Origin of the sequence: Caballeronia sp. GAWG1-5s-s, from assembly GCF_023631445.1 — a bacterium.
Taxonomy (GTDB): domain Bacteria; phylum Pseudomonadota; class Gammaproteobacteria; order Burkholderiales; family Burkholderiaceae; genus Caballeronia.
The window spans coordinates 1-57,378 of sequence record NZ_JALQDC010000006.1 but is presented as its reverse complement, the minus strand read 5'-3'; the positions used below and the strand labels follow the sequence as shown (position 1 = coordinate 57,378).

Sequence of the window (57,378 nt, the reverse complement as noted above, 5' to 3'; positions counted from 1 at the left end):
ATTTCGAGGGCTTTGCGTCGCTCGTTGCCGTCGCAGTCGTGGCGCCCGACTTCTTGGCCGAAGCAGTGGTGGAAGCCGAAGCACCCGCCGGGCCCGATGCCGGGGCGACGGCCGGCGTCTGGGCGGTCGTGGCCGCGGGCGATGTCGCAGCGGTCGCCGCCGCCGATGACTTGATGGTCGAGTTCGGCGTGGCCGCGCCGTGAGAAGCCGTCGCGGCGGGCTTCGATGCCTTGCCGGTCGGCGGCAGCGAAGATCCGCCGATGGTCAGGCCGTTCTCTTCCAGCTTGGCGACCGACTTGGCGCCGAGTCCTTTGACGCGATTGGCGAGATCGTCGGCGTCCTTGAACGGGCCGTTCTTCGTGCGTTCGTCGACGATCGCCTTCGATTTGACGGGCCCGAGGCCCTTGACCGAATCGAGCGCGGCTTGATCGGCGGTATTGACATCGACGGCGGCAAACGCCGCGCCGATGGACAGCGTGAACGCGAGGCACAGCATCAACAGCTTTCTCAGCATGACGACACTCCAGGCAGATTAACGGAACAAACGAAACGAAGGAAACGAAGGCCGCACGGTCCGGCAAACGGACGATGCCGTTAAGGATAGGACAAATCCGTGTTTCGAACGCGGGCTGTCCGCATTGTGCATGAGGCCGGGGAGAGCGCTCCGTCGGCGCACAATCTTTAACGTTGCAGGGCGTGCGACGAACGGCCGGATTGTGTCCGCGAGCAAATGAGTCGTTGAAACGCTTCGTCGTGCCAACGGTGCGCCAGCGCCGGCAGCTATTTCACGACAGGCGCGGCAGTTTTCACGGAGGCGCCGCGCACTTCGAAGTTAACCGAGTCGATCGCCTCGCCGCGTGCATCGACGAGTTCCAGCCGGTGACGGCCCGGCCACGGCAGCCAAGCGGCGCGGGCGTCGCGGCTAAACGGCTTGCCGTCGAGCCGCCGGTGCCGGTCTTCACCGCGCCGAAGGTGCGTGTCTCGAGCACGCGGTCGAGATTTTACGGGACTCCTACCGAAATCCTTCGACGCGGCGCGGCCATCGACACTTTTCGACGCTTTCTCCCGCTTTCGATGACACGCGCTTGTTCAGTCCGCGTCCGCCGAATCGAGATGCCGCGCGCTCACGCGCCGCCAGTAGACGAACAGTCCGACGCCCGCCACGCCGAGGCTCAGCGAATTGGCGATCCAGAATCCGCGCGCGCCTTGCAGCCACGCGGGCACCGCGCCGCCGACATCGAAGCCGAGCAGATAACCGCCGCCGAGCCCGATGCCCCACAGCGCGATCGCATAGATGATGGTCGGCACGAGCGTGACCTTGTACGCGCGCAGAATGAAGGCGGTGGTGATCTGCAGCGCGTCGCAGAGGTGATAGAAGACGATGATGAGCACGAGCGGCATCGCGGCCGCGATGACGTTCGCATCGGGCGTATACGCCGCGATGATGTGCGGCCGCGCGGCGAGCAGGATCACGCCGTAGACGCACGCCAGCACGCACGCCATGCCGATGCCGTGCCGCGAGATCGACGCGGCGTCGTCGAAGCGCCGGGCGCCGAGCGCCTGCGAAACCAGCGTGGACGACGCAATGCCGATGGCAAGCGGCGTCATGTAGAGCACCGCGCCGAGGTTGCCCGCGATCTGATGGCCCGCGAGCGTCGTCGTGCCGAAGCGCGAGATGAAGAGCGCCATGAACGTGTACGACGTCACTTCGATCAGATACGAGAGCCCCATCGGAATGCCGAGCCGCAAGAGCGCGACTTGCCGCCTGAATGCAGGCCACGAAAAGCGCGAGAAGATGCCGAACGGGCGGAAGAACTCGAACTTCACGAGCACCGTCATGCCGACCGCCGCCAGCACCCAGTTGATGAGCGTGCTCGCGAGCGCGCAGCCCGGACCGCCGAGCGCCGGCACGCCCGCGCCGCCGAAAATGAACCACGTATTGAGCGGAAATTTGAGAATCAGGCCGCCGACTTGCAGAAACATCACGAGCCGCGGCTTGCCGACCGCGTTGGTCAGCGAACTGTAGACGCGAAACGCGAGGCTCGCGGGCAAACCGAACGACAAGATGCGCAGATACTGCACCGTGCGTTCGTGCAGCGCGGGCGGCGCCTTAGCAAGACTCAGAAGCGGCTCGGGGAAGAAGAGCAGCACGAAGCCGATCACCGTCAGCGCCACCGCGAGCCATAGCGCCTGACGCGTCTCCTCGCCGATCTCGCTCTCGCGTCCCGCGCCGAAAAGCTGTCCGGCAATCGGCTGAAGCGCCACGAGAATGCCCGTCAGGCCGATGTAGATCGAGATATAGACCGACGAGCCGAGGCCGAGCGCGGCGAGGTCGGTGGCGGAGAAGCGGCCGACCATCGCGGTGTCGATCACGCCGAACGCGATCACCGCGAGCTGGCCGATCAGCACCGGCCACGCAAGCGCCGCGATGGTGCGTACATCGCGCCACATGCCGGCCTGGCCGTTCGGGATCGAGAGCTTCGGGAGCATGGCCTTACTGTGTCCGGCGCAGCGTGCGCGGGCGCAACGGCTTCTTCACCGGCGGCGCGGGGCGCTGGACGCGCACGTAGAGGCGGAAGCGTTCGTCGCGGTCGGCGGCGCGGCGGCCTTCCCACACAAGCTTCCACTGGAACGTCGAGATGGACGGCGGATCGCCGTAATCAGCGCGGTCTTGTCGGAGGATCACATCGCAATCTTCGTCGAACGCGAAATGCATGCCGCCAAAATAAGCGAAGGTCGCGATTTGCGCATCGCCGAGACGCACCGGCGAAATGCACGTGTAGTCGGGCGGAAGATGTTCGGCGATCTGCTCCGCGACGTCGCGATACGTGCGGCTGTAGTTGACGACCGGCAGCCAAAGGGTCATGAGCAGCACCCACATCAGCGTGGTGCCCGCGCTCGACAACACGACGCTGCGCCACAGCACCTTCGGATGCCGCGCGAGCCGCCAGCGGGCGAGCAGGAACCAGCAGACCGTCACGGCCACCGCGCACACGAACGAGATGAGCTTGAACTCGGGATGAAAGCCCGGCACGAGACGCGCGAGGTTGCGCGCCATCGGCGCCGGAAAGCCGATCATGCCCGCCGTCCACACGAGCCACACCAGCGAGCCGATGATCGTGAAGCTGAGCATCGCGAACCAGTCGATCGCGTTGATCGCGCCGCGCTTGAGCGTCGGCAGCGCGAAGGTCGCGAGCACGGACAGCGGCGGCAAGAGCAGCAGGAAGAGGCGGTTGGTCTCGTGCGCCTGCAACACGACGAGCACCAGCAACGGCCCGATGATCGACAACGGCACCGCCACGTGCGGCGAGCGGCGCATGCCGCCCCAGCTCACGAACGCCCAGATCGCGAGCGGCCACGCGGGCCACGCGAAGAGCGGCAGGTTCTTCATCGCGTAGCCGAAGACGATCGACGGCGGCCCGGAGAACGTATAGAAGCTCGTGCGCCACCATTGGCGCAGCCACCATTCGCCGTCGTCGGGAAAGAAGTGCAATGTCGGCCACACCCATGCGGCGATCAGCACGACGGCGACCGGCAGGCCGTAGATCAGCAAGGGCGCGGCGCGCACCTGACGCACGATGATGGTCATGGCGAGCGTGCAGAGCAGCAGCGCGAAGACGAGCACAGGCGAGCTCGACAGCCCGACGACGCCGATCGCCGCGCCCCACACGAGCGCGCCGTGTACCGGCTTGTCGAGGCTGCGCACGAGGCCGTAGATGAGCATGGCCGTGCCGGCGAACTGCGCGAGCTGCGGCGTGGTTTCGTGGCCGCGCTCGGCAAGGCCGAAGCACGCGAGCAGAATCAGGAGCGCGCCGTCGGCGAGGGTGCGGCCATAGTCGCGCGGCTCCGGCTCGCCGCCGAACGCGTACTTGAACGGCTGCGCTTCTTCGCGGCGGCCGAGCAGATACGTCGAATACCAGACGAACGCGCATGCGAGACAGAAGAGCAGGCCCGTCACGACGCGCGACGCGTTGCTCGCATCGACCCACGGGCTCAGGAGGCGAATGAACGTCGCGCCGAGCCAGTACATCAGCGGTCCGTCGGCGGTCGGCGCCTTGCCGAGCAGATTTGGCAGGAGCCAGTCGCGGGCGTCGCCGTTGGCCATCGTCCACATCACGCCGAAGCCCGCTGCGTCTTCGTTCTTCCAGGGATCGCGGCCGAAGAGGCCGAACGACGCATACGTGATGCAGATGGCGAGCAGGAGCCAGCGCGGCAGGGCGCTGGTGGCGGAGGCGGTCAGACGAACGACAGATCGCATGCGAGAAGGCTTGATGAAGAGACGGACCGCCGAGAGGCGTGCGCAAAAGAGCGCGGCGGGGCCGGAGCATCCGGCATTGTAGTCGGGCAGCGGCTTCTGTAGCGTCTTGCCGCGTCGGCATGTAACCGCGCGCAACGACGCTCGTCGAAGATGCGACGACAGATGCAGCGACAGAAGACGCAGGGACAAAAAAGGGCAGCCAAAGCTGCCCTTATTGCTGAACCCTGAAGCCCGACTTACTTCTTGGTGGAGAAGCGCGCGAACTTGTTGTTGAACTTCTCGACGCGGCCGGCCGTGTCCATGATCTTTTGCTGGCCGGTGTAGAACGGGTGCGATTCCGACGACACTTCGATCTTCGCGAGCGGGTACGTCTTGCCGTTGTACTCGGCGGTTTCGCGCGTCTGGATGGTCGAGCGGGTCACGAACTTGAAGTCGTTCGACATGTCGACGAACAGGACTTCGCGGTAATCCGGGTGAATGCCTTCTTTCATGATGTTTCCTGGTATCTGGCGGTAGCCAACCCACTGCACCGTTCACGGTGGCTTTAGCGAGTCACTTGCCTGGGGGTCGAAAAACGAAGATTATGCCAGAAAATCAGTCGGTTGATAATTTTTCCGAGACGTTTGCAGCACTCACCCGGCCAGCGCGCCCACGTTCGCCGGATCTTGGCGGTAATAACGCGCGAGTAGCCGATACAACTCGGGATACTCGGCCTCGAAAGCCTGCGGCGTGACGAAGAGCGCCTCGCTGCATACCGCGAAGAATTCCGACGGATGGTCCGCCGCATACGGATCGATCAGCGATTCGCGCTCGAAGCGCGCCCAACGGCGCTTCGGCACGGCGTCCACGCGCGCGCAGAACTGGTCGTAGGCGTTGTCGAACACGTCGGACCACGCGGCGTGGTCGAGCGGCGCGTGCCAGCGTCGAAAGAGCGGCGGATGCCCGTTAGCCTCGCCGTTCACCATGTCGATCTTGTGCGCGAACTCGTGAATCACGACGTTGTACGCGTCCGAGCCGTCCGCCATCTGCGCGTCCTCCCACGAGAGCACGACCGGGCCGCCTTCCCACGCCTCGCCGCTAGCGTCGTGCTCGATCTCATGCACCACGCCGGCTTCGTCCTCCACGGTCTTCTTGATCACGAACTCGCCCGGATAGACGATCACGCCGACCCAGCCGTCGTACAGATCGAGGCTCAGGTTGAGCACCGGCAGGCACGCCTGCGCGGCGATCGCGACGATCATCTCGTCGGTCAGTTCCAGTTCGTGCGCGGTGGAAAACGACTTCTGCGCGATGAACAGGCTCGTCAGCTCGCGCAGGCGGTCGCGGTCGGGCGCGCTCAGGTGGCCGAAAAACGGGAAGGCGTCGAGCGTGCGCTGCCAGAGGGCGTCGTCGACGGCGTACTTGCGCAGCGCGCGCTCGCGGCGTTGCGCGCCGAACCAGCGGGTGAAGAGGTTGGGCATCGGTCGGTCGAGTGGTTGCGCGGGATGACCCGGGAACAGACCGGATTGTACGGATGCGCGCGGGCGGCATCGCGACTGCGGAGCACACATAGATAAAAAAACCGCCTGACGATGCAGGCGGTTCCATGAAAGCGCGAAGCGGGACGGAGAATCAACCCCCGCCGCGACGCATCAGGTCGAAGAACTCGGAGTTGCTCTTCGTCTGACGGATCTTGTCGAGCAGGAATTCCATCGCTTCGACTTCGTCCATGTCGTGAATGAACTTGCGCAGCACCCAGACCTTTTGCAGCAAATCCGGCTTGATGAGCAGTTCTTCGCGGCGCGTGCCCGACTTGTTCAGGTTGATCGACGGATACACGCGCTTTTCCGCAAGACGGCGCTCGAGGTGCACTTCCATGTTGCCGGTGCCCTTGAACTCTTCGTAAATCACGTCGTCCATGCGGCTGCCGGTTTCGATCAGCGCCGTGCCGATGATAGTGAGCGATCCGCCTTCCTCGATGTTGCGCGCCGCGCCGAAGAAGCGCTTCGGACGTTGCAGCGCGTTCGCATCGACACCGCCCGTCAGCACCTTGCCCGATGCCGGCACGACCGTGTTGTAGGCGCGCGCGAGACGCGTGATGGAGTCGAGCAGAATCACGACGTCATGCTTCATTTCGACCAAGCGCTTCGCCTTCTCGATGACCATTTCGGCCACCTGCACGTGACGCGCGGCGGGTTCGTCGAAGGTCGAGGCGATCACTTCGCCCGCGACCGAGCGCTGCATTTCGGTGACTTCCTCGGGACGCTCGTCGATCAGGAGCACGAACAGCACGACATCCGGATGATTGGCCTTCACCGCATGCGCGATGTGCTGAAGCATCACGGTCTTGCCCGACTTCGGCGACGCGACGAGCAGCCCGCGCTGTCCTTTGCCGATCGGCGCGATCATGTCGATGATGCGGCCCGTCACGTTTTCTTCGCCGCGCATTTCGCGTTCGAGCGGCAGCGGCTTATTCGGATGCAGCGGCGTGAGGTTCTCGAACATGATCTTGTGTTTCGAGGCCTCGGGCGGCTGCCCGTTGACTTTGTCGACCTTCACCAGCGCGAAATAGCGCTCGCCGTCTTTCGGCGTGCGCACTTCGCCTTCGATGGTGTCGCCGGTATGCAGATTGAAACGGCGGATCTGCGACGGACTGATATAGATATCGTCCGTACTCGCGAGATACGAAGTCTCGGGCGAGCGCAGAAACCCGAAGCCGTCGGGCAGCACTTCGAGCGTGCCGTCGCCGAAAATCGTGTCGCCAGCCTTGGCGCGCTTTTTAAGAATCGCGAACATCAATTCCTGCTTGCGCAGGCGGTTCGCGTTTTCGATCTCCAGGCCATTGGCCATCTCGATCAGTGCAGACACGTGCTGAGACTTGAGCTCGGATAAATGCATACGGATTTCCCGCCAGGGAGAAGAGGTGCGACAGAAAGATTTGGGGAAGAGGTGAGCGGAACCGCTCTAGACTTAATACTGCTAGTTAATACTTCTTGAAGTCTTGTGATTCTAGCATAGCACACGCCGCGCAAGCCTCGGATAGGCCGGGGACGGGGCTTTTCGGCCGATGTTGTCGCGCGACAACATCGGCTCACGCGCTTTTCATTCGAATCGCGCGGAATCGCGCGCAATCGCGCAGAGCGGGCGCCGATGAAAGCCGACGCCCGCCTGTGGTGCAGTTACAGGTTGCTGTCGAGAAATGCGGTCAGTTGCGACTTCGACAAGGCGCCGACCTTTTGCGCGGCGACCGCGCCGTTCTTGAACAGGATCAGCGTGGGAATGCCGCGCACGCCGAACTTGACCGGCGTCGACTGGTGTTCGTCCACATTGATCTTCGCGATCTGCAGGCGATCGCCGTAATCCTTCGCGACTTCGTCGAGGATCGGGGCAATCATCTTGCACGGACCGCACCATTCGGCCCAGAAGTCGAGCAGGACAGGTTTATCCGACTTGACGACGTCCTGTTCGAAAGAAGCGTCGCTGATGTGCTTGATTGATTCGCTCATTGTCTGAATACCTCTATTGATTCGAGGCCCGCGTTGGAATGCTCGCCACGATACACGAAAACTGGAAAAGGATTTCGCCGCTCATCTTGCCGCTGAATCTATAGTTCATGAGCGAACGAATGTCCCGCCACCGCGCCCGCCGATTCGAGCTCGAGCACGCACGGTCACAGGTAAGTCACATGCCATCTTAGCCTACTTTGCTATCCGTTGCCCGTGCCCGATAGCGACGATCTGAGGGCGAAAGCACGAAGCACAAGAGCACGGTCGCGCTTTGCAGTGAGGTTCGCGGCGAGCCTTCCGGGCGGCGCGCGGTGCGTGATACAATTCGTCGTGACGGGCCTCCTCGCATGGTGGCGCGGTCAACCTGGTCAGGTCGGGAACGAAGCAGCCACAGCCGCTTTCCACCAGTGCCGAGGGTCGGGCTCGTCACCTTCCGCTTTTCTTCTTGTCTTCTCCCCAGATTTCCCGGTTTTTCCAGTGCGGCGACAGCCTCGCTGGACGCTTGCCGCGTCCCGCTCTCGCGCGTTTGCCGCAAGTCGTTGCTGATACAATTTCGCGCATGACCTATCAAGTTCTCGCACGCAAATGGCGGCCGAAATCGTTCGAGTCGCTCGTCGGCCAGGAGCATGTCGTTCGCGCGCTCACGCACGCGCTCGACGGCGGCCGTCTGCATCACGCCTATCTGTTCACGGGCACGCGCGGCGTCGGTAAGACGACGCTTTCGCGCATCTTCGCGAAGGCGCTCAATTGCGAGACGGGCGTGAGCTCGAAGCCGTGCGGCGTGTGCCGCGCGTGCCGGGAAATCGACGAAGGCCGCTTCGTCGACTATGTGGAAATGGACGCGGCGAGCAATCGCGGCGTCGATGAAATGGCCGCGCTGCTGGAGCGCGCGGTGTATGCGCCGGTCGATGCGCGCTTCAAGGTCTATATGATCGACGAAGTGCACATGCTCACGAACCACGCCTTCAACGCCATGCTGAAGACGCTGGAAGAGCCGCCGCCGCACGTCAAATTCATTCTGGCCACCACCGATCCGCAGAAGATTCCGGTGACGGTGCTCTCGCGCTGCCTCCAGTTCAACCTGAAGCAGATGCCGGCGGGGCATATCGTCTCGCATCTCGAGCACATTCTCGGCGAAGAGCACATCGCGTTCGAGCCGCAGGCGCTGCGGCTTTTGTCGCGCGCGGCGGATGGCAGCATGCGCGACGCGCTTTCGCTGACCGATCAGGCTATCGCGTATTCGGCGAATCAGGTGACCGAGGAAGCCGTGCGCGGCATGCTCGGCGCGCTCGATCAAAGCTATCTGATCCGTCTGATCGACGCGCTCGCCGCCGGCGACGGCGCGGGGGTGCTCGCCATCGCGGACGAAATGGCGTTGCGCAGCCTGTCCTTTTCGACTGCGCTGCAGGATCTGGCGAGCCTGCTGCACCGCATCGCGTGGGCGCAGTTCGCGCCGTCGTCGGTGTTGGACGAGTGGCCCGAAGCCGACGATATCCGCCGCTTCGCGGATGCGCTGTCCGCGGAGCAGGTGCAGTTGTTCTATCAGATCGCGACTGTAGGCCGCAGCGAGTTGGGCCTCGCGCCGGACGAATACGCAGGCTTCACGATGACGCTGCTGCGCATGCTGGCGTTCGAGCCCGCAGGCGGGCCGGGCGGTGGCGGCGGCCTCGCGGTGAACACGCCGCAGGCGACGAAGCCGCAGCGCAGCGCGGCGCTCGCGGGCGCGATGGCCGAACGCGCGGTGGCGCCCGCGCCGGTTGCCGCGAAGGCGGCGAGCGGGGCATCTGCGGCGACGCGCGAGCCGCAAGCGCCGGCTCGTGATCGTAGCGTCGATTCTTCGGCGTACGCATCGCCCGCGTCAACTGCTGGTGACGAAGCATCCGCAACGAACATCGAACGCGCGGATGCGTCGCGCGTTTCCGCGACTCGCCCGGAAGAAGGCGCCGATGCGGACCACGCACCGCCAGCCGCGTCGCTTGCGTCGGCGACTCGCTCGGAAGCCAAAGCCGGCGAGAGAGACAGCGCACCGTCAACGGCGTCGCGCGTCTCCGCGACTCGCAAGGAAGACAAAGCTGCCGATGCGGACAGCGCAGCGCCAGCCGCGTCGCTTGCGTCGGCGACTCGCCCGGAAGACGAAGCCGCCAACACAGCCAACGCAGCGCCAGCCGCATCGCTCGTCTCCGCGACGCAGCCAGAAGACAAAGCCGCCAACGAGCCGCCCGCCGCGCCCGCGCCGCTTTCCGCCGCCGCGCGACAGACGGTCGACGCCGCTGCAACCATGGAATCTCCCGCGCCTTCCTCCGCACCTTCGCGCGCCGGAAGCGGAGCCAGCGCCGCGCTCGAAGTGCTGCGCAGCGCAGGCATGCGGCTGTCGTCGGGTCGCCCGGGGCGCGGTGTATCGGCGGCGGGGCAGGCGAACGCGCCGGCCGCTGCGCCCAAGCCTGTCGCCAACGTCGCCAAGCCTGCGGTGAAAGTGCAGGTTCCGGAGCCGCGCCGCCCGGCGGCTCAAGCGGCCTCCGCGTCGGCACCGGCGCCGGCACCCGCAGCCGCGCCCGAGCCGCAAGCCAAATCCGCCGCGAAAGTGATCCCGCCGTGGGAGGACATGCCGCCGGACGACTACGCCCCGGCATCGTCGGAAGATGCGTATTTCATGCCGCCCGACGACGGTTATATTCCCGCATTTGACAACGGCCCCGACGACATGCGCTTTGGCAGCGAACCCGCGCCGAAGTCCGCGCCAAAGGTCGACACCGCGCCGTTGCCGCCCGCCGTGCCGCTCGATGCGCTCGGCGTCGATATCGAATGGGCGGCGCTCGCCGCCGATCTGCCGCTCAAAGGCGTCGCGTATCAGCTCGCGTTCAACAGCGAACTGACCGCCTGCGACGCGAATTCGGTCACGCTCACTGTCGCCGTGCCGATGTACAAGGACGCCGGCCACGTCGCGAAGCTCAAGAGCGCGCTTGCCGAGAAGCTCGGCCGCGCCGTCGAAGTCAATGTCAGCGTCGGTCCCGCGCGCCGCACGGCCGCCGCGCTCGACGCAGCCGAACGCGCGAAGAAGCAGCAGGAGGCCGAGCAGGAAATCCAGCGCGATCCGTTCGTGCAGTCGCTCATCCGCGATTTCGGCGCGAGCATCGTGCAAGGCTCGATCAGGCCGCTTGCCGCATCGGGCGGACATACGCCGGGCGCATCCGCCTGACGGGCACGGTACAGTAAGCAGCAAGACACGCCGCACATTCGCCGCATGTGCGGCTTGAATCCCGAAGCGCGCCGCCGCACGTCGCGGCGCGCTCGCCGCCATCCGCATATCCGCTTTTCAGGAAGGAGCCGCACCATGATGAAGAACCAACTCGCCGGGCTGATGAAGCAAGCTCAGCAGATGCAGGAAAACATGAAGAAGATGCAGGATCAGCTCGCGCTGATCGAGGTCGAGGGCCAGTCGGGCGCCGGTCTCGTGAAAGTGACGATGACCTGCAAGAACGACGTGAAGCGCGTGCAGATCGACCCGAGCCTGCTCGCGGACGACAAGGACATGCTCGAAGACCTCGTCGCCGCCGCGTTCAACGACGCCGTGCGCAAGGCCGAGGCCACCACGCAAGAGAAGATGAGCGGCATGACCGCCGGCATGCCGATGCCGCCGGGCTTCAAGCTGCCGTTCTGATCGCGCGCGCCGAAGCGCATTCGGCGCGTTTCGATGCCAACGAAGGACACATGAAACAACCTTCCGCCCTCTCGGCGCTCGTCGAGGCGCTGCGCGCGCTGCCGGGCGTCGGCCCGAAATCCGCGCAGCGCATGGCGTATCACCTGATGCAGCATGACCGCGCCGGCGCCGAGAAGCTCGGCAATTCGCTGCTGTTCGCGACCGAGCATCTGCGCCACTGCGAGAAGTGCAACACCTTCACCGAGGCGCCGATCTGCGAAGTCTGTCTCGATCCGGAGCGCGATCCGGCTCTGCTGTGCGTCGTCGAGACGCCCGCCGACCAGATCATGCTCGAACAGACGCTCACGTATCGCGGGCTGTATTTCGTGCTGATGGGCAGGTTGAGTCCGCTCGACGGCATCGGGCCGAAGGAGATTCACTTCGAGCGCCTGATCAACCGCGCGCTGGATGGCGTCGTGCAAGAGGTCGTGCTCGCGACGAACTTCACCAACGAAGGCGAAGCCACCGCGCATTACCTCGCGCAGACGCTCAAGTCGAAAGGGCTCAAGGTCACGCGGCTAGCGCGCGGCGTGCCGGTGGGCGGCGAGCTGGAATATGTCGATGCGGGCACCATCGCGCGCGCGATGCTCGACCGGCGCTCCGTATAAGGAAGACCTCATGACAGAAAGCGAAGCTCTCGCGCTCGCCACGCATCGGCATTACAAGGGCGGGCTGTATCGCGTGATCGGCGTGGCCCGGCACTCCGAAACGGAGGAAGCGATGATCGTCTACGAACACCTGTGGCCACACGAGCGCGGCCTGTGGGTGCGGCCCGCCGCGATGTTCAACGAGACGCTCGCCGACGGCACGCCGCGCTTCAAGCCGCTGGATCTGCCGCTCTGAAAGCCCGTACAAAAACAAAGGAGACGAAAACATGAGCGCAACCGCGGGGCCGCTCGCCGGCGTCAAGGTGCTCGAATTGGGCACGCTCATCGCGGGGCCGTTCGCGGCCCGCTTCATGGGCGAGTTCGGCGCGGACGTCATCAAGATAGAAGACCCGAACGGCGGCGATCCGCTGCGCAAGTGGCGCAAGCTGTATCCGGAAGTCGGCGGCACGTCGCTCTGGTGGGCGGTGCAGGCGCGCAACAAGAAGTCCGTGACCGTGAACCTGAAGGCCGAAGAGGGCAAGGAAATCGTCCGGCGGCTCGCGAAGGAAGCGGACATCGTCATCGAGAACTTCCGGCCGGGTCTTTTGGAAAAGCTCGGTCTCGGCTATGAAACGCTCTCTGCCGAGAACCCCGGCCTCGTGATGGTGCGGCTTTCCGGCTACGGCCAGACCGGGCCGTATCGCGATCGTCCGGGCTTCGGCGCGATCGCCGAATCGATGGGCGGCCTGCGGCACATCACCGGCTATCCGGACTTGCCGCCGCCGCGCATCGGCATTTCCATCGGCGATTCGATTGCCGCGCTGCACGGCGTGATCGGCGCGCTGATGGCGCTGCATCATCGGCAGGTGAACGGCGGCAGAGGGCAGGTGGTCGATGTCGCGCTCTACGAAGCCGTCTTCAACATGATGGAGAGCGTGGTGCCCGAATACGGCGTGTACGGTCTCGTGCGCGAGCGCACGGGCGCGTCGCTGCCGGGCATCGTGCCGTCGAACACGTATCCGTGCCGGGATGGCAGCATCGTCATCGGCGGCAACAGCGATCCCATCTTCAAGCGGCTGATGACCGCCATCGACCGCGCCGATCTCGCGAACGATCCGGCGCTCGCCTCGAACGACGGCCGCGTGCCGCGCACGCAGGAAATCGACGACGCCATCGCCGCGTGGCTGTCGACGCGCAGCATCGACGAGGCGCTCGCCGTGCTCAATGCGGCCGACGTGCCGGCCGGGCGCATCTACAGCGTCGCCGACATGTTCTCGGACCCGCAGTACATCGCGCGGCAAATGCTGCAACGCTTCCCCTGGCAGGACGGCCGCGAGATCACGCTGCCGAACGTCACGCCGAAACTGTCCGACACGCCCGGCGAGACGCGCTGGCTCGGGCCGCAACTCGGTGAACACACCGATGAAGTCCTTACAACGCTCGGGTATCATCCTGACGATATCGCGCGACTGCGGGCGGCCAAGGTGATCTGAGCGAATCGCGTCACCCGGGCCGGCAGCGCAGACCAGAACGACAAGCAACCGGAGCGCGCTTTATGCGACATCCGGTGGACAGGAGACAACAACGATGAAACGCAGGACGTTCATCGCGAGCGGCGCCGTGCTCGCGGGTAGCGCAGTGACGGGCATGCCGCTCGCGTTCGCGCAAGGCAAGCCGGAACAGACGAAGGTGTCGATCGCCGTCGGCGGCAAGAACCTTTTCTACTATCTGCCGCTCACCATCGCGGAGCGCCGCAACTACTTCAAGGACGAAGGACTCGACATCGAGATCGCCGATTTCGCCGGCGGCGCGAAGGCGTTGCAGGCGGCGGTCGGCGGCAGCGCGGATGTGGTGTCCGGCGCGTTCGAGCACACGCTCTTGCTCCAAGCCAAGAACCAGTATTTCCGCGAGTTCGTGCTGCAAGGGCGCGCGCCGCAGATCGTGCTCGCTGTATCGAAGAAGGCGATGCCCAACTACAAGTCCGTCGCGGACCTGAAGGGCAAGAAAATCGGCGTCACGGCGCCGGGATCGTCGACGTCGATCATGGCGAGCTTCGTGCTCGCGAAGGCCGGTCTCAAGGCGACGGACGTGTCGTTTATCGGCGTCGGCGCGGGAGCGGGCGCAATCGCGGCGCTGGAGTCCGGGCAGATCGACGCCATGGCGAACCTCGATCCCGTCATGACCAAGCTCGACCGCGCGGGCGAGATTCGCATCGTCTCGGACACGCGCACGCTCGCGGATACCCGCACGGTGTTCGGCGGCAACATGCCCGCGGGGTGTCTCTACGCGTCGCAGAGCTTCATCAGCAAGAATCCGAACACGACGCAGGCGCTCACCAACGCAATGGTGCGCGCGCTCAAGTGGCTGCAATCGGCATCGGGCAAGGAACTGATCGCGACGGTGCCGGAAGGCTATCTGCTCGGCGACCGCGCGTTGTATCTCGATTCGTGGCAGCACGTGAAGGAAGCCATGTCACCCGATGGCCTGATGCCGGACGACGGCCCGGCCACGTCGCTGAAAACGCTCCAGGCTTTCGACGAAACCGTGAAGGGCAAGCCGATCGACTTGTCGAAGACCTGGACGAACGACTTCGTGAAGAAGGCGCTCGCCTCGGTCAAGGCGTAGCCGATGGCGACGCCCGACCAACCCGCGCTCGCGCTGCAGGGCGTCACCTGCACGTTCGCGTCGCGCGAGAATCGTAAGGACCGCTATACCGCCGTTCGCGATACCACGCTGTCGATTGCGCCCGGCGAGTTCGTGTCCGTGGTCGGCCCGACGGGATGCGGCAAGTCCACGCTGCTCAACATCTCGGCGGGCTTGCTGCAGCCGTCGTCGGGCACGGTGAGCGTGTTCGGCGAACCGCTGAAGGGCATCAACCGCCGCGCCGGCTACATGTTTCAGGCCGACGCGCTGATGCCCTGGCGCTCCGCGCTCGACAACGTGATCGCCGGCCTCGCGTTCGACGGCGTGCCGAAGGACGAAGCGCGCTCGCGCGGCGAAGCGTGGCTGAAGCGCGTGGGACTGTCAGGCTTCGGCGACCGGTATCCGCATCAACTGTCGGGCGGCATGCGCAAGCGCGTCGCAATGGCGCAGACCTTGATTCTCGATCCCGACATCATCCTGATGGACGAGCCGTTCTCCGCGCTCGACATCCAGACGCGGCAGTTGATGGAAAACGAACTGCTCGAACTCTGGGCCGCGAAGCGCAAGGCGGTGCTCTTCATCACGCATGATCTGGACGAAGCCATTTCCATGTCCGATCGCGTCGTCGTGCTGTCGGCGGGGCCGGGCACGCATCCCATCGGCGAGTTCGCGATCGACCTTCCGCGTCCGCGCGATGTCGCCGAGATTCGCTCGCATCCCCGCTTCGTCGAATTGCACGCGCTGATCTGGGGCGTGCTGCGCGAGGAAGTGCTCAAGGGTTATCAGCAGCAATTGAAGCCCACCGTCGCAAATTAAGAATACGAACATGTGGAACAAGCTGCGCCCTAATCGTTCAAATCGGGCCAATCTCGCGCTGTGGCAGTGGCTGCTGCTCGTCGCGTGCTTCGTCGTGTGGTACGTGCTCACGAGCCCGACGCTCTTGCCGCCTTTTTACTTCGACGACGCCAACAAGGCCGCGTTCTTCTTCGGCGAGCCGCAGAAGGTGCTCGTGCGAATCTGGGAATGGTTTAGCGGCGGCGAGATTTATATTCATCTGTGGGTGACGCTGATCGAGACGGTGCTCGCGTTCGTGATCGGCACGGTGTCGGGGCTTGCGGTCGGGCTCTGGCTCGCGCTCGCGCCGACGACGAGCGCGCTACTCGACCCCTACATCAAGGCCGCCAACTCGATGCCGCGCGTCATTCTCGCGCCGATCTTCGCGGTGTGGTTCGGGCTCGGCATCTGGTCGAAGGTCGCGCTCGGCGTGACGCTCGTTTTCTTTATCGTGTTCTTCAACGTGTATCAGGGCGTGAAGGAAGTGAGCCCCGTCGTGCTCGCGAACGCGCGCATGCTCGGCGCGAACCGCAAGCAACTGCTGCGTCATGTGTATCTGCCGAGCGCGACGAGCTGGGTGTTTTCGAGCCTGCATACGTCGGTCGGGCTCGCGTTCGTCGGCTCGGTGGTGGGCGAGTATCTCGGTTCGGCGCGCGGCGTCGGGTATCTGATTCTGCAGGCGGAAGGCACGTTCGACATCAACACCGTGTTCGCCGGCATTCTCGTGCTGACAGCGTTCGCGCTGGTGCTCGACGGGCTCGTCGCGCTCGTCGAGCGGCGGCTCATGAAGTGGCAGCCGAAAACCGGCGATACCGAGAAGCTGTGAGATAGCAGCGGTCTACGGCTCGATCACGGCTCGATCACGACCTTGCCCGTCACGCGGCGATTCATCATGTCGTCGAGTGCTTGCGGCGTCTCTTCGAGCGTATAGCGCTTCGTGACGACGGGGCGCAGCTTGCCCGCTTCGATCCACTCTACCATCGTCGCGAATTCGCGATCCGCGAGCGCGTGCTCGCGGCGCATGTGATCGCCCCAGAACACGCCGACGATGCTCGCGCCTTTCAGGAGCGCGAGGTTGAGCGGCAGCTTCGGAATCTCGCCGTTCGCAAAGCCGACGACGAGATATCGCCCGCGCCACGCGATGCTGCGAAACGCCGGTTCCGCATACGCGCCGCCGACGGGATCAAATATGACATCCGGGCCATTGCCGCCCGTCAGCGCCTTGATGCGCTCGCGCACGTCTTCCTTCGTGTAGTCGATGACATCGTCCGCGCCGTGCTCGCGGCAGAACGCGAGCTTCTCCGCGCTCGATGCCGCCGCGATCACCCGCGCGCCGACGATCTTGCCGATCTGCACCGCCGCCAGCCCGACGCCGCCCGCCGCGCCGAGCACGAGCAGCGTGTCGCCGGCCTTCAGTTCACCGCGATCCACGAGCGCGTGATACGACGTGCCGTAGGCGAGCGTGAAGGCGGCGGCCTGCGCGAGATCGACGTGATCGGGCAGCGCGATGCACGCCGTCTCGCTCGCGCGCGCCTGCTCGGCGAACGCGCCGTGCGCGGTGTACGCGGCCACGCGCATGCCGGGCGTAAAGCGCGTCACGCCCGCGCCCACTTCGCGCACCGCGCCGGCCAACTCCGCGCCCGGCGTGAAGGGCAGCGGCGGCTTGAATTGATACTTGTTCTGAACGATGAGCACGTCCGGAAAATTGACGCTCGCCGCCTTCACGTCGATGATGATTTCGCCGGCTTCGGGGTGCAGGTCCGGCATCGTCTCGATGGTGAGCGTGTCGGGTAATCCGTATTGATTGCAGCGAACAGCGCGCATGTCGTCTCCTCGTCGTCGAGGCGGTCAGTGTAGGGCACGGCAGCGCTCCGGACGAGCCCGCGCGCGCGTTCGCGCGTCATCTTTCCTCGGTTACAATCGTCAGATGCGAATCCTACTCAGCAACGACGACGGCTATCTGGCGCGCGGCATCAACGTGCTGCACGACGCTTTGCAGCCGCTCGGCGACGTGACCGTGATGGCGCCCGAGCAGAACTGCAGCGGCTCGTCGAACTCGCTCACGCTGTCGCGGCCGTTGAGCATTCATCGCGCGCCGAACGGTTTCAACTTCGTGAACGGCACGCCGACCGACTCCGTGCATATCGCGCTCACCGGCATGCTGGACGAGCAGCCGGACCTCGTGGTGTCGGGTATCAACAACGGCCAGAACGTCGGCGAGGACACGCTGTATTCGGGCACGGTCGCCGCCGCCACCGAAGGCTTCATGTTCGGCATTCCGGCCATCGCGTTTTCGCTGGTCGGCCGAGACTGGCTTCATCTGGAAGATGCGGCGCGCGTCGCAGCGGAAATCGTCGCGCATTTCCTCGATCATCCGATGCCGGGTCATCCGTTGCTGAACGTCAATATTCCAAGCCTGCCGTACGACCAGCTCGGCGAATGGCGCGTGACGCGCCTCGGCAAGCGGCATCCTTCGCAGCCGGTCATCCGGCAGACGGACCCCCGCGGTAATCCGATTTACTGGATCGGGCCGTCGGGCGATGCGCTCGATGCCAGCGAAGGCACCGATTTTCACGCCGTCGCGAACGGCTATGTCTCCATCACGCCGCTGCAACTCGACCTGACGCACACGAAGCTCATGGCCGAGACGCGCGAATGGGCCGCCGCCGGGAGCCGCCGCTCATGACGGACGAGCGCGCCAAGCGCTTTCCGCTGGCGCTCGCGGACCTGGTACGCGAGCCGCGCAAACCGAGCGGCCGCGCGGATGCGTCGCGCGTGAAGCCTGCCGTCGCGCCGGGCGCGTTGCGTTCGGCGGCCGGCGCGCAGAAAGCGGCGTCCGGTTTCGCTGCCAAGACGGGGAACGGGAAGCCGGTTCCCGCAGCGACTTCTCCTTTAGCCCGCAGTCCGGCGCAGGCGCCGCATCCGCGCACGAGCGCGTTGCGAACCACGCAGCGTCCCGCCGAGCGTGATCTGAACGCGAACACCAACGCCGCGACGAAGAAGGGCGCGCCGAACGTCGCGTTGACGAGCACGCAGACGCTCACCTCCGAACGCGTGCGCGAGCGCATGGTGGAGCGGCTGCGCGGGAACGGCATCACCGATCCGCGCGTGCTGAACGCCATGTCGGTCGTGCCGCGCCACATGTTCGTCGATCCCGGGCTCGCCGCGCAGGCGTACGAAGACGCGGCGCTGCCGATCGGTCACCATCAGACCATCTCGAAGCCTTCCGTGGTCGCGCGCATGATCGAACTGGTCGCGGCCGGCCGCACGCTCGACAAGGTGCTGGAGATCGGGACCGGCTGCGGTTATCAGGCGGCGGTGCTGTCGCAGGTCGCGACCGAGGTTTATTCGATCGAGCGCGTGCGGCCGCTGTCCGAGCGCGCGAAGCTCAATCTTCGGCCGCTGCGCGTGCCGAACATCCGGCTGCACTACGGCGACGGCCGTCTCGGCCTGCCCGCGGCCGCGCCGTTCGATGCGATCGTCATCGCGTGCGCGGGGCTCGACGTCCCGCAAGCCTTGCTGGATCAACTGGCTGTCGGCGGCAGGCTCGTCGCGCCGGTCGGATCGCAGGCCGCGCAGTCGCAGGTGCTGACGCTCGTCACGCGCCTTTCGGCGACGCAGTGGCGCGAGTCGCAGCTGGATCGCGTTTTCTTTGTACCTTTGAAATCCGGAGTGATTTGACACCGATGAGTATCTTGCGTGCTTGGCGAGTAGGGAGTGCGAACGTTCGCCTGACGGCGGCGCAGCGCAGCGTGTGCGTCGTTGCGCTAATTGTGCTGGCGGCGTGTTCGACGCGCATGGACATGGCGCCGGTGGTGGATAGGACCGGCGCGCCCATCGGGACGGATGCCGCCCAGGCCGCCGCGTCCAACGGTCCGCCGCCGCCGGGCTTCTATCGCGTGAAACCGGGCGACACCCTATATCGGATCGCACTGGAAAACGGTCAGAATTATCACGACATCGCTGCCTGGAACAATCTGACCAACCCGAATCAGATCGAGGTCGGTCAACTGGTGCGCGTCGCGCCGCCGGGAGCGAATGTCGCCGCGGCGACGCCGGGCGTGTCGACCGCGCCGATCGCAGGTGGCGCAGTCCAAGCGCAGCCGCTCAACGGCGGCGCGCAGCAGCCGGGCGCGACGACAGGCGCAACCACGGGCGCAACAACGGGCGCAACAACGGGCGCGACCCAGCCGCCGTACTACGGGCCGAGTTCCGGCATGGGAACCGCGCCGGGCGCTGCGGCAGGCGCGGCACCGGGCGTGGCGGCGGGCGTCGACAACAGCGCGACGGCGGCAGCGCAGCCGGCGTTCATCTGGCCGGCGCGAGGCCCGATTCTCGGCACGTTCGACGACGCGAAGAACAAGGGTTTGAACATCGGCGGTGCGGCGGGAGATCCGGTCAACGCTTCGGCGGATGGACGGGTGGTCTACTCCGGAAATGGGCTGCGCGGCTACGGCAATCTCATTATCATCAAGCACGATGCGACTTTTCTCACGGCATATGCACATAACCGCGCTTTGATGGTAAAAGAGGGGGACGCGGTGACTAAAGGGCAGAAAATCGCTGAGATGGGGAACAGCGATTCGGACCGTGTGATGTTGCATTTCGAAGTTCGCCGGCAGGGTAAACCTGTTGACCCACTGAAGTATTTGCCGCCGCAATAAAAGCGGAGCCATCATGCCGAAAACGAAGCGCCGCCTGCCGCAAGCCGAGACTGAGACGATCAGCCGACCTTTGCAAGTGTCGGTGGAAGAGGGCGCTTCTACCCGCGACGAGGACGCCGAGAACATCGACGTCGATGTCGATTCCGACGAAGACGGCGCGGGCCGCGGCAAGCGCGCGGAAGACGGCGCTGAAACCGCCGACGGCGCAAACGATTCCCCGCCCGACGCCGACGATTTCCGCTCGCTGCTTCAGGCCGAACTCACGGCCGACACAATTCAGCATTACCTGAATCGCATCAGCGTGAAGCCGCTGCTCACCGTCGAGGAGGAGCAGCGGTATTCACGTCTCGCGAAGGCCGGCGAGTTCGAAGCGCGGCAGGTCATGATCGAGCGCAATCTGCGGCTGGTCGTCAGTATCGCGAAGGGTTATCTGAATCGCGGCGTGCCGCTCCTGGATCTGATCGAGGAAGGCAACCTCGGCCTCATGCACGCGATCGAGAAATTCGATCCGACGCGCGGTTTCCGCTTCTCGACCTACGCGACGTGGTGGATACGTCAAAGCATCGAGCGCGCCATCATGAATCAGGCGCGCACGGTGCGGCTGCCGGTCCACGTGATTCGCGAACTGAATCAGGTGCTGCGCGCGAAGCGCCATCTGGAGAAGAACTCGGCCAACGCGAACGATCCCGTGGCGCCCGAGCGCCGCGACGCCAGCATCGACGATATCGCGTATCTCACCGGCAAGACGCCCGAGGAAGTCACCGACATTCTCGCGTTGAACGAACACACCGCTTCGCTCGACGCGCCGCTCGACCTCGATCCGGGCAGCAGCCTGCTCGACCTGCTTTCAGACGATCAAAGCCAGTCGCCGGATGCCGAAGTGCAGCACCGCGAACTGGAAACGCTGACGCGGCTATGGCTCTCGCGGCTGTCGGACAAGCATCGGCATGTGATCGAGCGACGTTTCGGACTCAATCACATCGAGCCGGCCACGCTGGAAGAGCTGGCCGACGAAATGGGCCTCACGCGCGAGCGCGTGCGCCAGATTCAGCAGGAGGCGCTCGTGAGGCTCAAGCGTTTCTTCGCGTCCAACGGCGTTCGCAAGGACGCCGTGCTTTAGCGCTTACCTGGCGCCCGCGAGGGCGTCGTCGCACTTGTTCTGCCGCATTCCCAGGATTCAATGACACCGATTCTCGTATTCGACATCGAGACGATCCCCGATGTCGACGGCATTCGCCGTCTCGAAGATTTGCCCGCCGATCTTTCGGATCGCGAAGTCGCCGACTATGCGTTCCAGATGCGCCGCGAGCGCGTCGGCAACGATTTTCTGCCGCACCATTTGCAACGCGTCGCGGCTATTTCATGCGTGTTTCGCGACAACAACGGCTTTCGCGTGCGCTCGCTCGGCGCGCCCGGCGACGGCGAGGCGGCGCTGATTCAGTCGTTCTATCGCGTGATCGAGAAATACACGCCGCAACTCGTATCATGGAACGGCGGCGGTTTCGATCTGCCGGTGCTGCATTACCGCGCGCTCGTGCATGGCATCGCCGCGCCGCGGTATTGGGACCTCGGCCAGGACGACCGCGAATTCAAATTCAACAACTACATCAGTCGCTATCACATGCGGCATATCGACCTGATGGACGTCCTCGCGATGTATCAGGCGCGCGCCAACGCCCCGCTCGACGCGCTCGCGAAGCTCTGCGGCTTTCCCGGCAAGCTCGGCATGGACGGCGGCAAGGTGTGGGATGCCTTCTGCGACGGCCAGCTCGACGAGATCCGCAATTATTGCGAGACGGATGTCGTCAACACGTATCTGATGTATTGCCGCTTCCAACTGATGCGCGGCGGCTTCTCGGCCGACGAATACAGCGACGAGGTCAACTTCGTGAAGAACGCGCTCGCGCAGGAAACGTCGCCGCACTGGGCCGAGTATCTGGCCGCGTTCGGCCGATGAGTTCTTGACGGTTCGTCTACAATCTCGCCTTTGCTATCACGTCAGTCAGGAAGTACGCAGGTGTCTGAAGCCGCTCGAAAAAATCCGCATCGCCGCCGCGCGGCGCCCGCGAAGTCCGTCACGCCCGATCCGTCGTTCGTCGCGCCTGAAATCGAAATCGACGCGCTCGATATGGACGCGCGCGGCGTCGGCCGCACGGTCAACGAGGACGGCGAGCCGGGCAAGGTCATCTTCGTGGAAGGCGCGTTGCCGGGCGAACGCGTGAGCTATTCGAGCTATCGCAAGAAGCCGAGCTTCGAGCAGGCGCAGGTGGTCAAGGTGCTGCGCGAAGCGGTAATCCGCACGAAGCCGAAGTGCCAGTTCTTCGGCACGTGCGGCGGCTGCTCGATGCAGCATCTCGACGTACGCGCGCAAATCGCGGTCAAGCAGCGCGTGCTGGAAGACAATCTTCAGCATCTGGCGAAGCTGCGCGCGGAAACCATGTTCCGGCCGATTCATGGTCCGTCGTGGGGATACCGTTATCGCGCGCGGCTCACCGTGCGCCACGTCGAAAAGAAGGGCGGCGTGCTGGTCGGCTTTCACGAGCGCAAGAGCAGCTACGTTGCCGACATGACGAGCTGCGAAGTGCTGCCGCCGCACGTTTCCGGGATGCTCGTGCCGCTGCGTCATCTCGTAGCGGGGCTGTCGATCCGCGATCGCATGCCACAGATCGAGCTGGCGGTGGGCTCGGACGTGACGGCGCTCGTTCTGCGCATTCTGGAACCCCTGACCGAAGCCGACGAAGCGCTGCTGCGCGCGTTCGCCGACGAGCACAACGTGCAGTTCTGGCTGCAGCCGAAGGGTCCGGACACCGTTTATCCGTTCTATCCGCTCGACCGCGAACTGGCATATACGCTGCCGGAATTCGACATCCGTATGCCGTTCAAGCCGACCGACTTCACGCAGGTCAATCATCAGATCAACCGCGTGCTCGTGTCCCGCGCGTTGAGCTTGCTCGCGGCGGAACGCACCGATCGCGTGCTCGATCTGTTCTGCGGCATCGGCAATTTCACGCTGCCGCTCGCGCGAGTGTCGCGCGAAGTGGTGGGCATCGAGGGTAGCGAGGCGCTGACGGCTCGCGCGCTCGAGAATGCGAAGGCGAACGGCGTCGATGGACACACGTCCTTCGCGTGCCGGAATCTGTTCGAAGTCACCGCCGACGACATGCGCGCGCTCGGCCGCTTCGACAAGTTCCTGATCGATCCGCCGCGCGAAGGGGCGCTCGCGGTGTCGAAGGCGCTCGCGGACATCGCGCAAAGCGGCGACGACGCGATTCTTCCCAAGCGCATCGTCTACGTATCCTGCAACCCGGCGACGCTCGCGCGCGATGCCGGTTTGCTCGTGCACGAGGCCGGTTACCGGATGAAGGGCGCGGGCGTCGTGAACATGTTCCCGCATACATCGCACGTCGAATCGATCGCGCTGTTCGAGCGGGACTGATCTTCGCGCGTTTTCAGCAGGCAAAGAAAAACCGGCCCGAAGGCCGGTTTTTTTCGTTTCAGCGAAGCGGTTTCGCAATCAGTTGCGATTGCCGCCGAAGATGCCGAGCAGCGCCAGCAGGTTCGTGAACACGTTGTACAGGTCGAGGTAGATGGCCAGCGTCGCGCTAATGTAATTCGTCTCGCCGCCGTTCACGACGCGCTGCACGTCGAACAGCATGTACGCCGAGAAGATCACGATGGCGAGCACGGAGATCGTCATCATCAGCGCTGGCAGTTGCAGGAAGATGTTCGCGAATGCGGCGAGCAGAATGACGATCACGCCCATGAACAGGAACTTGCCCAGCCCCGAGAAATCACGCTTGCTGACCGTCGCGATGGTGGCCATGGCCGCGAAAATCACGCCCGTGCCGCCGAACGCCATCATGATGAGCTGCGGCCCGTTCGAAAAGCCGAGAATGAAGCTCAAGAGGCGCGAGAGCATCAGTCCCATGAAGAACGTGAAGCCGAGCAAGACGACTACGCCCATGCCGCTGTTCTTCGTCTTTTCGATCGCGAACATGAAGCCGAACGCGATGGCGAGGAACGCGATAAAGCTCATTGCCGGGCTCGTGGCCGCGAACAGCGAAAAGCCTGTCGCGACGCCGATGTACGCGCCGAGAACCGTCGGCACCATCGAGAGCGCCAGCAGCCAGTAAGTATTGCGCAGCACCTTGTTGCGCACCTCGACCGAGGTGACGGCGCCAGTGCGGCCGAAGCCGTAGGGTGATTCGTTCATGGTTTCTCCTTGCTCCAATTGTCCGTCGTTCAGTTTTACCGCTACGTTCTGATTACACGGGATCCTAACGTCGCTGTCTTAAGCCAGTATTAGTATCGCAATGGTGCACGGCTGGTCCATTGAGATACCGCGTTTTGCTCCAATATGGCTGCGGCGCGCGCAGAATTCAATGCTTGCCCGCTCTATTTCACAGCCCGCATGCAGCCAGCCCACGCATGCTTTGATCCTTACGGTGCCGTAAGGTTTCAATCGCAATCATACCTTGCTTCGTGCTACAATTGTCGATTCGTTTTAATCCGTAAACCGTTCATTTTTTGGAGTTTTTCATGGCGATCGAGCGCACCCTGTCGATTATCAAGCCGGACGCAGTGGCAAAGAACGTTATCGGCCAGATCTACAGCCGTTTCGAGAACGCTGGTCTGAAGATCATCGCGTCGCGCATGGTTCATCTCTCGCGCGCCGACGCAGAGAAGTTCTACGCGGTGCACGCCGCGCGTCCGTTCTTCAAGGACCTCGTGGAGTTCATGGTGTCGGGTCCGGTCATGATCCAGGTGCTGGAAGGCGAGAACGCAATTTCCAAGAACCGCGACCTGATGGGCGCCACCGACCCGAAAAAGGCTGACAAGGGCACGATTCGCGCCGACTTCGCCGACAGCATCGACGCGAACGCCGTGCACGGCTCCGACGCTCCGGAAACGGCGCGCCACGAAATCGCGTTCTTCTTCCCGGAAGTGAACGTCTACTCGCGTTAATTCCTGTGCTGGTCGCCGCGCCTGTTCAAGGGCGCGGTCAAACGCGCCTCAGCACAAGAATAGCTGCAAAATGAGTTGTAAATAAGCAGGAATTTGGCGCGAACGGTCCCGGGCAAGCGCCCGGGCTTCGCAATCTGGAAATGGCAGAACTCGACATGACGAGCAGCAGCACCGTCAATCTTCTCGATCTCGACGCCGCCGGGCTGGTCGCTTACTGCGGCAGTCTCGGCGAAAAGCCGTTTCGCGCCAAGCAATTGCAACGCTGGATTCATCAGTTTGGCGCCGACGACTTCGACGGCATGACGGATCTCGCGAAATCTTTGCGCGAAAAACTCAAGGGTCGCGCCACGCTGGCGATGCCCGACATCATTCGCGACCACGTTTCCGCCGACGGCACGCGCAAGTGGCTGATCGACGTCGGCAACGGCAACGCGGTCGAAACCGTGTTCATCCCCGAAGAGACGCGCGGCACGCTTTGCGTGTCGTCGCAGGCGGGATGCGCGGTCAACTGCCGGTTCTGCTCCACCGGCAAGCAAGGCTTCTCCCGGAATCTGACGACCGGCGAGATCATCGGCCAGTTGCGCATGGCGGAGTTCGCGCTGCGCAAGTCGCTCGGGCGTGACGTCGGCGGGCCGGGCAAGGGCGAGCGCGTCGTCACGAACGTCGTGATGATGGGCATGGGCGAGCCGATGCTGAACTACGACGCCGTCGTGCCGGCCATGCGCCTGATGCTCGACGACAACGCCTACGGCCTGTCGCGCCGCCGCGTCACGCTGTCCACGTCCGGCGTCGTGCCGATGATGGACCGGCTCGCGGCCGATCTTCCCGTGGCGCTCGCGGTGTCGCTGCACGCGCCGAACGATCCGCTGCGCGACATGCTCGTGCCGCTCAACAAGAAGTATCCGTTGCGCGAGCTGATGGCGGCCTGCCAGCGGTATCTGAAGGTCGCGCCGCGCGACTTCATCACGTTCGAATACTGCATGCTGGACGGCGTGAACGACAGCGAGGCTCACGCCCGCGAATTGCTCGCGGTGACGCGCGACGTGCCGTGCAAGTTCAACCTCATTCCGTTCAATCCGTTCCCGGAATCCGGCCTCACGCGCTCGAAGAACGAGCAGATCAAACGGTTCGCGCAGGTACTGATCGACGCGGGCGTCGTCACGACTGTGCGCAAGACGCGCGGCGACGACATCGACGCGGCATGCGGTCAGCTCGCGGGCGCGGTGCAGGATCGCACGCGGCTCGCCGAGCGCACGAACCGCGCGGGAAGCAAGGTGATCGAGGTGCGCGCGGTCTGACGGATTCGCGGCTGCGCCCACACTCCGACATGGCGAGACGGCAACGACCATGAGGCAAGCGCCGCGCGAAGGCGAACATTTTGTTATAAAGCGGTCTGCAACGGCGCCGGAGTTGTATCGTTCAGTGCTTTTGAACCTGACGGCGCGGCAGCGCAATATAAAAGAATCGATGCGAGGAATTTGGGATGAGTGAGCCGCAACACCCGACGCCTTTCGGCAGTCATACCGACGAAATGTCCGGCGATCAGCATGATGCCCGGACGCGGGTCGGAGGGGCGGCATCGCGCGAGGGCCAGCCGGAGACGCTGGACTCGTTGCAGGCAGTCGGCGCGCGTCTCGTGCAACTCCGGCACGCCAAGGGATGGTCCATCGACGACGTTTCCGCCCGGCTGAAGGTGTCGTCGCAAAAGCTCGCCGCGCTCGAAGAAGGCGACATCAGCCAGTTGCCCGACCGGACGTTCGCGGCGGGCATCGTGCGCAGCTACGCGAAAGTGCTCGGCGCCGACCCGGCGCCGTTCACGCAGGCGTTCCGGCGTGACGGCGTGCCCGTCGAGCACAATCTGAAGGTACCGGCGTCGTCGGGCGCGGGCTTGCCGCGCGGCCGCGTGTCCGTGCCGCTCGGCAATTCGTCGGGCCGCAAGCGTTCGTGGCTGTGGGGCGTCGCGGCGATCGTCGCGGTGCTCGCTGCGCTCGTGATGTGGCATACCGGCGGCGATTCTTCGGCGTGGCTTGCGCGGCTCAAGTCGAGCACCGGCGCGGGGCTCGCGTCCACGTCCGGCGACAAGCCGGCCGCGTCGCAAGTCGCGACGCCCGACGAGGCCGCCGCCGCGAACACCGGCGAGGCCTCGCTGCCCGAAGTGGCGGCCGCGCCCGGCGAGCAGCCGATGCCGCGTCCGCTCGGCACGAACGCGCTGCCGGCGTCGTCGTCCACCATCACGGCGGTGCAGAGCGCGAGCGCGCCCGCAGTCGCCGCGCCCGCGCCGAAGGCGGCATCGGCGGCTGTTGCGACGGCACCGGCTTCGGCCGCGACCGTGGCAACCACGGGCAAGGGCACGAACGCCGTCGAATTGAAAGTGAAGGAAGATAGCTGGTTCAGCGTGCGCGGCAAGGACGGCAAGGAAGTCTTCTCCGGACTGGTGCGCGCGGGCAGCACGCAGCGCGTTCAAGGCGAAGCGCCGTTCAAGGTGACGGTCGGAAACGCGAGGGGCGTCGAGTCGCTCTCCGTGGATGAAGAGCCCGTCGACGCCAAGAAGTATTCTTCCGCCCGCGGAAACGTCGCGCGCTTCTCGCTGCCGTAAGGACATCACGCGGGCGGCTTGAGGCTCCGCGCGACGCGCGCGGACAAGTCAGGGGCGCCACGGTCTTTGCCGTGACGCCCGTTCGAGGTTCCATTCAAGCAACTCCGGCTGCCTGTCAGCGCCCGCGGTTGCCAAAGGGTTTTTCGATGCAATCCGAAGCTCAATCCCTGATTAGCAGCAAAATCTGTTCGACGGAGCCGGTCTTCGGCGGTCCGTTGCCGCGCCGTTCGTCCCATGCGGTGGACGTGCGCTGGGGCGGCCAGCTCGTGACCATCGGCGGAGATGCGCCCGTTCGCGTCCAGTCGATGACCAACACCGATACGGCCGACGCCATCGGCACTGCGATCCAGATCAAGGAACTCGCGCAAGCCGGCTCGGAACTCGTGCGCATCACGGTGAATACGCCCGAAGCGGCGGCGGCCGTGCCGCATATCCGCGAGCAGCTCGACCGCATGGGCGTGACCGTGCCGCTCGTCGGCGACTTCCACTACAACGGCCACTTGCTGCTGCGCGAGCATCCGGCGTGCGCCGAGGCGTTGTCGAAGTATCGGATCAACCCGGGCAACGTCGGACAGGGCGCGAAGCGCGACACGCAATTCGCGCAGATGATCGAAGCGGCAATCCAGTACGACAAGCCGGTGCGTATCGGCGTGAACTGGGGTAGCCTCGATCAGGACCTGCTCGCGCGCATGATGGACGAAAACGCCGCCCGCGCGACGCCGTGGGAGCTGCAAAGCGTGATGTACGAGGCGCTGATCCAGTCGGCCATCGGCTCGGCGGAACGCGCCGTGGAACTGGGGCTCGGACGCGACAAGATCATCCTATCGTGCAAGGTGAGCGGCGTGCAGGACTTGATCGCGGTTTATCGCGAACTCGCCAAACGCTGCAGCTTCGCGCTGCATCTCGGCCTGACCGAGGCGGGCATGGGCTCGAAGGGCATCGTGGCGTCCACGGCGGCGCTGTCGGTGCTGCTGCAAGAGGGCATCGGCGACACCATCCGCATCTCGCTCACGCCCGAGCCGGGCGGCGCGCGTACCGGCGAAGTGGTCGTCGGACAAGAGATTCTGCAGACCATGGGCCTGCGCTCGTTCACGCCGATGGTCATTGCGTGTCCCGGCTGCGGCCGCACGACGAGCACGTTGTTCCAGGAACTCGCGTCGCAGATTCAAACCTACCTGCGCAATTCGATGCCCGTCTGGCGCGATCAGTACCCCGGCGTCGAAAAGATGCACGTCGCCGTGATGGGCTGCATCGTCAACGGGCCGGGCGAGTCGAAGCACGCGAACATCGGCATCAGCCTGCCGGGTTCGGGCGAAAATCCGGCCGCGCCCGTGTTCGTCGACGGCGTGAAGGTGAAGACGCTGCGCGGCGAGCGCATTGCCGAAGAATTCCAGCAAATCGTTAGCGACTACGTCGAGCGCACTTACGGCAAGCGCGTCGAAACGTCCGCGGCATCAATCTAAAGACAGATGACTGAACAGAAGAAACGGCTCGCGAAGCTGACGGGCGTGAAGGGCATGAACGACATCCTCCCGCAGGATGCCGCATTGTGGGACTTCTTCGAAACCACCGTGAAGTCGATGCTGCGCGCATACGGCTATCAGAACATTCGCACGCCGATCGTTGAGCATACGCAGCTTTTCACGCGTGGTATCGGTGAAGTGACCGATATCGTCGAGAAGGAGATGTACAGCTTCACCGACGCGCTGAACGGCGAGCATCTCACCATGCGCCCGGAAAATACGGCGGCCGTCGTGCGCGCGACCATCGAGCACAACCTGCTGTACGACGGCCCGAAGCGCCTGTGGTACATCGGCCCGATGTTCCGGCACGAGCGTCCGCAGCGCGGGCGGTATCGCCAGTTCCATCAGGTCGGCGTCGAGGCGCTCGGCTTCGCGGGTCCGGATACGGACGCGGAAATCATCATGATGTGTCAGCGCCTGTGGGACGACCTCGGGCTGACGGGCATCCGCCTCGAACTGAACTCGCTCGGCCAGGCGCACGAACGCGCGGCGCACCGCGAGAAGCTGATCGCGTATCTGGAACAGCACGTCGATGTACTCGACGAGGAAGCGAAGCGCCGTCTCTACACAAACCCGCTGCGCGTGCTCGACACGAAGAATCCGGCGATGCAGGAGATCGCGCAGAACGCGCCGAAGCTCGTCGATTTTCTGGGCGATGAGTCGCGCAAGCACTTCGAAGGCGTGCAGCGGCTGCTGAAGGCCAACAATATTCCGTTCACGATCAACCCGCGTCTCGTGCGCGGCCTGGATTACTACAACCTCACCGTCTTCGAGTGGGTGACCGACAAGCTCGGCGCGCAGGGCACGGTGGCGGGCGGCGGGCGCTACGATCCGCTGATCGAACAGCTCGGCGGCAAGCCCACCGCCGCATGCGGCTGGGCGATGGGCGTCGAGCGCATTCTCGAACTGCTGAAGGAAGAAAATCTGGTGCCGGATGCCGAGGGCACGGACGTCTACGTCGTGCATCAGGGCGAGCAGGCCGCGGAGCAGGCGTTCATCGTGGCCGAGCGTCTGCGCGACACGGGCCTCGACGTGATTCTGCATTGCAGCCCGGACGGCGCGTCTTCCAGCTTCAAGTCGCAGATGAAGAAGGCGGACGCAAGCGGCGCGGCGTTCGCGGTGGTGCTCGGCGAGGACGAACTCGCGCAGGGCATGATCGGCGTGAAGCCGCTGCGCCGCTCGGGCGACGAAACGGCCGATGCGCAAAAGAACGAGCAGGTGAACGTTCCGGCGGAAGACTTGACCGAATACCTAATCAATGCGATGGTTGCAACCGCCGCGGACGAGGATGCCTAAAGCATAGGCATCGAAGCGAAGCCGTGCGCATCCGGCGGAATCGAGTGCAAGCGCGTGCGAGCGCGTGTAAGCGCGTTCCGCCATCGCGCCACGCGAACGAAGGGCCATGAAACGCAGGAAGGAATAGCTGGACGATGAGTTACCACGACGAACAAGAATCGCTGGAAAGTGTCAAGGCCTGGTGGGCCAAATGGGGTAACACCACGACGTGGATCGTGCTCGTGGCGCTCGTCGTTGCGGCCGCTTTCAACGGCTGGAATTACTGGCAGCGGCGTCAGGCTGCCGAGGCTTCGGTGCTGTACGACCAGCTTCAGCAGGCCGTCAACGGCAGCGATCAGAAGCTCGTCGCGCGGGTCGCATCGGACATGGAAGACAAGTTCGGCCGCACCGCTTACGCCGAGATGAGCGCGCTTCTGGCGGCGAAGTCCCTATATATGGCAGGCGATACGGCCGGCGCGAAGGCGCAGTTGCAGTGGGCCGTCGATCACGCGAAAGACGACGAGTACAAGCAGATCGCGAAGCTGCGCCTCGCGCTCGTGCTCTCCGACGAGAAAAACTACGACGCCGGCCTGAAGCTGCTCGCCGACGCGCCGCTCGATGCGTTCAAGGGCGTGATCGCAGACCGCCGGGGCGATCTGCTCGCCGCGCAAGGCAAGCGCGACGATGCGCGCGCCGCCTACCAGACGGCCCTCGGCGCGCTGCCGCCGAACGATACATCCGCGCGGCAACTGGTCCAGTTCAAGCTCGATGCGCTCGGCGGCTGATCCGCATCGCTTCCGCCGTTCGGCGCTCCGCTAGCGCCGAAGCCGATTCGCCAATCAAGCCGCCGCGCCGCGTGTCGCCCGCAAGCGATTCGCGGCCGCGCCGGTCAACCGAATTCACATTCATGTTGCGTCCTCCGATGATCCAATTGAAACGCTTCGCCGTGCCGCTCGCCTGCGCGATGACCGTGCTTCTGGCCGCTTGTTCGTCGACCAAGGACGAGCGCCGCGTGCCGACGCCGCTCGTCGAGTTCAAGCCGGTGCTGAACGTCAGCCAGGCGTGGAAGGCCAGCGTCGGCAAGGCCGGCCGCTATCTGTTCTCGCCGGTCGCGGTGGGCGACGCCGTCTACGCCGCGGGCGAAAACGGCACCGTCGCGAAGATCGACGCGAAAACGGGCCAGGACGTCTGGCGCACGAAGCTCAAGGACGACCTGTCGGCAGGCGTCGGCAGCGATGGCAATCTGACGGCGGTCGGCGGCCTGAAGGGCGCGGTGTACGTGCTCGGACCCGACGGCAAGCAGTTGTGGACGGCGACCGCGCCGGGCGAAATCATCTCGCCGCCGCTCGTCGGCAACGACCTCGTGATCGTGCGCACCATCGACGGCAAGGTGGTCGCGTTCAACGCGCAGACCGGCGAGCAGAAGTGGATCTTCCAGTTGCGCGCCGTGCCGTTGAATCTGCGCGTGGCCGCCGGCATGACGTTCGCCGGCAGTCAGGCGGTACTCGCGGGCTTCCCGGGCGGCAACTTCGCTGCGATCAACCTGCAAACGGGCGATGCCTACTGGCAAGCGCCGGTGTCGTATCCGAAGGGCGTGACCGAAGTCGAGCGCATCAACGACGTCACGGGCGCGCCCGGTCTCGTCGGCGCGCAGACCTGCGCGGTCACGTTCCAGGGCAAGATCGGCTGCTTCGACGCCAATTCGGGCCGTGCGGTGTGGGAGAAGAACTTCTCGAGCGACAGCGGCCTCGCGCAAGACGAGCAGATCGTCGCGGCGGGCGACGACTGGTCGGTCGTGAATGCGTTCCGTGCCGCCGACGGTTCGCCCGTCTGGAAGAACGACAAGCTCAAGAACCGCCAGGTGAGCGTGCCGTTCATCCTCGGCCGCGCGGTCGTTCTCGGCGACTACAAGGGCTTCGTGCATTTCCTGAGCACGGACAACGGCGAACTCGTGGGCCGCGCGCCGACCGACGGCAGCGCGATCACCGCCGCGCCGGTGCTCGCGGGCAATACGCTCGTCGTGCAGACGCATGACGGCGATCTCTACGGCTTCCGTCCGCAGTAAGTCTCGGAACGGCGCGTCGGCTCGCCCGAGGCGAAGCGCCGTGGAAAGGGCGCTGGCGGGTTCGTCCGCGCGGCATGCAGGAAAGAGGGCGCGTCCACCGTACGCGCCCGGCAACAACACTCAGTACGCAGGGCCTGACAGAACAAAGCGCGTCGCGCGGTGACGCGGCGCGAGAATAGCCCTCGGACAGACAGAACAACGGCGCTCGGCGCCGGCGCTCGACCGCCACGCACCCTCGCGTGGCTCGGGCCGAATCCATGCTAATTTTCGACAAGCGCAGCCATTGCGCGGCGTAGGCGGGACTGACGTTCGCACCGCACGTTTCGCGTTCGCCTTGCGTTCAACCGTGAACAACATCTGATGAAACCCGTGATTGCCCTCGTCGGGCGCCCCAATGTGGGGAAATCGACTCTCTTCAACCGGCTGACGCGTTCGCGCGATGCGCTCGTCGCCGACCTGCCTGGCCTGACGCGCGACCGCCACTACGGCGAGGGCCGCGTCGGCGGCGAACGGCCGTATCTCGTCGTGGATACGGGCGGCTTCGAGCCGGTGGCGAAAGACGGCATCCTCCACGAAATGGCGCGCCAGACGCGGCAGGCCGTGGAGGAAGCGGACGTCGTCGTGTTCATCGTCGATGGACGCAACGGGCTCGCGCCGCAGGACAAGTCCATCGCGGACTACTTGCGCAAGACCGGCCGGCCGCTCTTTCTTGTCGTGAACAAGGCCGAGGGCATGAAGTACACGGCGGTCGCGTCCGACTTCTACGAGCTCGGTCTCGGCGATCCGCGGGCGATTTCGGCCGCGCACGGCGACGGGGTGACCGAGATGATCAACGACGCGCTCGACATCGCCTATGCCGGTCACGCAGAAGAGAGCGAGGAAGAAAAGGCGCAGCACGGCGTGAAGATCGCTATCGTCGGGAGACCGAACGTCGGCAAGTCGACGCTCGTGAACACGCTGATCGGCGAGGAGCGCGTGATCGCGTTCGACATGCCGGGCACCACGCGCGATTCGATCTACGTTGATTTCGAGCGACAAGGCCGCAAATACACCCTGATCGACACGGCCGGTCTGCGTCGACGCGGCAAGGTGTTCGAGGCGATCGAGAAGTTCTCGGTCGTGAAGACCCTGCAGTCGATCTCGGATGCGAACGTCGTGATCCTGCTGCTCGACGCGCAGCAGGACATTTCGGATCAGGACGCGCATATCGCGGGCTTCGTCGTCGAACAGGGACGCGCGCTCGTGGTAGGCGTGAACAAGTGGGACGGTCTTGACTCGCATGTGCGCGAGCGCACCAAGGCCGATCTCACGCGCAAGCTCAAGTTTTTGGACTTTGCTAAATTTCACTACGTCTCGGCGCTGGAGAAGACCGGCATCGGCGCGCTGATGAAATCGGTCGACGACGCCTACGCCGCCGCGATGGCCAAGCTGCCGACGCCGAAGCTCACGCGCGCGCTGATCGAAGCCGTGGAGTTCCAGCAGCCGCGCCGCCGCGGGCCCGTGCGGCCGAAGCTTCGCTATGCGCACCAGGGCGGTCAGAACCCGCCGATCATCGTCGTGCATGGCAACGCGCTCGATGCGGTCACGGATACCTATAAACGGTATCTGGAAGGGCGCTTTCGAGAAACTTTTGGACTGGCCGGCACTCCATTGCGCATAGAGTTCCGCTCGAGCAAGAACCCTTATGCGGACAAGGACTGAGAGCCGCTTCAGTCAAGCGTTGCGGCCCGATTGGCCGGGTGGCCGATCTCTTGCCGAAACGAAAATCGGCTATAGTGTAGCGATTGTCGGCGGATCTCTTTTTCTTCGTCCACAATACTTCTAACCTGCAAAAAAATACGGAGTTTGCTATGAGCAACAAAGGGCAATTGTTACAAGACCCGTTTTTGAACGCGCTGCGTAAAGAGCACGTGCCGGTGTCGATCTATTTGGTCAACGGCATCAAGCTTCAGGGGAACATCGAATCGTTCGACCAGTACGTTGTGTTGCTCAGAAATACGGTCACCCAGATGGTCTACAAGCACGCCATTTCCACGGTCGTGCCGGCCCGTCCGGTGAATTTCCATCCGGACGCCGAATCGTCCTAAACCTCGTCGCGGCCGGCGGCAAGATCGCAGCTAAATGCGACTCGCCGGTCGCTTCAAAAAACGAATACATCAATTTGATTAACGCCGCACTCGTCGGCATCGACTTCGGCAAGATCGATTTCGAAGCCAGTCTCGAAGAACTCAGTCTGCTCGCAGAAAGCGCGGGCGCCCATCCCGCCGTTACGCTCACTGGACGCAGGTCCAGTCCGGACGCCAAAATGTTCATCGGCAGCGGAAAGGTCGAAGAACTGCGCCTTTCCTGCGAAGCGAACGACGTCGAACTCGTCATCTTCAATCACGCCCTCGCGCCGGCGCAGCAGCGCAATCTCGAGATGGCGCTGAACCGCCGCGTGGTGGATCGCACGAGCCTCATTCTCGATATCTTCGCGCAGCGCGCCCGCAGCCACGAAGGCAAGCTGCAGGTCGAGCTCGCGCAACTGCAATATCTGTCGACGCGGCTGATTCGCGCGTGGACTCACCTCGAACGGCAGAAGGGCGGCATCGGCTTGCGCGGTCCCGGCGAAACACAGCTGGAAACCGACCGCCGTCTGATCGGCGAACGCATCAAGGCGCTCAAGACGCGTCTTGCGAAACTGCGCCGCCAGCACGGCACGCAGCGCCGGCAGCGCACGCGCAATCGCACGTTGTCGGTGTCGCTCGTCGGTTATACGAACGCGGGCAAGTCCACGCTCTTCAATGCGCTCACCAAGGCGCAGGCGTACGCGGCCAACCAGTTGTTCGCCACGCTCGACACCACTTCGCGCCGCGTGTTTCTCGGCGAGGAAGCGGGGCAAGTGGTGGTGTCCGATACGGTCGGCTTCATCCGCGAGTTGCCGCACCAGCTCGTCGCCGCATTCCGCGCGACGCTGGAGGAAACCGTTCACGCGGATCTGCTGCTGCATGTCGTGGATGCATCGAGCCCCGTGCGCCTCGATCAGATCGATCAGGTGAACGAGGTATTGCGCAGCATCGGCGCCGAATCCATTCGCCAGATTCTCGTCTTCAACAAGATCGACGCAGTGCCGGAACTGGCGGCCCGCGGCGAGGCGGTTGAAAGGGACGAGTATGGTAATATTTCGCGCGTCTTTTTGAGCGCGCGCACCGGTCAGGGACTCGACGAACTGCGCGCCGCCATCGCTGAAATCGCTGCGGCCGACGAAGGCGAACCCGAAGAAAGCCTGCCCAGCGTGCTCGCCGAAACACAAGCGCCGGCGGAAACGTCGGAAATGTCGGGAACGCCGGAAGTGTCGGATAAGACGGAAGTATCGAATGCGCCGGAAGCCACGGACGTCACACAATCCGTGCAACCCGCGCAGTCCGGGCCGAACGAGACACACGACGCCAACGCGCAGCCGGAAGACCACCGGCCAGCCGAACAACGTGACGGCCACCAGGTTCCCGAGCACGGACACTGAACTGCTCCGCAATACCGACGCGGCATCGAACCGGCTGTCTAATGGTGAATCACCGAGTGAACGATTACAACGAGCGGACTAACAGGCAGCGCATGCGCGCCGTCTTTTCCATCAACGATCCGCGCTGGGGGCGGGGCGACGCCAATGGTGTAAAGAACGACGCGAAGCGTCCGCAAGACGGCAAGCGCGGCAACGGCAAGGAAGAAGGCCCGCCCGACCTCGATGAGATGTGGCGCGAGTTCAACCGCCGGATCGCGGGCATCTTCGGCCGCAAGCCGGGCGGCGGCATGCCGCGCGACAACGGCCGCGGCACGAAGATCGGGGTCGGCATCGTCATCGGCGTGTTGATCGCCATCTATCTCGGCAGCGGCGTGTTCGTCGTGCAGGACGGACACGTGGGCGTGGTTTCCCAGTTCGGCCAGTATCGGCAGACGGTGCCGCAGGGCATCCACTGGCGCTTGCCGTATCCGTTCCAGTCGCACGATATCGTCGATACGTCGCAGATCCGCTCGGTCGAGATCGGGCGCGGCGTCGCGCTCGCGCAGGGCAACGTGCGCGATGCATCGCTGCTCACGAACGAGGCCGACATTCTCGACGTGCGCTTCGCGGTGCAGTATCAGATCAAGTCGCCGACCGACTTCCTGTTCCGCAATCTCGATCCCGACCAGAGCGTGACCGAAGCCGCGCAAGCCGCGATCCGCGAGATCGCGGGCGCGTCGGCGACGGACGATCTGCTCTACAAGGACCGCGACACGCTGCGCGCGCGTCTGGCCGAGACCATCCAGCACTCGCTCGACGCGTATCGCACCGGCTTGCAGGTCACGGGCGTCACGGTGCAGAGCGTGCAGGTGCCGACTCAGGTGCAGGCGGCGTTCGAAGAAGCGTCGCGCGTGCGGCAGGACAACGAGCGCGCCCGCGACACCGCCGAAGCCTACGCGAATCAGCTATTGCCGCGCGCGAAGGCCGATGCCGCGAAGATGATCGACGAAGCGACCGCCTACAGCAATCGCCAAGTCACGCAGGCACAGGGCGACGCCGAGCGCTTCAAGCAGGTCTACGCCGAATACTCGAAGGCGCCCGCCGTCATTCGCCAACGCATGTACCTGGACACGATGCAGCAGATCTACTCCCGCACCACGAAGGTCTTCGTGGACAGCAAGGCCGGCAACAACGTGGTGTATCTGCCGCTCGACAAGCTCGTCGAAGCGAATCGTCAGCAGGCGAAAGACGCAGCCGCGAACCCGGCCGACGCCGCGTCGGCCAGCGCGCCCGCTACGGCTAGCGCCGAAGTGCGCGCGCAAGGCTCCGCCGCCGCTTCAGCCGCTGCGGTCCCCGCAAGCGGCGCGGCAGGCGCGAGCGCGCCGAACGCCGCGAGCGGCGCTGGCGACCCGCTGCGCTCGCGCGATGCGTTCCGCTCGCGCAGCCGTCAAGACGATCTGCAGTAAGGAGCGCTCAACATGAATCGAATCATTGCGCTCGTCGTCGCGGTCGTGGTCGTGCTCTTCATCGGCTCGTCGATGGTCTTCACCGTCGACGAACGGCATGCCGGCGTGGTGGCCGCGCACGGCGACAGCAACCCGCGTCTCGATGGCCCCGGCCTGCACTTCAAGCTGCCGCCGCCGTTTCAAACGCTGACGCTCATCGACACGCGCACCCTCACCATCGACGAGGGCGGGGCGGACCGCTTCACCACGTCGGACAAGAACGAAGTGCTCGTCAACACGGTCATCAAGTATCGCGTGGCGGACCCGCTGAAGCTCTTCGTGAGCAACGAAAAGAACACGCAGAGCGCGCAGGAACGCCTCGCCGCGCTGACCCGCACCGCGCTTGCGAGCGCGTTCGCGAATCGCTCGCTCAGCGATGCGCTCGCCAATCAGCAAGCGCTCGAAACCGAGGCGCAGAAGGCGGTGGAAGGCGCGGCATCCGGCTTTGGCGTGAAGTTGGTCGATCTGCAGATGACGCGCGTCGACTTTCCGTCGGCTGTGGCGGATTCCGTCTACAAGCGCATGATCGCCGCGCGTCAGCAAGCGGCCGCGAACGAGCGCGCGAAGGGCACCGCGGACGCCGACAAGATCAAGGCCGACGCCGAGCGCGAGCAGCAGCAGATTCTCGCCGACGCCTACAGCCAGGCGCAGTCCATCAAGGGCGAAGGAGACAGCAAGGCGGCAGCCATCGCCGCCGATGCCTATGGACGCGACCCGCAGTTTTACCAGTTCTATCAGAGCCTCGAAGCGTACAAGAAGACGTTCAAGCCGGGCGACGTGATCGTGGTCGACCCGAGCAGCGACTTTTTTCGTTTCATGAAGAGCCCGAACGGCGGCGTCGACACGTCCGCCTCCGCCGCGCCGAAGCGCTGACCGCACCCGCGCCGCGCGGCTCTCTCGTCGCGCGGCGCTCATCCTCCGTAGACAATGGTCGAGACGATACTGCTCGCTCTTGCGTTGATGTTGATTATCGAAGGCATGTTCCCCTTCGTCTTTCCGACGGCCTGGCGCGATACGTTCCGCCGCATCGCCGAGCGCCCGCCGCATCACATCCGCATCGGCGGGTTGATCGCGATGGTGCTGGGCTTGATTCTGCTCGTTATCGCGACCTAGCCGCGAAGCCGCGTCTTTTCGCCTATCTTTGTCCTTATCCTTCCATGCGCGCCGCGCTTTGACGCGTCGCGCCCCGCAGGAAACGTATCGATGTCCACCTGGCTTCTTCCCGAGAATATTGCCGACGTGTTGCCGTCGGAAGCGCGCAAGATCGAAGAAATGCGCCGGCGCCTCCTCGACCGCTTCCGTTCGTACGGCTACGAGCTGGTCATGCCGCCGATGCTCGAATACCTCGAATCGCTGCTGACGAGCGGCGGCAGCGACCTCAATCTGCGCACGTTCAAGCTCGTCGATCAGCTTTCCGGGCGCACGCTCGGCCTGCGCGCGGATATTACGCCGCAAGTCTCGCGCATCGATGCGCACTTGCTGAACCGGCAGGGCGTGACGCGCCTGTGCTATGCCGGCGTCGTGCTGCACACGCGTCCGCGCGGCCTGCACGCCACGCGCGAGCAGATTCAGATCGGCGCGGAAATCTTCGGCCACGCCGGCCTCGAAGCCGACCTCGAAATTCAGCAGCTGATGCTCGACTCGCTGCATCTCGCCGGTCTGACGAAAGTGCGGCTCGATCTGTGTCACGCGGGCGTGCTGGCGGCGTTGCTGGAACTGGAGCCGGCGGCGGCATCGCTCGGCGAGGCGCTCTACGACGCGCTCGCGAGCAAAGACGTGCCGCGCCTGAACGAACTGACGGCGCATCTCGGTCAAGTGCCGCGCGAGGCATTGCGCGCGTTGCCCTCGCTGTACGGCGACGCCTCCGTGCTCGAGACGGCGCGCGCGCGTCTGCCGAATCTGCCGGTGATCGCCCGCGCGCTCGACGATCTCGCGTTCCTCGCGTCTCAGGCGGATGGCGCGGAACTGATGATCGACCTCGCCGATTTGCGCGGCTACGCGTACCACAGCGGCGTGATGTTCTCGGCGTACGTCGATGGCGTGCCGAACGCGGTGGCGCGCGGCGGCCGTTACGACGACGTGGGCCTCGCCTACGGCCGGGCGCGCCCCGCGACGGGCTTCTCGCTCGATCTGCGCGAAGTGGCGCGCATTTCGCCCGTCGATGCGCGCGGCAGCGCGATCCTCGCGCCGTGGAAGCACGACGAACCGCTGCGCGCGGCGGTCGCGGCATTGCGCGATGCCGGAGAAGTCGTGATTCAGGCGCTGCCGGGCCACGATCACGACCTCGACGAGTTCGCGTTCGACCGCGTGCTGATCGAACGCGACGGCCGCTGGGAAGTGGAAGAGCGCGTGACGCCGGCGCGCGCAGGCGTCTGATCGGCAAGGACTTTTGCGAAGACGCGCGTGCGCGCGCCGACGTGACGGAATCGCGAAACGCATCCCGAAAAATTCGGAACGCGCCGCGAACATAGGTAAAATACGTTTTTAACCAGCTAACGAATCAACATGTCTGCCAGTGCAGTGAATGTGAACCCAGGGCGCAATGTCGTCGTGGTGGGCACCCAATGGGGTGATGAGGGCAAGGGCAAGATCGTCGACTGGCTGACGGACCACGCCCAGGGCGTCGTGCGCTTCCAGGGCGGTCACAACGCCGGACACACGCTCATCATCGGCGGCAAGAAAACCATTTTGCGCCTCATCCCGTCGGGCATCATGCGCGCGGGCACGGCCTGTTACATAGGCAATGGCGTCGTGTTGTCGCCCGAGGCGCTCTTCAAGGAAATCGACGAACTGGAAGGCGCGGGCATCGACGTCTCGAAGCGTCTGTTCATTTCCGAAGCCGCCACGCTGGTTCTGCCGTACCACGTCGCCATCGACCAGGCGCGCGAAGCCAAGCGCGGCGCCGGCAAGATCGGCACGACGGGGCGCGGCATCGGCCCGGCGTACGAAGACAAGGTCGCGCGTCGCGGCCTGCGCGTGCAGGATCTCTTCGACCGCGCCGTGTTCGAGGAGCGTCTCTCCGAAGCGCTCGACTTCCATAACTTCGTGCTGACGCAATACCTCGGCGCGAAGGCCGTCGACTTCCAGCAAACGCTCGATACGATGCTCGGTTTCGCCGACCGTCTCGGGCCCATGGTCACCGACGTTTCGCGCCGTCTCTACGACGAAAACCACGCTGGCCGCAATCTGCTGTTCGAAGGCGCGCAAGGCACGCTGCTCGATATCGACCACGGCACGTATCCGTTCGTCACGTCGAGCAACTGCGTCGCCGGTGCGGCGACGGCCGGCGCGGGCGTCGGCCCGCAGAAGCTGAATTACATTCTCGGCATCACGAAGGCGTACTGCACGCGCGTCGGTTCGGGCCCGTTCCCGAGCGAACTGTACGACGCGGACAACGCGCAGCGTCAGGATCAAGTGGGTCTGAACCTCGCCACGGTCGGCAAGGAATTCGGCTCGGTCACGGGCCGCCCGCGCCGTACCGGCTGGCTGGATGCCGCCGCGCTGCGCCGTTCCATTCAGATCAACGGCATCTCGGGCCTGTGCATGACCAAGCTCGACGTGCTCGACGGCCTCGAAGAAGTGAAGCTGTGCGTCGGCTATACGCTCGACGGCAAGCCGGTCGACATTCTTCCGCGCGGCGCATCGGAAGTGGCGCGCTGCGAGCCGGTCTACGAGACCTTCGGCGGCTGGAAGGAAAGCACCATCGGCATCACGCAGTGGGACAGCCTGCCCGAAAACGCGCGCGCTTATCTCACGCGCGTGCAGGAAGTGGCCGGCGTGCCGATCGACATGGTTTCGACCGGTCCGGACCGCGACGAAACCATTCTGCTTCGTCATCCGTTCAAGGTCTGAGCGCGCGTTAGCCTCGACCTGAACCGGACGCTGTAAAGAATGTGGCCGCTTCATGCGGCCACATTTCGTATATAACCGCAGTATGCAATCGAAAGAGCCTCACCATGATCGCGATGACCGACCCGCGTAACGACGACAAGAATCTCTGGGTCAACTGGGACGAATATCACCGGTTGATCGAACTGCTCGCGCTGAACGTGCACGACTCCGGATGGAAGTTCGACAAGATCCTGTGTCTCGCGCGCGGCGGTCTGCGCGTGGGCGACCAGCTGTCGCGCATCTACGACCTGCCGCTCGCCATTCTCGCGACGAGCTCGTATCGCGAAGCCGCGGGCACGCAGCAGGGCGATCTCGACATCGCGCAGTACATCACCATGACGCGCGGCGAGTTGTCGGGCAACGTGCTGCTGGTGGACGATCTCGTCGATTCGGGCGTGACGCTCGCGCGCGTGCAGGAGCATCTGAAGGAGCGTTATCCCGCGATCACGGCCGTGCGTTCCGCGGTGCTGTGGTACAAGGCGTGCTCGAAGGTGAAGCCGGACTACCACGTTCAGTTTCTCGAAACGAATCCGTGGATTCATCAGCCGTTCGAGGAATGGGACACCGTGCGTCCGCACAACCTCGGCGCGTGGATCAAGCGAGGCATGCAAAACGGCCGCGCGTAAGCGAACCACCGCTTTGTTTCGACAAGAGGCGCCGTTGCGCCCGGGCTTGCGCCCGGCGCAACGGCGTTTTGCATTTCGGGCTGCTTTCACCGCGAACCGCGCATCAAGCGAGCGGAAGGATGCGCGTAAGCATGCACGACCTGCCGACGTGTTTGGGGCGCGATGCTAAACTTCCAGTCGCGCCTGTCGTGGCAAGTGAGCAACATGCGAGAGGCCGTTTTTGCGCGCGGCGTTAGATAGAATGGCGTTCGGTTTTTTACCGCTCTGGACGGACATTTCGTTTTTATGACTACCCTGACTCACGCGCAAGAGCGCAAACAGCCTTTGCCTTCGCTTGCGCTCGCGGCCATCGGCGTCGTCTTCGGCGACATCGGCACGAGTCCTCTCTATGCGCTGAAGGAAGCCTTCAGTCCCTCGCACGGCATCGGTCTTTCCGAAGCCTCGATTCTCGGCGTCATCTCACTGCTCTTCTGGGCCATCGTGATGGTGGTCGCGATCAAATACGTGCTGTTCGTCATGCGCGCCGACAACAACGGCGAAGGCGGCGTGTTCGCGATGATGACCCTCGCGCTGCGCAGCGTGAAAGATCCCGGCCGACTCTCCGGCGTGCTGATGATGCTCGGCATCTTCGGCGCGTGCATGTTCTATGGCGATGCAGTCATCACGCCGGCCATGTCCGTCATCTCGGCGGTGGAAGGTCTCGAAATCGCCGCGCCCAAGCTGTCGCCGTACGTGATTCCGATCACGATGATCATCCTCATCATGCTCTTCTGGATTCAGCGGCACGGCACGGCGGTCGTCGGCAAGCTGTTCGGGCCGATCATGCTGCTGTGGTTCCTGACGCTCGCGGTGCTGGGCGCGTATCACATCGCGCTCGCGCCGGGCGTGCTGATCGCGCTGAATCCGTACTATGCGATCTCGTTCATGGCCGACCATGTGCTGCAAGCGTACATCGTGCTCGGATCGGTGGTGCTGGTGCTGACGGGCGCGGAGGCGCTCTACGCGGACATGGGGCACTTCGGCGCAAAGCCTATCCGCTTCGGCTGGTACGGAATCGTCATGCCGTCGCTCTTGCTGAACTACTTCGGCCAGGGCGCGCTCTTGATGCATTCGCCGAAGGCCATCGAGAGTCCGTTCTTCCTGCTCGCGCCGGAATGGGCGCTGCTGCCGCTCGTCATTCTCTCGACCATCGCTACCGTCATCGCGTCGCAAGCCGTCATCTCGGGCGCGTACTCGCTCACGAGTCAGGCCATCCAGCTCGGCTACGTGCCGCGCATGAAGATCCTGCATACGTCGGAACTGGCCATCGGGCAGATCTATATTCCGCTCGTCAACTGGATGCTGCTGTTCATCATTCTGTGCATCGTCGTCGGCTTCAAGAGCTCGGAGAATCTGGCGGCGGCCTATGGTCTCGCCGTGACTGCGACGATGCTGGTGACCACCATCCTAGTGTCGGTCGTGATGACGAACCTGTGGGGCTGGAACCGCTTTCTCGTCGGCGGGATGATCGCCGTGTTCCTCGTGATCGACATCGGCTTCTTCGGCGCGAGCCTGTTGAAGATCGAGCAGGGCGGCTGGCTGCCGTTGTGCATCGGCGGGGCGCTCTTCTTCCTCTTGATGACGTGGTACAAGGGCCGCATGATCGTGAAGGATCGCACGGCGGCCGACGGTATTCCGCTCATGCCGTTCCTTCAAGGGCTGCTCGCGCATCCGCCGCATCGCGTGTCGGGCACTGCCATCTATCTGACGGGCAGCGATTCGCTCGTTCCGGTGAGCCTTCTGCACAATCTCAAGCACAACAAGGTGCTGCACGAGCGCACGATTTTCCTGAACTTCCTCACGCGCGATATTCCGTATGTGGACGACTCGCATCGCCTGGACGTGAAGGACATCGGCGGCGGGCTGTTTCTGGTGAAAGCGGCGTACGGCTTCAACGAAACGCCGGACGTGAAGGCCGTGCTCGAGCAGATCACGCGCACGCATGCGATGACCTTCGAGCTGATGGACACCTCGTTCTTCATGGCGCGCGAAACAGTCGTGCCGACGGAGCTTCCGGGCATGTCGGTGTGGCGCGAGCGTGTCTTCGCGTGGATGCATCAGAACGCCGCGAAGCCGACCGATTTCTTCAGCATTCCGGCGAACCGCGTGGTCGAACTTGGGACCAAGATCGAGATCTGACCGCGCTCTCAAGCACCTGTCACAAACAAAAAACCCACGCCGCGAAGCGTGGGTTTTTTCGTTGGAGCCGGCCGAATCAGCGTTTGAGTTTCGCGAACGCCGCGGCCATCGCGCCTGCCGGTTCCGGCTCGCGGCGCTGGTTCGGACGCGCGTCGCGCCCGCCGCCTGCGCGCCGATCCTGACCGCCGCGCGCAGGCGCGCCCGCGTTGGCTGCGGATGCGGGAGCGAAGTCGTCGTCGAGGCGCATGGTCAGCGAGATCCGCTGGCGCTTGACGTCGGTTTCGAGCACTTTGACCTTCACGACCTGACCGGCCTTCACGACTTCGTGCGGGTCCTTGATGAACTTCGTCGACATAGCCGACACGTGGACGAGTCCGTCCTGATGCACGCCGATATCGACGAACGCGCCGAACGCCGCGACGTTCGTCACCACGCCTTCGAGCACCATGCCCGGCGCGAGGTCCGAGATTTTCTCGATGCCTTCGCGGAACGTCGCGGTCTTGAACTCGGGGCGAGGATCGCGGCCCGGCTTTTCGAGTTCCGCGAGAATGTCGCGCACGGTCGGCAGACCGAAACGATCGTCGACGAATTCGGCCGGCGAGAGGCCCGCGAGCGCCTCGCGCTTGCCGAGCACATCGCCGACGTGCTTGTTGATCTTCGCGAGGATGCGCTCGACCACCGGATACGCTTCCGGGTGCACCGACGAGCGGTCGAGCGGATTCTCGCCGTTGTTGATGCGCAGAAAGCCCGCCGCCTGCTCGAAGGTTTTGTCGCCGAGACGCGGCACGCGGCGCAGATGTTCGCGCGACGGGAACGGCCCGTTGGCGTCGCGATACTCGACGATATTGCGCGCGAGCGTCGCATTGAGACCCGACACGCGGGCGAGCAGGGCGACGGAAGCCGTGTTCGCATCCACGCCGACGGCGTTCACGCAGTCTTCCACCACGGCGTCGAGCGAGCGCGCGAGCTCCCGCTGGTTCACGTCATGCTGATACTGACCGACGCCGATGGCTTTCGGCTCGATCTTGACCAGTTCCGCGAGCGGGTCTTGCAGACGCCGCGCGATCGACACCGCGCCGCGCAGCGACACGTCGAGTTCCGGAAACTCCTTCGCCGCGAGTTCGGACGCCGAATAGACGGACGCGCCCGCTTCCGACACCACGATCTTTTGCAGCTTCAGATCCGGATGCTTCGCGATGAGTTCGCTCGCGAGCTTGTCGGTTTCGCGCGATGCGGTGCCGTTACCAATCGAAATCAGCTCGGCCTTCGTCTCGCGTGCAATCCGCGCGAGCTTCGCAAGCGAGCCGTCCCAGTCGCGGCGCGGCTCGTGCGGGTAGATCGTATCGGTGGCGAGCAGCTTGCCGGTGCGATCGACGACCGCCACCTTCACGCCGGTGCGCAGACCCGGATCGAGACCGATCACGGCCTTGGGACCTGCGGGCGCCGCCAGCAGCAGGTCTTTCAGATTGCGCGCGAACACGCGAATCGCTTCATGTTCGGCTTCTTCGCGCAGTTGCGTGAGCAGTTCGTTCTCGATATGCGGCTGCACCTTCACGCGCCAGCACCAGCGGCAGACATCGGAGAGCCACTTGTCGGCCGGGCGGTTGCGGTTCGCAATGCCGACATGGTGCGCGATCATCGCTTCGCACGGATGCGGCACTTGGCCGTCGAGTTCTTCGCCGAGACCGAGCTTCACCGACAGCACGCCGGCATTGCGCCCGCGAAAGAGCGCGAGCGCGCGATGCGACGGCACCGTGCGCACCGTCTCGCTGTAGTCGTAGTAATCGCGAAATTTCTCGCCTTCTTCGCCTTCCTTGCCGTCCACCACGCTCGATATCAGGAGCCCCTGGTTGAACAGATAGTCGCGCAGCTTGCCGAGAATCTCGGCGGTTTCGCCGAACTGCTCCGAGAGAATGTCGCGCGCGCCGTCGAGCGCGGCTTTCGTGTCCGCGACGCCTTTCTCGGCATCGACGAACTTTGCCGCTTCGGTGTGCGGATCGAGCGTCGGATCGGCGAGGAGCGCCTGCGCGAGCGGCTCGAGCCCGGCTTCGCGCGCGGTCTGGGCGCGCGTGCGGCGCTTCGGCTTGTACGGCAGATAGAGGTCTTCGAGCACCTGCTTGCTGTCGGCGCCTTCGATCGCGCCACGCAGTTCGTCGGTCAGCTTGCCTTGCTCGTCGATGCTTTGCAGGATCGCCGCGCGCCGGTCTTCGAGTTCGCGCAGATAGAGAAGGCGCTCTTCGAGCGTGCGCAGTTGCGTGTCGTCGAGATTGCCGGTGACTTCCTTCCGATACCGGGCGATGAACGGGACAGTGGAGCCTTCGTCGAGAAGCTGCACGGCGGCGGCGACCTGGCGCGGCTGCACGGTGAGCTCGGTGGCAATGCGCTGTACGATCTTGAGTGCTACGGTTTCCGTCATGATTGCGCTGTCTGCTGGCTCGTCGGAAAGCGGCGCGGGCGTCCTGCATCGCCGCGTCCGGGCGGGCGGCGCTCGAGGCCTCGCGGCGCGCCGCGACGAGCGATGGGCCGGGTTTCTGAGCGGGGCATTTTGCCATAAATGCCGAAGCGCCCCGGCGCGCGGTGATAGAATTTCGGGACCGCGCACGCCCGTTTTTCACCTTCGCGCACCTGATTCCTTATCACGTTGCCGTTCATCAACTTGCTCAATTTTCGCCTTACGAAGCTCGCGCCGATGGCCGTTGCCGCATCGTCGATATGCGCGCTTGCCGTCGTCCTGCCGCGGCATGCGAACGCCCAGACGCCGAAGCCCATCGACCCGACGACCGCGGTAAGCACGCAGCCGCTCGATGCGTCGCAAAGCGGCCCGGCCAGCGCCGACAGCAGCGCCGACGCCGCCCTTCGAGCCGGCTTCGAGGGGCGTCAGAAGGCGCTCGACCAGCGCACGTCGGAGAACGACTACCGCTATGGCGTGAAGCAGCACGACTGCTACAGCAAGTTCTTCGTGAACCATTGTCTCGACAATGCGCGCACCGAGATGCGCGAGGCGCGTCAGCAGATCCGGCAGGAACAACTCGCGCTGAACGACGAGCAGCGCGCCGAACGCGTGAAGGAGCGCGACCGGCAGACGGCGTTGAAACAGGCGCAATACGAAGCCGACGCGCCGCAACGCGCGGCCAACGAGCGCGCGAACCAGCAGGCGTACGAGGACAAGCAGCGCCAGAACGCGCTCGCCGCCGCCCAGCGCAACGCCGAAGCCCCGCAGCGCGCGGCGAACCAGAAGGCTTACGATCAGAAGCAGGCGGACTACCAGAAGAAGCTGGAGGACGCCCGCGCCCGCGGCGTGCAGGAAGCGCAGGAGCGCGAACAGAAGGCGCAGCGATTCGAGCAGAAGCAGCAGGAAGCCGCGCAGCATCGCGCGGAAGTCGAGGCGCGTCAGAAGGAAGCCGCCCGCAAGCAGCAGGAAAAGGCACAGCAAGCACAGCAAGAGCAGTTGAAGCAACAGCAGCAACAACAGCAGCAGCAAGGCAAGTAGCGCCGCGTCGGCGCGAAGACCGGGCCCACCGGGCCGACCGGGTGTCCCGGGACAGGAGGCGAGCATGCAGCAACGCTTGAACGCACCCCGACAAACCGCAGCGGATGCCGCGATGATCCGCGACCGCATCGCGCAATTGCAGGACGAGCATCGCGGTCTGGACACGCTCATCGGCAAGCTGTCCGGCATCGACGACCTCGAGTTACGGCGCTTGAAAAAGCGCAAGCTCAAGGTGAAAGACACCATCCTCCTGCTGCAATTGCAGCTGGACACGGACCCGCACTGAGCGGCCCCGACGCGTGGCGCAGTCGCCTGCGCGTGGCGCACGGCACGAAACCGCAGTATTCGCAGGATCAGGCTCCCTTTGAACTCTCCCGCCCAACCGTCCGATGCCGCGAGCGCGCCGCTCGCGCTGACGAACAAACGCAGCGTCGAACTCGATGCGATCTTCTCCGCCGATGGCCTGCTCGCCCGCGCCATCGACGGCTATCGGCCGCGCGCATCGCAGATCGAAATGGCGCGCTCGGTCGCCGCCGCGATGGAAGCGTCCGGCCGCGCGATGCCCGAGCCCGCGATGTTCGAGGCGCAGCGCCGCCCCGCGCGCAAGCTGGGGCCGTCGGACAAGCCGCAGGCGCCCGACGACGAGACGGCCGACGACGTCGGCATCGCGACCGCGAAGGCCGCCATCGACGGCGGCGAGAACACGTTGATCGTCGAGGCCGGCACCGGCACGGGCAAGACCTACGCGTATCTCGTTCCCGCGATGTTGTGGGGCGGCAAGGTCATCGTCTCGACGGGCACGAAGCATCTGCAGGATCAGCTTTTCCAGCGCGACATCCCGACCGTGCGCGACGCGCTCGCCGTGCCGGTGTCGGTCGCCATGCTCAAGGGCCGCGCGAACTACCTCTGTCACTACTATTTGGAGCGAACCGCCGACAACGGCCGGCTGCCCTCGCGGCAGGACACGTCGCATCTGCAGGAGATCGTCCGCTTCGCGAAAATCACGCGCACGGGCGACAAGGCCGAACTCGCGAGCGTCCCCGAAAACTCGCCCGTCTGGCCGATGGTCACGTCCACGCGCGACAACTGCCTCGGTCAGGAGTGTCCGCACTACAAGGACTGCTTCGTGATGCAGGCGCGCAAGGAGGCGCAGCAGGCCGATATCGTCGTGGTGAATCACCATCTGTTCTTCGCCGACGTGATGTTGCGCGATACGGGAATGGCCGAATTGCTGCCGATGGCCAACACCATCATCTTCGACGAAGCGCATCAGTTGCCCGAGACGGCGACGCTCTTCTTCGGCGAGACGCTTTCCACCACGCAACTGCTGGAACTGGCGCGCGACACCGTCGCGGAAGGCCTGAGTCACGCGCGCGACGCGGCGGATTGGACCAAGCTCGGCGCGGCGCTGGAGCGGGCGGCGCGTGATCTGCGGCTCGCGTTCAAGGAAGATTCGGCGCGCTTCTCGCTCGGCCAGCTTCCGGACGCGCATCCGCTCTTCGAGGCGCTCGACACGCTCGAAACGCACCTCGATGCGCTCACGGCGGCGTTGTCGTCGCATGCGGAGCGGGCGGAATCGTTGCAGGCGCTCGTGCGGCGCGCGCGTGAATTGCAGGACTTGCTCGCGGGCTGGACCACGCCGCCGACGCCGCTCGAACGCGCCGTCGCGGACGACGAAGACACGGCGCAACAGACGGCGAAGGACGAGCCGAACGAGATGGTCCGCTGGGTCGAGGTGTTCTCGCACACGGTGCAGTTGCACGAGACGCCGCTCTCGGTGGCGCCGATCTTCGCGAAGCAGCGCGCGGGCGTGCCGCGTGCGTGGATCTTCACGTCGGCGACGCTTTCGGTGCGCGGCGACTTCACGCACTATGCGGCGCAAATGGGCCTGAACGCGCGTCGCTCCATGACGCTGCCGAGCCCGTTCGACTATCCGACGCAAGGGCTCTTGTACGTGCCGCGCAATCTGCCGCAGCCGTCGTCGCCCCAGTTCACGGATGCCGTCTTCGAGGCGGCGCTGCCCGTGATCGAAGCGGCGGGCGGCGGCGTGTTCGTCCTCTGCACGACGCTGCGCGCGGTCGATCGCATTTCGGCGCGCCTACGCGACGTGATCGAGCGTCGCGGCTGGCAGAATCCGCTGCTGGTTCAGGGCGATGCGAGCCGCACAGAACTGCTCGACCGTTTCCGCGCCTACGGCAACGCGATTCTCGTGGGTAGTCAGAGCTTCTGGGAAGGCGTCGATGTGCGCGGCGACGCGCTGTCGCTCGTCGTGATCGACAAGCTGCCGTTCGCGCCGCCGGACGATCCGGTGCTGGCCGCGCGGCTCGATGCGCTCACGAAAAAAGGACTGAGCCCGTTCGCCGTGCATCAGTTGCCGCAGGCCGTCATCACGCTGAAGCAGGGCGCGGGTCGCCTGATCCGCGCGGAAACGGATCGCGGCGTGCTGATGATCTGCGACACGCGGCTCGTCGACAAACCGTACGGACGGCGCATCTGGCAAAGCCTGCCGCCGTTCAAGCGCACGCGCGAGTTGGATGTCGTGCGCGCGTTCTTCAGCGATTCGCCCAGCTCGGCGGTGGAACTGGCCGACTAGCCCTCCGTGACGCTGCGCACGTTGAAGATCGCCTGAGCGAGCCGCGCGGCGCGCTCGGCTGCGGCCTCGTCGGCGCCACGCGCGAGGCGCACGCGCATCGATTGTCGGCCGTATGCGCCGCCGAAGCTCGGCCGCGTGGCAGCCTTGCTGGCGACGGGCTTCGGCGCGGTTTCGTCGCGTCGCCCCGGCGCGTCGGCGAAGATGCGCGCGTTGACGATCGCGCCCGGCTTGACGCGGATCCCGTTCGACGCCAGCACGCGGTTGACCTCGGCCGCCAACGGCTGCGCCCGTTCCCGCGACTGCAGGTCGCCGCGAAACGCACGGATAGCGCGCGCGTCGGGAAAGCCGTCGCGTTCGGCGTCGATACGCGCAAACCGCTGAAGCCCGATGCTGTCGATGAGCGCGTCCGCGCAATCACGATCGGACAGACCGAACCAGCTTTGCAGCAGGCAAATCCGCAGCATGCGCTCGGTGTGCACCCGCGCCTCGAGGTTCGGCTGGACGATCGCGCACAGCGTCGGCCAGGGCAGCAAGGAATCCATCGTGTCGAGAAATGCGTCGCGCTGGGTGCGCGGAACCGTTACAGCCATGCTGGTCTCTTGCAGAAAACGTGTTGCAGGCGAGGGCTCGCTTTGCACGGATGCCTGCGAACGCCATCAGGATAGCTAAATTTTGTTGCGGGATTCTGTTGCCGGATTTTGTTGCTAAATGGCAAAAATCTGGACGAAAAAATAGGGCGATTCAACGCCCTTGCAAACGAAGCCGGCGCACGCGCGCCGGCCGTTCGACATGCATTACCAGATCTGATACCAGGGCTTATCCGTGCCCGGACGGCGCTTGCCGGTGACATACGGGCTGTCCGGGAACGTCGCGGCCAGCACGCGCTTGGTGTCGTCGGCGAGTTGCGGTTGATCGAGCCTCTGATACGACATCATCATGATGTGCAGCGCGTCTTCGGTCGCCGGGGCGTTCTTGTATTCGCGAATGGCGAGTTGCGCCCGGTTGATCGCGGCCACATACGCGCCACGGCGGAAGTAGTAATCGGCGGCATGCACTTCATGCGAAGCCAGCGCGTTCACGATATAGCGCATGCGCTGGGCGGCGTCCGGCGCGTACTTGCTTTGCGGATACTTGTCGACGACCACCTTGAACGCGTCATACGACTCGCGCAGCGACTTCGGATCGCGCTCGCTCATGTCCTGGCCGGAGAAGCGGCCGAAGAGACCGAGGTCGTCGTTGAAGTGGATCATGCCCTTCAGATAATACGCGTAGGCAATATCCGGATGATCCGGATGCAAGCGGATGAAGCGGTCGATGGCCTGATCCGCCGAGGCGGTTTCGCCGTCCTTCCAGTTGCAGTACGCGACGTTGATCTGCGCCTGCTGCGCGAAGTGGCCGAACGGGTCGCGGCCCTCGAGCGCCTCGAAATACTTGGCGCACTTGCCCCAGTCGCTGCCGGATAGCGCGTCCTGGGCCTCCGTATATAATTTGTTGTTATTCCACGTTGCCGTTTCGTCGGTCTTCTCGGGCAGGCCGTGGCAGGCCGTGACGATGGCGACGCTCGCGGCCAGCGCCAGATACTTGATCGATCGCTGCATCGCTTGATGAATGGTGTTGAAGGCTCGCATCAGTGCTTGCATTTCCTGGGCTGATTTCTGGCTTGCTTCTTAACTGATTCCAACTGTGTGCGGCAGTGCTTCCGGTGCAGTCTTTGCGCGCGGCGCGCTGCTCGGTCGATCACGTCGTTTCGTGGCTCGCAACGCTCGCGCGTGATGACTCGTCAGGCTGTCGGCTTCCAGTCGGCTTCGATAGAGACCGCGGTCTGCTCCCCGTCAATCTCTCGTTCACATGACTCGCTCAAGTACTCGTCGTACCAAAGACCAACTCAAAGATTATAGCCCATGCGCCAACGGCGACGACTCGGCTTTGCCCGAATCGGAAGCCGGCGCGGGCCCGCAGCCAGGCGCCGACGCGCCTCGCACGGCGCGCGTGCCCAACGAACTCGCGGGCGACCGGCTCGACAAAGTGCTTGCCAAGGTTTTCCCGGAGTTTTCGCGCAGCCGTCTGCAAAGCTGGATCGAAGAGGGCCGCGTGCTGGTCGACGGCGCGAGCGCAAAAGTGCGCCAGCCGGTGCCGCTCGGCGCGACCATTTCGCTCGTCCCTGACCTGTTGCCCGAGCAACTCGCCTTCACGCCCGAGCCGGTGCCGCTCGACATCGTGTACGAAGACGACGCGCTCGTCGTCATCAACAAGCCCGCGGGAATGGTCGTGCATCCCGCGGCCGGCAACTGGAGCGGCACGCTGCTGAACGGCCTGCTGCATCGTTACGGCAGTGCCGCGGCCGGCTTGCCGCGCGCGGGCATCGTGCATCGGCTGGACAAGGAGACGTCCGGGCTGATGGTCGTCGCGCGCACGCTCGAAGCGCAAACGGACCTCGTGCGCCAGTTGCAGGCGCGCACGGTCAAGCGTCGCTATGTCGCTTTCGTGTGGGGCACCATGCCGGAGGACGGCACCATCGACGCGCCCATCGGCCGCGATCCGCGCGAACGCACGCGCATGGCGGTCGTGCAGAGCGCGGCGGGCAAGCCCGCGCGCACGCACTTTCGCACCATCGACCGGGCGAGATGGCAAGGCCAGCCGGTGAGCGCCATTCATTGCGATCTCGAAACGGGCCGCACGCACCAGATTCGCGTGCATTGCGCGCACGTCGGACATCCGCTTCTGGGCGATCCGGTCTACGGGCGCGCGCGCGGCAAGCGTTCGGTGACGCCGCTGCCGGACGGCTTCGCGCGGCAGGCGTTGCATGCGTGGCGGCTCGGCCTGATTCATCCGGTGACGGGCAAGGCCGTGCACTGGCGCGCCGACGTGCCCGAGGATATGACCGCGCTCGCCGCCGCACTCGGATTCGGACGCGAAGACGAAGCGGACCTCGACGAAGAAGACGAAGACGAAGAGTTCGTGCAGGTCTACGAGGCGGACGAAGACTGGGAGGAAGACGAGCAAGACGAAGACGACGATTACGAGGACGACGAAGCATGACCGATTCGCACGCGGCTCAGCCACACGCATTGGACCCGAAACACTGCCTCTGGCCGCAATGGCGCGTGGCACCGCGCGTCCACGCCTTCGTGACGACGCGCGCGGGCGGCGTGAGCGAGGCGCCGTATCACGGCGGCGCGCCGCAAGCGGGCGGTCTGAATCTGGGTCTTTCGACCGGGGATGCGCCCGCCGCCGTGCAGGAGAACCGCCGCCGGGCGCTCGCCCTGACCGGCGCGCGCGCCGCCGCGTGGCTCGAACAGATTCACGGCACGCAAGTGGAAGACGCTCACGCCGTCATCGAGGCACGCGCGTCAGGGCCGACGCGCGCCGACGCGAGCGTGACGGATCGCGCCGGCATCGTCTGCGTCGTGATGACGGCGGACTGCCTGCCCGTGCTCTTCTGCGATGACGAAGGCCGCGCGGTCGGCGCGGCGCATGCGGGCTGGCGTGGGCTCGCAGGCGGCATCGTCGAGCGGACGGGCGAGCGCGTGGCGGCGCTCGCGGGCGCGCCGGCATCGGCACTGACGGCGTATCTCGGACCGGCTATCGGACCGAATGCGTTCGAAGTCGGCGAAGACGTGCTCGACGCGTTCGTCGCCGCGAGTCCGGTGCATCGACGGGATGCGACCGCAGCCGCGTTCAAGGCCGCCAGCGCGCCCGGCAAATACTTCGCGGACATTTACGCGCTCGCGCGGTTGCGGCTGGCCGATATCGGCATCGACGCGGCGCGCATTCACGGTGGCACGCACTGCACCGTGACCGAAGAAACGCGCTTCTATTCCTACCGGCGCGACCGCGTCACGGGCCGCATGGCCGCGATGATCTGGCTCGCCGACTGATCGGGAAGCCGCGTCACCCAACGCCCGGAAAGGCGCGGCAAACAGGCATTTCTTTCATGGGGGAAAACGATAATTATAAAAACATCGCACTGCGGCAAAATCGGGACGAAGCATTGACATGCTTGACGCCCAAGCGCAAGAATGTTCCCAGAATTGTGTTCAATCGGGCACGGCGTAGCGAGGGCGGACTCCCGCCCGGCGCGCAAAGGCGCACCCATACTTTCGCGCGCTGGCCGAGACGGCCCGGCAATGCCTGCATCAGCAATCAGTCTTTCGAGACTCAGAGGTCAAAGGCGGGTATGGCTTCCAAAACATCCTCATCATCTTCCCGCTCCCGTACCGCCGCCGAAGACAGCACCGCGGCGCAGCCAGCAGCCGACAACACGGCAGGCGTACAGCAGGCGTTCGAGCAATGGCTGAACGCGTGGCGCGCGGTCGCCGATCCGGCGCAGTGGGCGAAATTCACTCAGCAGACGAATCCGGCGAATCCGACGGCTGACGGCGCGTCCGCGAATGGCGGCGCTTCGCCTTCTTCCGCGTTCGGCGGCTTCCCGTTTCAGGGTTTCGGCGGACTTCCCGGCGCGCTTCCCGGTGGATTTCCGACCGCTTTCCCCACCATCGCGAGCATGCCGCAGATGCCGGACCTCGCGAAGATGAACGGTCTCGCCGAATTCGCGAAGCTCGCGAGCAGCATGCCGGGCTTCGGCGCGGCGATGCAGGGCCTGCCGACGTTGCCGAAGATTCCGACGGCGGCCATCGCGCCCGAGCGCCTGCATCAACTGCAAAGCGACTACACGCGCGACGTCGGCGAACTGATGAAACAGGCGAGCGGACAGAGCATCGATCCGGCTGCGCTCAAGGATCGGCGTTTCAAGGACACCGCGTGGCAATCGACGCCCGCGTTCGCATTCACGGCCGCATGGTATCTGCTGAACGCGCGCTATCTTCAGGAACTCGCCGACGCCGTGCAGAGCGATCCGAAGACGCGCGAGCGCATTCGTTTCGCCGTCCAGCAGTGGGCCGCCGCGGCCGCGCCGAGCAACTATCTGGCGCTGAATCCCGAGGCGCAGAAGGCGCTCATCGAAAGCAAGGGCGAAAGCCTGCGCCAGGGCATGCTGAACCTGCTCAACGACATGCAGCGTGGCAAGATCTCGCAGTCGGACGAATCGGTGTTCGCCATCGGCAAGAACGTCGCGACGACCGAAGGCGCGGTCGTGTACGAGAACGAGCTCATGCAGCTCATTCAGTACAAGCCGCTCGCGCCGAAGGTGTATGCGCGGCCGCTCTTGATCGTGCCGCCGTGCATCAACAAGTTCTACATCCTCGATCTTTCGCCGGAAGGCTCGCTCGTGCGTCATGCGCTCGAATCCGGCCAGCAGGTGTACATGATCTCGTGGCGCAATGCGGACCAGTCCATTGCTCACAAGACGTGGGACGATTACGTCGGCGAAGGCGTGATGCAGGCGATGAGCGTCGTCTCCGACATCTCCGGCGCGGACAAGATCAATACGCTCGGCTTCTGCATCGGCGGAACGCTGCTCGCCACCGCGCTCGCCGTCGAGAAGGCGCGCGGCAACGAGCCGGCCGCGTCGATGACCTTGCTTACCTCGATGCTCGACTTCTCCGACACGGGCGTGCTCGACGTCTTCGTCGACGAGGCGCACGTGGCGATGCGCGAGCAGACCATCGGCGGCAAGAACGGCGCGCCGCCGGGACTCATGCGCGGCATCGAGTTCGCCAACACGTTCTCGTATCTGCGCCCGAACGATCTGGTGTGGAACTACGTCGTCGATAACTACCTGAAAGGCCGCACGCCGCAAGCGTTCGATCTGCTCTTCTGGAACAGCGATTCGACGAACCTGCCCGGTCCCATGTGCGTCTGGTATCTGCGCAACACGTATCTGGAGAACAAGCTGCGCGAACCGGGCGCGGTGACGGTGCTCGGCGTGCCCATCGACTTGTCGACCATCACGACGCCGACATTCATCTATGGTTCGCGCGAAGACCATATCGTGCCTTGGAAATCGGCGTATGCTTCGGCGCCGCTGCTCTCCGGGCCGCAGACCTTCGTGCTCGGCGCATCGGGGCATATCGCGGGCGTGATCAATCCGCCGTCGAAGAACAAGCGCAGTTTCTGGATGCTCGATAGCGCGGGCGAGCGCCTGCCGGAGACCGCCGACGCCTGGTTCGAGGCAGCGAGCGAGCACCCCGGCAGCTGGTGGCCGACGTGGACGCAGTGGCTCGCCAAGCAGTCCGGCGAGCAGCAGAAGGCGAGCGCAGGGCTCGGCTCGAAGGATTATCCTGTGATCGAGGCGGCTCCGGGCCGTTACGTCCTCAAGCGCGACAGTTGACCGACGCGAATGGATCGGCCGCAGCCACACCGCTCTAACATTCGATGCCAAAGGAAACGGAAATGACTGACGTAGTGATCGTATCGGCCGCGCGCACCGCGGTCGGCAAATTCGGCGGCTCGCTTGCGAAGATCGCAGCACCGGAGCTGGGCGCCACCGTTATTCGCGCGGTGCTCGAACGCGCGGGTCTCAAGCCCGAGCAAATCAGCGAAGTCATTCTGGGTCAGGTGCTGACCGCGGGCTCGGGGCAGAACCCGGCACGCCAGTCGGTCATCAAGGCCGGCTTGCCGGAGATGGTCCCCGGCATGACGATCAACAAGGTCTGCGGCTCGGGACTCAAGGCAGTGATGCTCGCGGCCAACGCGATCATCGCGGGCGATTCGGAGATTATCGTCGCGGGCGGCCAGGAGAACATGAGCGCCGCGCCGCACGTGCTGCCCGGCTCGCGCGACGGCTTTCGCATGGGCGACGCGAAGCTGATCGACTCGATGATCGTCGATGGCCTCTGGGACGTCTATAACAACTACCACATGGGCACCACCGCCGAGAACGTCGCGAAGGAATACGGCATCACGCGCGAAGCGCAGGACGCGTTCGCCGCGCTCTCGCAGAACAAGGCGGAGGCCGCGCAAAAGGCCGGCCGCTTCAACGACGAAATCGTGCCGGTGTCGATTCCCCAGCGCAAAGGCGAGCCGATCCAGTTCGCCACGGACGAGTTCGTGCGCCACGGCGTCACCGCCGAAGCGCTCGCGGGACTGAAGCCCGCGTTCTCGAAGGAAGGCACGGTGACGGC

General features: G+C 64.7%; 49 protein-coding genes, 1 other RNA gene and 2 pseudogenes (1 of these 52 only partly in view). 39 read left to right on the top strand and 13 right to left on the bottom strand.

Annotation, left to right across the window (positions count from 1 at the left end):
- The 8 genes and pseudogenes from NCR34_RS08200 to trxA all read right to left on the bottom strand — a co-directional run.
- A protein-coding gene (locus NCR34_RS08200) for a ComEA family DNA-binding protein (protein ID WP_250499549.1) crosses the window boundary here: on the bottom strand, window positions 1-514 show its 5' portion. The gene continues 50 nt to the left of window position 1, outside the view; the window shows 514 of its 564 coding nt (coding positions 1-514); its start codon is at window positions 512-514; the stop codon falls past the left edge of the window.
- A 266-nt stretch (window positions 515-780) separates the two neighbouring features.
- Window positions 781-945 (bottom strand): annotated as a pseudogene (locus tag NCR34_RS08195) (hypothetical protein); the annotation flags it as partial.
- 144 nt (window positions 946-1,089) lie between these two features.
- Window positions 1,090-2,451, bottom strand: coding sequence for an MATE family efflux transporter (locus tag NCR34_RS08190; RefSeq protein WP_250499589.1), 1,362 nt, complete (start codon window positions 2,449-2,451; stop codon window positions 1,090-1,092).
- 43 nt (window positions 2,452-2,494) lie between these two features.
- Window positions 2,495-4,258 carry an ArnT family glycosyltransferase gene (locus NCR34_RS08185; RefSeq protein ID WP_250499548.1) on the bottom strand — a complete coding sequence of 588 codons (1,764 nt, stop codon included), beginning with the start codon at window positions 4,256-4,258 and terminating at the stop codon, window positions 2,495-2,497.
- Between the two features lie 236 nt (window positions 4,259-4,494).
- Window positions 4,495-4,749, bottom strand: a complete 255-nt coding sequence (locus NCR34_RS08180) for a type B 50S ribosomal protein L31 (protein WP_175940459.1) — start codon at window positions 4,747-4,749, stop codon at window positions 4,495-4,497.
- A 141-nt stretch (window positions 4,750-4,890) separates the two neighbouring features.
- Entirely contained in the window at window positions 4,891-5,718 is an 828-nt protein-coding gene (locus tag NCR34_RS08175; protein ID WP_250499547.1) for a M90 family metallopeptidase, read from the bottom strand.
- Between the two features lie 151 nt (window positions 5,719-5,869).
- On the bottom strand, window positions 5,870-7,135 hold the full coding sequence (rho, locus tag NCR34_RS08170; protein ID WP_159836362.1) for a transcription termination factor Rho: 1,266 nt from the start codon (window positions 7,133-7,135) through the stop codon (window positions 5,870-5,872).
- Between the two features lie 281 nt (window positions 7,136-7,416).
- Complete coding sequence (gene trxA / locus NCR34_RS08165; protein WP_008349330.1) at window positions 7,417-7,743, bottom strand: thioredoxin TrxA; 327 nt, start codon at window positions 7,741-7,743, stop codon at window positions 7,417-7,419.
- A gap of 332 nt (window positions 7,744-8,075) precedes the next feature.
- On the opposite strand from trxA, the gene ffs reads away from it, so the two are divergent.
- From ffs to NCR34_RS08120, 9 genes are all read left to right on the top strand, one after another.
- An RNA gene (gene ffs / locus NCR34_RS08160) (signal recognition particle sRNA small type) lies at window positions 8,076-8,174 on the top strand.
- A 128-nt stretch (window positions 8,175-8,302) separates the two neighbouring features.
- Window positions 8,303-10,939, top strand: coding sequence for a DNA polymerase III subunit gamma/tau (locus NCR34_RS08155; RefSeq protein ID WP_250499546.1), 2,637 nt, complete (start codon window positions 8,303-8,305; stop codon window positions 10,937-10,939).
- A gap of 135 nt (window positions 10,940-11,074) precedes the next feature.
- A complete protein-coding gene (locus NCR34_RS08150) occupies window positions 11,075-11,401 on the top strand; it encodes a YbaB/EbfC family nucleoid-associated protein (RefSeq protein ID WP_159836360.1) in 327 nt (108 codons plus the stop codon).
- Window positions 11,402-11,451: 50 nt separating this feature from the next.
- The gene (gene recR / locus NCR34_RS08145) at window positions 11,452-12,048 is read left to right on the top strand and encodes a recombination mediator RecR (protein WP_248319957.1); all 597 of its coding nucleotides are present in this window, start codon (window positions 11,452-11,454) and stop codon (window positions 12,046-12,048) included.
- A 10-nt stretch (window positions 12,049-12,058) separates the two neighbouring features.
- Window positions 12,059-12,283, top strand: coding sequence for a DUF1653 domain-containing protein (locus tag NCR34_RS08140; RefSeq protein ID WP_175940455.1), 225 nt, complete (start codon window positions 12,059-12,061; stop codon window positions 12,281-12,283).
- Window positions 12,284-12,314: 31 nt separating this feature from the next.
- Window positions 12,315-13,520 carry a CaiB/BaiF CoA transferase family protein gene (locus NCR34_RS08135; RefSeq protein ID WP_250499545.1) on the top strand — a complete coding sequence of 402 codons (1,206 nt, stop codon included), beginning with the start codon at window positions 12,315-12,317 and terminating at the stop codon, window positions 13,518-13,520.
- 94 nt (window positions 13,521-13,614) lie between these two features.
- The gene (locus NCR34_RS08130) at window positions 13,615-14,652 is read left to right on the top strand and encodes an ABC transporter substrate-binding protein (RefSeq protein ID WP_250499544.1); all 1,038 of its coding nucleotides are present in this window, start codon (window positions 13,615-13,617) and stop codon (window positions 14,650-14,652) included.
- Between the two features lie 3 nt (window positions 14,653-14,655).
- Window positions 14,656-15,486 (top strand): ABC transporter ATP-binding protein, encoded by an 831-nt coding sequence (locus NCR34_RS08125; RefSeq protein WP_250499543.1) that lies wholly within the window; start codon window positions 14,656-14,658, stop codon window positions 15,484-15,486.
- A 10-nt stretch (window positions 15,487-15,496) separates the two neighbouring features.
- A complete protein-coding gene (locus NCR34_RS08120) occupies window positions 15,497-16,330 on the top strand; it encodes an ABC transporter permease (RefSeq protein ID WP_250499542.1) in 834 nt (277 codons plus the stop codon).
- 23 nt (window positions 16,331-16,353) lie between these two features.
- Here NCR34_RS08120 and NCR34_RS08115 read toward each other — a convergent pair whose 3' ends face one another.
- The gene (locus NCR34_RS08115) at window positions 16,354-17,328 is read right to left on the bottom strand and encodes an NADPH:quinone oxidoreductase family protein (RefSeq protein ID WP_250499541.1); all 975 of its coding nucleotides are present in this window, start codon (window positions 17,326-17,328) and stop codon (window positions 16,354-16,356) included.
- 103 nt (window positions 17,329-17,431) lie between these two features.
- Between NCR34_RS08115 and surE the strand changes: the two genes are divergently transcribed.
- From surE to rlmD, 6 genes are read left to right on the top strand one after another with little or no spacing between them, the layout of a single operon-like run.
- Window positions 17,432-18,190, top strand: coding sequence for a 5'/3'-nucleotidase SurE (surE, locus tag NCR34_RS08110; RefSeq protein ID WP_248319951.1), 759 nt, complete (start codon window positions 17,432-17,434; stop codon window positions 18,188-18,190).
- Entirely contained in the window at window positions 18,187-19,185 is a 999-nt protein-coding gene (locus NCR34_RS08105; RefSeq protein ID WP_248319950.1) for a protein-L-isoaspartate(D-aspartate) O-methyltransferase, read from the top strand. The genes surE and NCR34_RS08105 overlap by 4 nt, the downstream gene beginning before the upstream one ends.
- 5 nt (window positions 19,186-19,190) lie before the next feature.
- The gene (locus NCR34_RS08100) at window positions 19,191-20,168 is read left to right on the top strand and encodes a peptidoglycan DD-metalloendopeptidase family protein (protein WP_250499540.1); all 978 of its coding nucleotides are present in this window, start codon (window positions 19,191-19,193) and stop codon (window positions 20,166-20,168) included.
- A 13-nt stretch (window positions 20,169-20,181) separates the two neighbouring features.
- On the top strand, window positions 20,182-21,288 hold the full coding sequence (rpoS, locus tag NCR34_RS08095; RefSeq protein WP_248319948.1) for an RNA polymerase sigma factor RpoS: 1,107 nt from the start codon (window positions 20,182-20,184) through the stop codon (window positions 21,286-21,288).
- Between the two features lie 60 nt (window positions 21,289-21,348).
- Complete coding sequence (locus NCR34_RS08090) at window positions 21,349-22,125, top strand: 3'-5' exonuclease (RefSeq protein WP_175940446.1); 777 nt, start codon at window positions 21,349-21,351, stop codon at window positions 22,123-22,125.
- A 60-nt stretch (window positions 22,126-22,185) separates the two neighbouring features.
- Window positions 22,186-23,604 carry a 23S rRNA (uracil(1939)-C(5))-methyltransferase RlmD gene (gene rlmD / locus NCR34_RS08085; protein ID WP_502800062.1) on the top strand — a complete coding sequence of 473 codons (1,419 nt, stop codon included), beginning with the start codon at window positions 22,186-22,188 and terminating at the stop codon, window positions 23,602-23,604.
- 78 nt (window positions 23,605-23,682) lie between these two features.
- Here the strand turns inward: rlmD and NCR34_RS08080 are convergent, their stop codons facing one another.
- Window positions 23,683-24,381: a Bax inhibitor-1/YccA family protein gene (locus tag NCR34_RS08080; protein ID WP_206466506.1), complete on the bottom strand. Its 699-nt coding sequence runs from the start codon at window positions 24,379-24,381 to the stop codon at window positions 23,683-23,685.
- Between the two features lie 326 nt (window positions 24,382-24,707).
- Between NCR34_RS08080 and ndk the strand changes: the two genes are divergently transcribed.
- The 17 genes and pseudogenes from ndk (at window position 24,708) to NCR34_RS07995 (ending at window position 44,273) form a co-directional block, all read left to right on the top strand.
- Window positions 24,708-25,133, top strand: coding sequence for a nucleoside-diphosphate kinase (gene ndk, locus NCR34_RS08075; protein WP_248319946.1), 426 nt, complete (start codon window positions 24,708-24,710; stop codon window positions 25,131-25,133).
- 155 nt (window positions 25,134-25,288) lie between these two features.
- The gene (rlmN, locus tag NCR34_RS08070; RefSeq protein ID WP_244849066.1) at window positions 25,289-26,431 is read left to right on the top strand and encodes a dual-specificity RNA methyltransferase RlmN; all 1,143 of its coding nucleotides are present in this window, start codon (window positions 25,289-25,291) and stop codon (window positions 26,429-26,431) included.
- 185 nt (window positions 26,432-26,616) lie between these two features.
- Entirely contained in the window at window positions 26,617-27,729 is a 1,113-nt protein-coding gene (locus NCR34_RS08065) for a helix-turn-helix domain-containing protein (protein WP_250499539.1), read from the top strand.
- Window positions 27,730-27,875: 146 nt separating this feature from the next.
- Window positions 27,876-29,192, top strand: coding sequence for a flavodoxin-dependent (E)-4-hydroxy-3-methylbut-2-enyl-diphosphate synthase (gene ispG / locus NCR34_RS08060; protein WP_250499538.1), 1,317 nt, complete (start codon window positions 27,876-27,878; stop codon window positions 29,190-29,192).
- A gap of 6 nt (window positions 29,193-29,198) precedes the next feature.
- Complete coding sequence (hisS, locus tag NCR34_RS08055; RefSeq protein WP_250499537.1) at window positions 29,199-30,548, top strand: histidine--tRNA ligase; 1,350 nt, start codon at window positions 29,199-29,201, stop codon at window positions 30,546-30,548.
- Between the two features lie 134 nt (window positions 30,549-30,682).
- Complete coding sequence (locus NCR34_RS08050; protein WP_248319943.1) at window positions 30,683-31,312, top strand: tetratricopeptide repeat protein; 630 nt, start codon at window positions 30,683-30,685, stop codon at window positions 31,310-31,312.
- Between the two features lie 137 nt (window positions 31,313-31,449).
- A complete protein-coding gene (gene bamB, locus NCR34_RS08045) occupies window positions 31,450-32,592 on the top strand; it encodes an outer membrane protein assembly factor BamB (RefSeq protein ID WP_250499587.1) in 1,143 nt (380 codons plus the stop codon).
- Between the two features lie 360 nt (window positions 32,593-32,952).
- Window positions 32,953-34,293, top strand: coding sequence for a ribosome biogenesis GTPase Der (der, locus tag NCR34_RS08040; protein WP_175940437.1), 1,341 nt, complete (start codon window positions 32,953-32,955; stop codon window positions 34,291-34,293).
- Between the two features lie 149 nt (window positions 34,294-34,442).
- Entirely contained in the window at window positions 34,443-34,679 is a 237-nt protein-coding gene (hfq, locus tag NCR34_RS08035) for an RNA chaperone Hfq (RefSeq protein WP_006999489.1), read from the top strand.
- Window positions 34,680-34,753: 74 nt separating this feature from the next.
- Window positions 34,754-35,834, top strand: a pseudogene (gene hflX / locus NCR34_RS08030) (GTPase HflX); the annotation flags it as partial.
- A gap of 316 nt (window positions 35,835-36,150) precedes the next feature.
- Entirely contained in the window at window positions 36,151-37,539 is a 1,389-nt protein-coding gene (hflK, locus tag NCR34_RS08025; protein ID WP_248319941.1) for an FtsH protease activity modulator HflK, read from the top strand.
- A gap of 12 nt (window positions 37,540-37,551) precedes the next feature.
- Window positions 37,552-38,451 (top strand): protease modulator HflC, encoded by a 900-nt coding sequence (gene hflC, locus NCR34_RS08020; RefSeq protein ID WP_248319940.1) that lies wholly within the window; start codon window positions 37,552-37,554, stop codon window positions 38,449-38,451.
- A 54-nt stretch (window positions 38,452-38,505) separates the two neighbouring features.
- Window positions 38,506-38,691 carry a DUF2065 domain-containing protein gene (locus NCR34_RS08015; protein WP_175940433.1) on the top strand — a complete coding sequence of 62 codons (186 nt, stop codon included), beginning with the start codon at window positions 38,506-38,508 and terminating at the stop codon, window positions 38,689-38,691.
- A 90-nt stretch (window positions 38,692-38,781) separates the two neighbouring features.
- Window positions 38,782-39,954 (top strand): ATP phosphoribosyltransferase regulatory subunit, encoded by a 1,173-nt coding sequence (locus NCR34_RS08010; protein ID WP_248319939.1) that lies wholly within the window; start codon window positions 38,782-38,784, stop codon window positions 39,952-39,954.
- Window positions 39,955-40,083: 129 nt separating this feature from the next.
- Window positions 40,084-41,430, top strand: a complete 1,347-nt coding sequence (locus tag NCR34_RS08005) for an adenylosuccinate synthase (protein WP_248319938.1) — start codon at window positions 40,084-40,086, stop codon at window positions 41,428-41,430.
- Between the two features lie 104 nt (window positions 41,431-41,534).
- The gene (locus NCR34_RS08000; protein WP_244846467.1) at window positions 41,535-42,095 is read left to right on the top strand and encodes a phosphoribosyltransferase; all 561 of its coding nucleotides are present in this window, start codon (window positions 41,535-41,537) and stop codon (window positions 42,093-42,095) included.
- Between the two features lie 285 nt (window positions 42,096-42,380).
- Window positions 42,381-44,273 (top strand): potassium transporter Kup, encoded by a 1,893-nt coding sequence (locus NCR34_RS07995; RefSeq protein ID WP_250499535.1) that lies wholly within the window; start codon window positions 42,381-42,383, stop codon window positions 44,271-44,273.
- Window positions 44,274-44,349: 76 nt separating this feature from the next.
- Here NCR34_RS07995 and NCR34_RS07990 read toward each other — a convergent pair whose 3' ends face one another.
- Entirely contained in the window at window positions 44,350-46,689 is a 2,340-nt protein-coding gene (locus NCR34_RS07990) for a Tex family protein (protein ID WP_250499534.1), read from the bottom strand.
- A gap of 273 nt (window positions 46,690-46,962) precedes the next feature.
- Here NCR34_RS07990 and NCR34_RS07985 point away from each other — a divergent pair, with 273 nt between their 5' ends.
- The 3 genes from NCR34_RS07985 (at window position 46,963) to yoaA (ending at window position 50,356) form a co-directional block, all read left to right on the top strand.
- Complete coding sequence (locus NCR34_RS07985) at window positions 46,963-47,763, top strand: flotillin family protein (protein WP_250499533.1); 801 nt, start codon at window positions 46,963-46,965, stop codon at window positions 47,761-47,763.
- Between the two features lie 64 nt (window positions 47,764-47,827).
- Window positions 47,828-48,049, top strand: a complete 222-nt coding sequence (locus NCR34_RS07980; RefSeq protein WP_175940425.1) for a DUF465 domain-containing protein — start codon at window positions 47,828-47,830, stop codon at window positions 48,047-48,049.
- Window positions 48,050-48,127: 78 nt separating this feature from the next.
- Window positions 48,128-50,356 carry a DNA repair helicase YoaA gene (gene yoaA, locus NCR34_RS07975; RefSeq protein ID WP_250499532.1) on the top strand — a complete coding sequence of 743 codons (2,229 nt, stop codon included), beginning with the start codon at window positions 48,128-48,130 and terminating at the stop codon, window positions 50,354-50,356.
- On the opposite strand, the gene NCR34_RS07970 is transcribed toward yoaA, so the two are convergent.
- Together NCR34_RS07970 and NCR34_RS07965 are read right to left on the bottom strand one after the other, a co-directional pair.
- Window positions 50,353-50,946: a transposase gene (locus NCR34_RS07970; RefSeq protein WP_250499531.1), complete on the bottom strand. Its 594-nt coding sequence runs from the start codon at window positions 50,944-50,946 to the stop codon at window positions 50,353-50,355. The genes yoaA and NCR34_RS07970 overlap by 4 nt on opposite strands.
- Window positions 50,947-51,150: 204 nt before the next feature.
- Window positions 51,151-51,954, bottom strand: a complete 804-nt coding sequence (locus NCR34_RS07965) for an outer membrane protein assembly factor BamD (protein ID WP_371747414.1) — start codon at window positions 51,952-51,954, stop codon at window positions 51,151-51,153.
- 250 nt (window positions 51,955-52,204) lie between these two features.
- Here NCR34_RS07965 and NCR34_RS07960 point away from each other — a divergent pair, with 250 nt between their 5' ends.
- From NCR34_RS07960 to NCR34_RS07945, 4 genes are all read left to right on the top strand, one after another.
- Entirely contained in the window at window positions 52,205-53,395 is a 1,191-nt protein-coding gene (locus NCR34_RS07960; protein WP_248319933.1) for an RluA family pseudouridine synthase, read from the top strand.
- On the top strand, window positions 53,392-54,234 hold the full coding sequence (pgeF, locus tag NCR34_RS07955; protein ID WP_248319932.1) for a peptidoglycan editing factor PgeF: 843 nt from the start codon (window positions 53,392-53,394) through the stop codon (window positions 54,232-54,234). The genes NCR34_RS07960 and pgeF overlap by 4 nt, the downstream gene beginning before the upstream one ends.
- Window positions 54,235-54,533: 299 nt before the next feature.
- Window positions 54,534-56,585, top strand: coding sequence for a class I poly(R)-hydroxyalkanoic acid synthase (phaC, locus tag NCR34_RS07950; RefSeq protein ID WP_248319931.1), 2,052 nt, complete (start codon window positions 54,534-54,536; stop codon window positions 56,583-56,585).
- 62 nt (window positions 56,586-56,647) lie between these two features.
- On the top strand, window positions 56,648-57,378 hold a 731-nt coding region (locus NCR34_RS07945; RefSeq protein ID WP_250499530.1), incomplete at its 3' end, for an acetyl-CoA C-acyltransferase.

Bases quoted from the DNA above. Each gene is read 5' to 3' on its own strand.
- NCR34_RS08105 (WP_248319950.1), top strand. From the start codon at position 18,187: ATGACGGACGAGCGCGCCAAGCGCTTTCCGCTGGCGCTCGCGGACCTG.
- rlmN (WP_244849066.1), top strand. From the start codon at position 25,289: ATGACGAGCAGCAGCACCGTCAATCTTCTCGATCTCGACGCCGCCGGG.
- NCR34_RS08140 (WP_175940455.1), top strand. From the start codon at position 12,059: ATGACAGAAAGCGAAGCTCTCGCGCTCGCCACGCATCGGCATTACAAG.
- NCR34_RS07990 (WP_250499534.1), bottom strand. From the start codon at position 46,689: ATGACGGAAACCGTAGCACTCAAGATCGTACAGCGCATTGCCACCGAG.
- hflC (WP_248319940.1), top strand. From the start codon at position 37,552: ATGAATCGAATCATTGCGCTCGTCGTCGCGGTCGTGGTCGTGCTCTTC.
- NCR34_RS08100 (WP_250499540.1), top strand. From the start codon at position 19,191: ATGAGTATCTTGCGTGCTTGGCGAGTAGGGAGTGCGAACGTTCGCCTG.
- NCR34_RS08130 (WP_250499544.1), top strand. From the start codon at position 13,615: ATGAAACGCAGGACGTTCATCGCGAGCGGCGCCGTGCTCGCGGGTAGC.
- NCR34_RS07960 (WP_248319933.1), top strand. From the start codon at position 52,205: ATGACTCGCTCAAGTACTCGTCGTACCAAAGACCAACTCAAAGATTAT.
- ispG (WP_250499538.1), top strand. From the start codon at position 27,876: ATGCAATCCGAAGCTCAATCCCTGATTAGCAGCAAAATCTGTTCGACG.
- ndk (WP_248319946.1), top strand. From the start codon at position 24,708: ATGGCGATCGAGCGCACCCTGTCGATTATCAAGCCGGACGCAGTGGCA.
- NCR34_RS08015 (WP_175940433.1), top strand. From the start codon at position 38,506: ATGGTCGAGACGATACTGCTCGCTCTTGCGTTGATGTTGATTATCGAA.
- hfq (WP_006999489.1), top strand. From the start codon at position 34,443: ATGAGCAACAAAGGGCAATTGTTACAAGACCCGTTTTTGAACGCGCTG.
- recR (WP_248319957.1), top strand. From the start codon at position 11,452: ATGAAACAACCTTCCGCCCTCTCGGCGCTCGTCGAGGCGCTGCGCGCG.
- NCR34_RS08125 (WP_250499543.1), top strand. From the start codon at position 14,656: ATGGCGACGCCCGACCAACCCGCGCTCGCGCTGCAGGGCGTCACCTGC.
- NCR34_RS07995 (WP_250499535.1), top strand. From the start codon at position 42,381: ATGACTACCCTGACTCACGCGCAAGAGCGCAAACAGCCTTTGCCTTCG.
- der (WP_175940437.1), top strand. From the start codon at position 32,953: ATGAAACCCGTGATTGCCCTCGTCGGGCGCCCCAATGTGGGGAAATCG.
- NCR34_RS07970 (WP_250499531.1), bottom strand. From the start codon at position 50,946: ATGGCTGTAACGGTTCCGCGCACCCAGCGCGACGCATTTCTCGACACG.
- NCR34_RS08135 (WP_250499545.1), top strand. From the start codon at position 12,315: ATGAGCGCAACCGCGGGGCCGCTCGCCGGCGTCAAGGTGCTCGAATTG.
- NCR34_RS08065 (WP_250499539.1), top strand. From the start codon at position 26,617: ATGAGTGAGCCGCAACACCCGACGCCTTTCGGCAGTCATACCGACGAA.
- NCR34_RS08120 (WP_250499542.1), top strand. From the start codon at position 15,497: ATGTGGAACAAGCTGCGCCCTAATCGTTCAAATCGGGCCAATCTCGCG.
- NCR34_RS08090 (WP_175940446.1), top strand. From the start codon at position 21,349: ATGACACCGATTCTCGTATTCGACATCGAGACGATCCCCGATGTCGAC.
- pgeF (WP_248319932.1), top strand. From the start codon at position 53,392: ATGACCGATTCGCACGCGGCTCAGCCACACGCATTGGACCCGAAACAC.
- hisS (WP_250499537.1), top strand. From the start codon at position 29,199: ATGACTGAACAGAAGAAACGGCTCGCGAAGCTGACGGGCGTGAAGGGC.
- NCR34_RS08175 (WP_250499547.1), bottom strand. From the start codon at position 5,718: ATGCCCAACCTCTTCACCCGCTGGTTCGGCGCGCAACGCCGCGAGCGC.
- rho (WP_159836362.1), bottom strand. From the start codon at position 7,135: ATGCATTTATCCGAGCTCAAGTCTCAGCACGTGTCTGCACTGATCGAG.
- NCR34_RS08150 (WP_159836360.1), top strand. From the start codon at position 11,075: ATGATGAAGAACCAACTCGCCGGGCTGATGAAGCAAGCTCAGCAGATG.
- NCR34_RS08080 (WP_206466506.1), bottom strand. From the start codon at position 24,381: ATGAACGAATCACCCTACGGCTTCGGCCGCACTGGCGCCGTCACCTCG.
- NCR34_RS08190 (WP_250499589.1), bottom strand. From the start codon at position 2,451: ATGTGGCGCGATGTACGCACCATCGCGGCGCTTGCGTGGCCGGTGCTG.
- NCR34_RS08115 (WP_250499541.1), bottom strand. From the start codon at position 17,328: ATGCGCGCTGTTCGCTGCAATCAATACGGATTACCCGACACGCTCACC.
- NCR34_RS08010 (WP_248319939.1), top strand. From the start codon at position 38,782: ATGTCCACCTGGCTTCTTCCCGAGAATATTGCCGACGTGTTGCCGTCG.
- surE (WP_248319951.1), top strand. From the start codon at position 17,432: ATGCGAATCCTACTCAGCAACGACGACGGCTATCTGGCGCGCGGCATC.
- NCR34_RS08000 (WP_244846467.1), top strand. From the start codon at position 41,535: ATGATCGCGATGACCGACCCGCGTAACGACGACAAGAATCTCTGGGTC.
- trxA (WP_008349330.1), bottom strand. From the start codon at position 7,743: ATGAGCGAATCAATCAAGCACATCAGCGACGCTTCTTTCGAACAGGAC.
- phaC (WP_248319931.1), top strand. From the start codon at position 54,534: ATGGCTTCCAAAACATCCTCATCATCTTCCCGCTCCCGTACCGCCGCC.
- NCR34_RS08185 (WP_250499548.1), bottom strand. From the start codon at position 4,258: ATGCGATCTGTCGTTCGTCTGACCGCCTCCGCCACCAGCGCCCTGCCG.
- rpoS (WP_248319948.1), top strand. From the start codon at position 20,182: ATGCCGAAAACGAAGCGCCGCCTGCCGCAAGCCGAGACTGAGACGATC.
- NCR34_RS07980 (WP_175940425.1), top strand. From the start codon at position 47,828: ATGCAGCAACGCTTGAACGCACCCCGACAAACCGCAGCGGATGCCGCG.
- NCR34_RS08180 (WP_175940459.1), bottom strand. From the start codon at position 4,749: ATGAAAGAAGGCATTCACCCGGATTACCGCGAAGTCCTGTTCGTCGAC.
- bamB (WP_250499587.1), top strand. From the start codon at position 31,450: ATGATCCAATTGAAACGCTTCGCCGTGCCGCTCGCCTGCGCGATGACC.
- NCR34_RS08155 (WP_250499546.1), top strand. From the start codon at position 8,303: ATGACCTATCAAGTTCTCGCACGCAAATGGCGGCCGAAATCGTTCGAG.
- NCR34_RS08050 (WP_248319943.1), top strand. From the start codon at position 30,683: ATGAGTTACCACGACGAACAAGAATCGCTGGAAAGTGTCAAGGCCTGG.
- NCR34_RS07965 (WP_371747414.1), bottom strand. From the start codon at position 51,954: ATGCAGCGATCGATCAAGTATCTGGCGCTGGCCGCGAGCGTCGCCATC.
- NCR34_RS07985 (WP_250499533.1), top strand. From the start codon at position 46,963: ATGGCCGTTGCCGCATCGTCGATATGCGCGCTTGCCGTCGTCCTGCCG.
- NCR34_RS08005 (WP_248319938.1), top strand. From the start codon at position 40,084: ATGTCTGCCAGTGCAGTGAATGTGAACCCAGGGCGCAATGTCGTCGTG.